We start from the raw sequence: 55,145 nt of genomic DNA, 5'->3' as shown, positions 1-55,145 counted from the left end.
CTGAGCCCGTAGAGGACTTTCACCTCCTAGATCAACGCCATGCTCGGCGCACAAACAAAAACGCCGAACATAAGTTCGGCGTTTGAAATGTATCTAATACAGCTTTGAGCTCAAGCTATTTTCAACTCATGCTATACGCTGAATGATGCGCCACAACCACATGTTGTTGTAGCGTTCGGGTTGTTCACAAAGAAGCGTGCGCCTTCTAGGCCTTCAGTGTAATCAACCATGCCGCCCATTAGGTATTGTAGGCTCATTGGATCAACAACCAGCGTTACACCGCTGTTTACAATTGTAGTGTCGCCATCATTTACTTTTTCATCAAATGTGAAGCCGTATTGGAAACCGCTACAACCACCACCTGTAATGTATACACGCAGTTTTAGTTCTGGGTTTTCTTCTTCAGCAATTAGCGTTTGTACGCGGGTAGCTGCTGCATCAGAAAAAGACAATGGGATATTTACTTCGCTCACGACAACCTCTCTTACCTGTGTCAAAAACAACATGATACAAATCTAATTCGAGACCATAGTTGTTGAGTATTTTCTTATATTCCGGTGATTATCTAATACCTGACTGAAACGTTCAAGTATTCACCACAGGATCGGTCCTTTTACTGCTGTAAACTCGCCAATATCTAACAATTAAAACGTGTAACCACACAAAACAACCAGATTCGGGTGATTATCTGGGCGAAAGCATTCCTAGTTGGATTAGGGATAGGTACAATGCGTGCCAATTGGTCCGACAGTCAAAAGAGGATATATCAATGACCAAATCAGCAGAGCTGTACGAAAAAGCACAGCAAACCATTCCTGGTGGCGTAAACTCTCCAGTTCGTGCATTCAATGGCGTAGGTGGTTCTCCAATCTTCGTTGAACGCGCTGATGGCCCACTTATTTTTGATGCTGATGGTAAAGCGTATATCGATTACGTTGGCTCTTGGGGTCCAATGATCCTTGGTCACAACCACGCGGTTATTCGTGACGCAGTTATTGCAGCAGCTCAACGCGGCCTTAGCTTCGGTGCTCCAACCGAAACTGAAATCAAAATGGCTGAACTGGTATCTGAGATGGTTCCATCAATGGAACAGCTACGTATGGTGAGCTCAGGTACAGAAGCAACAATGAGCGCGATTCGTCTAGCTCGTGGCTTCACTGGTCGTGACAAAATTCTTAAGTTTGAAGGCTGCTACCACGGCCACGCAGACAGCCTACTTGTAAAAGCTGGTTCTGGCGCACTGACTTTAGGTCAACCAAGCTCTCCAGGCGTACCGGCTGATTTTGCGAAACTAACGCTAACAGCAACCTTCAACAATCTAGATTCAGTACGTGAAATCTTCGCAGCAAACAAAGGCGAGATCGCTTGTATCATCGTTGAGCCAGTAGCGGGTAACATGAACTGTATCCCTCCTGTAGAAGGCTTCCACGAAGGTCTACGTGAAATCTGTGATCAAGAAGGTGCATTGCTAATCTTTGATGAAGTAATGACAGGTTTCCGCGTTGCTGAAGGTTGTGCTCAGGCTTACTACAACATCAAGCCAGACCTAACGTGTCTTGGTAAAGTGATTGGCGGCGGCATGCCTGTCGGTGCTTTCGGTGGTCGTAAAGACGTGATGCAATACATCGCACCAACTGGCCCTGTTTACCAAGCGGGTACGCTTTCAGGTAACCCTGTTGCAATGGCTGCTGGCTACGCATGTTTGAACCTTCTACGAGAAGAAGGCAACGAAAAGCGTCTAGCTTCAAAAACTAAGCAGTTGGCAAAAGGCTTCAAGCAACTTGCTGACAAGCACGGCATCCCGATGCTAGTTCATCAAGTTGGCGGTATGTTTGGTTTCTTCTTCACTGACCAAGAAACTGTGACGTGCTACGAAGATGTAACTAAGTGTGATGTAGAACGCTTCAAGCGCTTCTTCCACCTAATGTTAGATCACGGTGTTTACCTTGCACCTTCAGCATTCGAAGCAAGCTTTACTTCTCTTGCTCATGGTTCAAAAGAACTTGATGCAACACTAGAAGCTGCTGACCGCTCTCTTGCGATCATTGCTGCTGAAAGCAAATAATCGAAAGCACTTTATAAGTCGCTAACCGATTGAATTTAGGGCTGCATTAAATGCAGCCCTTTTTTATATATCGCGCTCACCAGCCACAAATATGACAGCTTATTTAGCCGTCGACTAAGGCTAAAGCTGAACCAAAAGCATTAACGTTCCCAGAAAAGGAAAACCAACAACATCAAGGTACCAAGGAACATTCTGAACCAAGGGATCTCTTTTTTTGTTTGCTGTTCTTCGTCTTGGCATTTCTTATCTTTATTACAGCATCCCATTATCAAAACTCCTCATTGCTAACTCTCTGTTTTGCAGCCATTATAAACTCAGAACGCAAATATAGAGACCATTACCGTGTCAGAAAAACTCAAAATCAATTCCAGCCACTGGGTGATCATCATTGCCCTACTCGCGGCGGCTTATGCTTGTTACTTGCTTATCGAGCCATACGTTAACTCTATCGTGATGGCCTTTATCATTTCACTATTGATGTTCCCAATCCATGAGTGGCTTGAAAAAAAGCTCCCGAATAAAGAAAACATCGTCTCTCTGCTGTCTTGTGTGATTCTGACTTTCATTATTGTTATCCCTTTATTGGCAGTATTCGCAGCAATTGTTCAGCAAGGTTCTCTGTTCTCTCAGAATACTTACCAATGGGTGACCCACGGTGGCATTCAGACTCTGTTTGCTCACCCGTTAGTGGTCAAAGCGCTGTCATTTGTGAATAACTACCTGCCTTTCGACAACATTGAGCCCCAAGCCATCGCACAAAAAGTCGGTGAGTTTGCGACCAGCTTTGGTTCTAAGCTAGTTGGTATCAGTGCGAAAATCTTAGGTGACGCGACCAATTTCTTGATGGATTTCTTCTTGATGTTGTTCGTTTTGTTCTTCTTATTAAGAGATCATGACAAAATCATCAGTGTGGTTCGTCATATTCTGCCGCTGTCTCGTAGCCAAGAAGACAAACTTCTAACAGAGATAGAACAAGTATCTAAATCAGCAGTAATGGGCTCATTCTTAACCGCAATCGCGCAAGGTTTTACCGGCGGTTTAGGTATGTGGATTGCCGGTTTCCCAGGTCTATTCTGGGGTACTATGATGGGCTTTGCCTCTTTCATCCCAGTTGTGGGTACCGCATTAATCTGGATTCCAGCAGCAACCTACTTGTTCCTAACTGGTGATACCACGTGGGCGATTTTCCTAACGGTTTACTGTGTAGCGATTGTTGGTTCAATTGATAACCTTCTGCGTCCGCTGCTAATGCAAGGCAGTGCAGGCATGAATACCCTGATGATCTTCTTCTCACTATTGGGTGGTATTCAACTGTTTGGCCTAATTGGTCTTATCTACGGACCATTGATTTTTGCGATTACCATTGTCCTATTCAACATCTACGATGAAGAGTTTAAGGACTTTTTAAACCAGCAAGACAAGAGTTAACGAACTTGACGTCAACTTGATTGGCGAACCCGTATTAAACACTTCAAGCTTTGGGCGGATTATGCGAAAATCCGCCCTCATTTTTTGCTAACGATTCAACAGAGTGTCCTATGTCAGCTTATATTGCACCAAGCCAGATTGCTCAACGCCAACTCGCCTACTTTGAAGGCAAACATGTTTTAGTTGCCGGTGAGGCAGAAGACTTGTTCCCTGTTGAGTTAGCGAAGCATTGTGAATCTGTCTCTGTGTTTACTTCTAATTACAGCTACTACCGTCAATTAGAAGGCTACAACACCATCCAACGTTTTTATGGTGCGGAGTTTACCGAAGAGACCAAAGCCGACTTAGTGATGTTGTACTGGCCAAAAGCCAAAGCGGAAGCGGAATTTTTGTTGACGATGCTATTTGCCAAGCTAGGCAAAGATACCGAGATCGTCGTGGTTGGTGAAAACCGTTCAGGCGTGAAAAGCATCGAGAAGATGTTTGCTCCTTACGGCAAAGTTGTTAAATACGATTCAGCGCGTCGTTGCTCTTTCTACTGGGGTCAATGCTTCGAGCAACCACAAGCGTTCAACCTGCAAGACTGGTTTAAGACCTACACGGTTAACATTGGTGAGCAATCACTTACGGTAAAAAGCCTTCCTGGCGTCTTCAGTCACGGTCAATTCGATGTCGGTAGCCAACTTCTGTTGGATACTCTGCCAAAACTAAAAGGCAAGGTACTGGATTTTGGCTGTGGTGCAGGCGTATTGGGCGCGGTGATGGCATCTCGTAACCCAGATATCGAGCTAGAAATGTGCGACATCAGTGCATTTGCCGTGGCATCAAGCCAAGCAACGCTAGAAGCGAATGGTTTAACGGGTAAAGTCTTCGCATCCGATGTCTATTCTGATACTGCAGAAGACTATCAGTTCATCATCAGTAACCCACCATTCCATTCAGGTTTAGACACTAGCTACAGCGCGACTGAGACCTTACTTTCTCAGGCTCCTAAGCATTTGAAGCGTTCTGGTGAGATGATTATTGTTGCGAATAGTTTCTTAAAATACATTCCAATTATTGAACAAGCGTTTGGAAAATGCGCGACTCTAAATAAGACCACTAAATTCGCGATCTATCACGCAAACAAATAACCTCTCTAGCACAGCGCAGGGTCATTATCTGCGCTGTCTGTTCATATTTTTGTCAAAACTCTATAAAAATGAGCTTTTGCACACGCTTTAAATACCACTTACTTGTCAAAGTAAAAAAACTCGTTAATTTCGTTAAATTGGAACCCGTTAATTCTATTCTCTGTACTTGTTTTCGCCCCTTTTAGCAGTACATCAAAGGAAAGTAGTACCCAATTTATGTTTAGATTCTATCGTAAGCAGAAGTTTAAGCGCCTTCAAAATACCCTAATGCTGGCATTTCTTGTCCTCAGTATTACCCCTGTGACACTTATCGCGATATTTTTCCTCCAATCGCACAGTCAGGATCTCCAGGAACAAAGCACCTCACACCTTGTTTCGGTTCGTGATACTAAGCAGCAGCAAATTGTCGATTACCTACAAGCTCAAGAATCCCAAGTGATGGGCTTTGTTCGCTCAGAATTGGCCAATGCCAGTGGCGGGCGATTTTATGGTTTGATCAATGCATTTCAACGATTGGGGTTAGATATTGACGAGGCACGCAGTAATGCACAGCAGCGCTATATTCAAGGCTCTGGCGATCAAATCAAAACGTCGATCCTCCCTGAATCCAGCAGCTTTATTGGCAGCGAGCGTTATCGCCTGCTCCACAAGCGCTACCATAATGCTTACCTAGAACTGCTTAAACGCTCTGATTTTGACGATATTCTCTTAGTTGATATCAACGGTAACGTCGCTTATTCCGTCTTTAAAAATGACGATTACGGCACCAATCTGCTGACAGGAAAATACAAGGACTCCAACCTAGGTATTACCTTTCAACGACTAGCCAAAGACGTAACCGACCGACGCAAATCTAACGAAGATTACACGCCGGTTATCGTTTCTGACTTTAAAGACGAGAATGGCAAACAGACCGCATGGCTAGGCGCACCTATCGTTCAACAAGGCTACCTACACAGTTACGCGATGTTTAGGCTACCAATCAACGGCATTACTAAGTTGATTGCGGATCTCAACAAGAGTTCGAATATTCAAACGCTGCTTGTAGGTGATGATCACCTGCCGCGTAGCCTTGCTCATTCACAAGAATCTATCAACTTGAGCCTTGATGTTGTCGATAAAGCATTGGCTGGCGAAACAGCGGTTGGCACCTTCGACAACACCCTAGATCAAGCGATCATCGCGGCATATACGCCAATTGAGCTGAAATACGCAACATGGGCTCTTGTCGTAGAGCTGCCAGAGAAAGAGGCGTTTGCCCGTATTCATCAGTTAGAAAAGATCTTCGTGATCGTGATGCTAACGGCGATCATTCTGGTAGTCGTTGCATCGCACTATCTGTCTAACTTCATCACATCCCCACTGCTTAAACTGACGTGGGCTGCCGAAAAAGTATCGGCGGGTGATCTCGATGAAACCATGATCAATACCGAGCGCAAAGATGAGATAGGCCGACTCGCGGTGAGCTTCGAAAGAATGCAGCGATCTATTCGTGAAAAAATGCAGCTCATCAAAAGCCAAAACGATGAGCTTGAGGACAACCTTAAGACCATTCAAAAGCAAAACGAAGAGTTACAACTGGCAAATAAACTCAAAGATGAGTTCTTAGCGACTACTTCACATGAATTGAGAACACCACTGCATGGCATGGTGGGTATCGCTGAAGCGTTGATATCTGGAGCTAACGGCCCTATTCCTGCTAATCAGAAATATCAGTTGGATATCATCATCAATAGCGGTCAGAGATTGGCGACCTTGGTTGATGATCTGCTTGATTATCACAAGATGCGCTATGGCAGCTTAGATATTAAGAAATCAGCCGTTGATTTGTCGGCAGCCACCAGCTTGGTCCTAGAGTTGTCTCATCACCTATTGGGCAATAAGCCAATCCGTATTATTAACCAAGTCCCAAGTGATTTAGGTCTGGTTTCATCGGATCCTCAACGACTTGAGCAAGTGATGTATAACTTGGTCGGCAATGCCATCAAGTACACCTCAGAAGGTAAAATTGTTATCTCTGCCAGCGTTATCGATGACAACATTCGTGTACAAGTTGTCGATACTGGCCAAGGTATACCGGCCGAGTACCTTGAGCACATCTTTGAGCCATTGATTCAAGCAGGCCAAGATGCGAGTAACTACCGCCAAGGTGCAGGGCTTGGATTATCGATCAGTCGTCAGTTGATCGAGCTAATGGGCGGTTCACTGTACGTTAGTAGCCAACCAATGCTCGGCACTACGTTTAGCTTTACCCTGCCCCTAGCTACTCAAGATGAGTTAGACAGTTACAACGAATCAGGTCACTACTCGCACTTCCAAGCGCCTGATTTAATTGATAACAGCCAACAAGAAAATAGTGTTATCAGTGAAAACCCAGATGGCCCGTTATTGGTTATCGCCGATGATGAGCCGGTTAACCTGCGAGTATTAGACAGCTTCTTGAAGTTAGAAGGTTATCGAGTACGTACTGCATGTGATGGCCCTGAAACCATTGAACTGATTGAGAAAGAGAAGCCAGAGCTGCTTCTACTCGACATCATGATGCCAGGAATGAGCGGCTATCAGGTTTGTGAAGCACTGCGTAAGCAATACGATCATGCTCAGTTGCCAATCATCATGCTAACGGCACTCAACCAAGCAGAAGACCGTGTTCGAGGTTTCGAAGCTGGCGCCAATGACTACTTGTCTAAACCGTTCAACAAACAAGAACTAGCGGCTCGAATTACAGCACATCTATCAGCAAGCAAAGCTGAACAAAGACGCCTTGAAAACGACCAACTGCAACTCGAGCTCAAACATAGAGCGATGGTTGAGGCTAACTTGTTAGAAACTCAAGGCCGCTTATTAGAGCAACTAGAATCGGCACCTGAAGCCATCATCTGTATTCGTGACGACCAACGTATTCGCTTTGCTAACGAAGCTGCGGCGAAGCTATTCAGACGCGGACAAGAACAACTTAAACGCTCAATGGCCGACGAGATCATTGCGCCTAAATACCTTAAGGTAGAACAAGCCCACTACTGCGGTGATATTGATATCTATATAGACGATACACGTCAGCGCATACCAAGTGACATCCTTAAGCTGCCTGAAGGCTCAGGGCTCGACACCATGTATATCTTCAATGTAGGTGGTGGTGTTAACTCAAACCGAATCAATAACCTTGAAACGGCGGTTGAGGCTCTCTCTAGTTATGCCTTTGAAGGCGACAAAGATAAGTTACAGCAGCTGAAAGAGCTTGGCGGAGAATTTACTCGTCTTGCTGACAAGGCAACCGGTGAAGGTAAAAACAAGCAAGAGTTAATGCGTGAGGTACTGGTCGATGCGATGACGAATGCCATCATCTACTGGGAATCGGTGACTGGTGAAACCAAGTTTGCTTTCGCCGAGAAGAGTGGCTTGTGGCGCGTCTACTTAGACCGCAGTACGCTGCAAACTCGAACGCTAGACAAATACCTACGCGTAGAAACCCTACCGAAAACGCCTCGCTGGCGAACGGTACTGAGCTCAATCGAATTCATTCTGGAACACTGCAAAGAACAGACGCCAGAAAGAACCCATATTGAGATGCTAAGAGATAAACTTCAGAAACTACTGACCAGTTAAACCCTGAACCAACATCACGATACTTTGAATAATGGAGCCCACCTAGCGTGGGCTTTTTTGTACGCCTAATAATCACAAAAAGTAGAATCCCAACGCTTGCAACGCACTTTTTTTACGCCTTTAAACAAGGGGAAATTCACGCTAATTACTCACAGTGCGTGCTGGTAACCGTCAGTACTTTTCGTTCTATTCTCAATCATATCTGACCGTTATCTGACTCTTTGTTGCAGTTTGAGAAGCGAGTCACAACAGAACGGCAGATTTAATTTTCTAGGGAAATTTAACGTAAAACTGGCAAGTGACCGAGATCTACAATTATACCAACGTAGGGTAAGGCATTATAATAAAAAGCCTTTAAAGTTAGTGGCCACTTACAACCTGCAAGAACCTCAAAACCAAATGCGAGTCACATCACTTTAACAATTGCGTACGAAAAACCACCAAAGCAACCTATTTTGACGTTAATGACGTGGGGTTGTGTGTTTTTAACATTTTTGACGGGAAACGAGTTTGATTAATTCATCGATAAGGTGTTTTCTTACTCCTGCCAAAGGCCTACAGGCCACTCTTACCACTTCTCAGAATCAACGATGAATCTGGAGCAACGAAGAAGAGGTAGGCCTTTAACCAGAGTGTGTATCTACTAAACAATTTAGCGACAGATAACATTCAATCCATTAGTGAAATGAAAGCAAATAGTAAGGAACAGCTATGCTTGCCAATATAAAAAAAACAGCAATAGCAACAGCAATTATTGCAACTGCTACAACAGGTTTTGCATCAGTAGCAACCGCTGCAGAACGCAGTGAACTGACCGTTCACCCGAAAGAGTACACTACATTCGTACGTAACTTTAACCCGTACCTTGGTGCTACTAACCTACATACTACAACTGACTTCATGTATGAGCCGCTAGTAGTATTTAACGAAATGCACGGTAACACTCCAGTGTTCCGTCTAGCTGAAAACTTCAAGATGTCAGATGATCTGATGAGCGTTGTTTTCGACATTCGTAAGGGTGTTAAATGGTCTGACGGAGAAACTTTCTCTGCTGATGATGTTGTTTTTTCTTTCAACCTTGTAAAAGAGAAGCCAGAGCTTGACCAATCTGGTATCAACTCTTGGGTAACTTCTGTAGAAAAACTGAACGACAACCAAGTTAAGTTCACACTAACAGAAGCAAACTCAAACGTACCTTACGAGATTGCTAAAGTACCTGTAGTACCTAAGCACATCTGGAAAGACGTTAAAGATCCATCAACGTTTACCAATGAGAACCCGGTAGGTTCTGGTCCATTTACAGAAATCGATACGTTTACAGCGCAGCTATACATCCAGTGTGCAAACCCGAACTACTGGGATGCAGACAACCTAGATGTTGACTGTCTACGTGTTCCACAAATTGCGAACAACGACCAATTCCTAGGTAAAGTTGTAAACAGTGAAATGGACTGGACGTCTTCTTTCGTTCCAGATATCGATCGTACATACGCAGCAGCTAGCCCTAAACACCACTACTGGTACCCGCCAGCAGGTACACAGGCATTCATCGTTAACTTCAAGCACCCTGATGCTGCGAAGCATGAAGCATTGAGCAACGTTGACTTCCGTCGTGCTTTCTCTATGGCTCTTGACCGTCAAACTATCATCGACATCGCATTCTACGGTGGCGGTACTGTAAACGATTTCGCATCGGGTCTTGGCTACGCGTTTGAAGCTTGGTCTGATGAAAAAACTCATGACAAGTACAAAGGCTTCAACACTTACAACGCTGAAGGCGCGAAGAAGCTTCTTGCTGACGCTGGCTTCAAAGATGTAAACAAAGATGGTTTTGTTGACACTCCATCAGGCAAGTCTTTCGAACTAATGATTCAATCGCCAAACGGCTGGACTGACTTCAACAACACAGTTCAACTAGCGGTAGAACAGCTAAACGAAATCGGTATTAAAGCAAAAGCTCGTACACCTGACTTCTCTGTTTACAACCAAGCAATGCTTGAAGGTACATACGACGTAGCATACACAAACTACTTCCACGGTGCGGATCCATACACGTACTGGAACAGTGCTTACAACTCATCACTACAATCTGGTGATGGTATGCCTCGTTTCGCAATGCACTTCTACAAAAACGACAAGCTAGATGGTCTTCTAAACAGCTTCTACAAAACAGCTGATAAGAACGAGCAGCTAGACATTGCACACGGTATCCAGCAAATCATCGCTGCAGACCAAGTGACAATCCCTGTGATGTCTGGTGCTTACATGTACCAATACAACACAACTCGCTTCACTGGTTGGTGGAACGAAGAAAATCCAAAAGGCCGTCCAAACATTTGGGCTGGTATTCCAGAGCGTCTACTTCATGTACTGGACCTAAAACCAGTTAAATAAGTAATCGTTCAATCCTTGCGGCGTAACCTCTTACGCCGCTTATAAAAATCCCCACACTCTCAATTGAAAGTATGGCGCTAGTCGTCAGGGGATTTTTCGTTCCAAATTTCGCTAGGAGCGACCTGAATCCAGAAACAGGGAAACAATCTGGGTGAGTAAGGTGTGAGTTATGGGTTATTTTTTAAGACGTTTGTCATTTTATTTTGTCGCGCTATTAGTTGCTGCGACGTTAAACTTTATTATTCCAAGAGCAATGCCTGGTGACCCAGTTACCATGATGTTTGCGAACGCTTCTGTACAAGTTACTCCAGAGCGTATTGCTGCAATGAAAGAACTATTAGGCTTCGTTGATGGTGGCTACTTAGTTCAATACGTGGCGTACATGAAGAACATTCTTAGCTGGGAACTTGGTACATCAATTCAATTCTACCCACTTTCTGTAAACACACTGTTGGGTGGAGCATTCGGTTGGTCGCTTTTCTTAGCCGGCACCGCAGTTATTCTTTCTTTCTCGATTGGTTCAATCCTAGGTATTTTCGCAGCGTGGAAACGCGGCAGTAAGTACGATGCCTTCGTAACGCCAGGGATGCTGATTCTACAAGCCGTTCCTCAAGTTGTTATCGCGATGATTGCACTATTTACCTTTGCAATTGGCTTGAAGTGGTTCCCAACAGGGTATGCCTACACCGCTGGTACTATACCTGATTGGACAAGCTGGGCATTCATTAAAGATGTCGCTTACCACGCCTTCTTACCACTGTTCTGTGCTTCTGTTGTTCAAATTGGTGGCTTCCTAGTAAACATGCGTAACAACATGATCAACCTATTAGCCGAAGACTACATCACCATGGCGAAAGGCAAAGGCCTGAGCGAAAACCGAGTGGTATTCAACTACGCAGCTCGTAACGCGATGCTACCTAGTGTGACAGCCCTGTCAATGTCGCTAGGTATGGCAATCGGCGGTCAGTTAATTATCGAAATCATCTTTAACTACCCAGGTCTTGGCAGCGTACTTTTCAACGCAATTAACGCTCGTGACTACCAAGTACTGCAAGGTCAGCTGCTTATCATGACGCTATTCATGCTGTTCTTTAACCTAGTTGCAGACATGCTTTACGTTGTTCTTGACCCTCGTCTTCGTAAGGGTGGTAAATAATCATGAAAGACTTTTTAAAACTCATTTGGCGTAACCCGATGGCCCTAACAGGCGTCATCATCCTAAGTATTTTTATTCTTGGCGCGATTGCAGCTCCATTAATCACCAAACATGTACCAGACAAGCGTACAGGTAACCCACACGAATATCCTGGTTTCGTGGTGAAGTCTGCACAAACTAACCCTGATGGCTGGGTTGCTCAAAATCTAGCAGACGACCGTCGTACATTGATCATGTCTAAAAAGGCAGACCACGTACTAGGTACAACTCGTATGGGTCGTGACGTTTGGTCTCAAGTGGTATACGGCGCACGCGTATCTCTTGCTGTAGGTTTTGGTGCGGGTCTAACCGTATGTTTACTCGCAACTGTTATTGGTGTTTCTGCAGGTTACTTCGGTGGCCGTGTCGATGACGTTCTAACAGCCGCAATGAACATCATGCTGGTAATCCCTCAATACCCATTACTGTTCGTAGTAGCAGCCTTTATCGGTGAGGCAGGGCCACTCACCATAACCTTGGTTATCGGCTTTATGTCTTGGGCTTGGGGTGCCCGTGTTGTTCGCTCCCAAACCTTAGCACTGCGTGAAAAAGAGTTTGTAAAAGCCGCTGAAGTTTTGGGTGAATCTTCATTCCGCATCATCTTCGTAGAGATTCTGCCAAACCTTATCTCTATCGTTGGCGCAAGCTTCATCGGTTCGGTGATGTACGCAATCATGATGGAAGCAACCATCTCGTTCCTAGGTCTTGGTGACCCGAACACAATCAGCTGGGGCATCATGCTTTACAACGTTCAAACCTCTTCATCAATGCTGATTGGCGCTTGGTGGGAACTGTTGGCTCCTTGTATCGCATTGACACTACTTGTAACTGGTCTTGCTCTACTTAACTTCGCGGTCGATGAAATTGCTAACCCGCAACTGCGTTCTCACAAAGGCATGAAGCGTTGGAAGAAACTAGCAGCTCAAGACAAAGAAGAACGTGAACCAGAACTACCACCACAAAATGCACTTTGGAGCGGAGATAAATAATCATGTCTGAACCACTAATTTCTATCCGCAACTTATGCGTGGATTACATCACAGAGTCTGGCGATGTTCGTGCGTGTAACAACGTAAGTTTCGACATCGCTCCAGGTGAAGTCTTCGGCCTAGCTGGTGAATCTGGCTGTGGTAAATCAACGGTCGCTTTCTCTCTTATGCGTCTTCATAAGCCGCCCGCTTACATCAGTGGTGGTGAGGTTATCTTCAACGGTGAGAACATCCTTGAATACAGTGATGACCGTATGCAGTCGTTCCGTTGGAGTGAGATGTCGATGGTATTCCAGAGCGCGATGAACGCACTCAACCCAGTACTACCGATGGAAGAGCAGTTCTGTGACGTAATCATGCGTCACACCAACATGACTCGCGAGCAAGCTAAGCAGCGTGCTGAAGGTCTACTTGAAATCGTAGATATTCACCCGAGCCGATTGAGTGACTATCCTCACCAATTCTCTGGCGGCATGCGTCAGCGCTTGGTTATTGCTATCGCGTTAGCACTGAATCCGAAGCTGATCATTATGGATGAGCCGACAACCGCACTTGATGTGGTTGTGCAACGCGAAATCCTACAAAAGATCTATGCACTAAAAGAAGAATTTGGCTTCTCAATTCTGTTCATCACCCATGACTTGTCATTGATGGTCGAGTTCTCTGACCGCATCGGCATCATGTACTCAGGTGAGCTAATCGAAGTGGCCAACTCTCAAGATATTCTAGAAAACCCTTACCACCCTTACACCAAAGGGCTGGGAAATTCTTTCCCTCCACTGACAGGGCCAAAGACAAAGTTAGCAGGTATTCCGGGTAACCCTCTGAACCTGTTAGAGATCCCTGAAGGGTGTCGTTTCCAAGCTCGTTGTGACCGTGTACATGAAAAGTGTACCAAGGTGCCAACCAAGCTGCGTTCTATCGACCCGGGACATTTGTCTAACTGCCACCTGTACGGTGACCCAATAGTACAAAGGAAGCTATAGCTTGCACGCTGACTCAGCGTGAATAACGAACAAGGCGGCTCGACCGCCTAAAAACAAGCAAAGCGAATAAGGATTCTGGAGACAATTATGAGCAAAGATTTCGGTCAATTATTGGTAGAAGGCAAGAATGTCGTAAAAGACTTCCCAATAAGCAGTACCACCATTCAAACCCCAATGATGCGTGCGATTAACGACGTGTCATTCAAGATGTACAAAAGCCGTGGCCTAGCAGTGGTTGGTGAGTCTGGTTCAGGCAAATCAACAACCGCAAAAATGATCGCAAAAATGTACGCACCTTCAGGCGGCACGATCGAATACAAAGGTCGTGATATCCAAGAGATCTCAAGCAGAAAAGATCTTATGCACTACCGTGAAGGCGTGCAGATGGTATGGCAAGACCCGTTTGGTTCATTGAACCCAACGCACAATATCTTCCACCACATTGCTCGACCACTGTTGATCCACAAGAAAGTATCTCCGGGCAACAAGAAAGAGCTAGAAGAACGCGTTTACGATCTTTTAGAGCAAGTAGGTCTCATTCCGCCAAAAGAGACGGCGAAGAAATACCCTCACCAACTGTCTGGTGGTCAGCGTCAACGTGTCAACCTAGCCCGCAACATCGCGGTAGGTGCCGAAGTTGTACTAGCCGATGAGCCAACTTCAATGCTTGATGTATCGATTCGTGCCGGTGTTTTGAACCTGATGGAAGAGATGAAGTTCGAGAAGCAAATGTCTCTGCTTTACATCACTCACGATATCGCAACCGCTCGTTACATCGCTGAAGACCTTTCGGTGATGTACGTGGGACACATGGTGGAATGGGGCGATACCGATGACGTGATTGCTAACCCTCAGCACCCATACACCCAATTGCTTGTTTCGGCCGTTCCAGATCCTAAGAAGTCGATCCACGAGCAACTTGCAGGCAACAAAGGTGAGATTCCTCTGTGGACACCAGTATCAGCAGGCTGCCCATTTGCAGGCCGATGTACTCACGCAATGGATAAGTGCAAAGAGCAGCTACCAGGGGTTACGCAGCTCGCTGATAACCACTTTGTGCGCTGTTACCTACACGAAAGCTAAGCAATAAAACCCAAGTTAGGGTCTTCGGACCCTAACTATTTATATCCAAAACATTCAAGTACCTAGCCAATAGAAACTAGGACTGTCGGAGAATATTGATGCTGTTATTGACCAACCATATTGGCTATGAGTCCACAGGCCCGAAGCAAGCTATCCTACAAACTAAGAAAGCTCGCCTATCAAGCACTACGGCTCTACTCGTCTGTGCTGACAACCATATGACTGTCGGAAATTTTGATGTGGTTAAACAAGGCCGCGTAGCAAATTGGCATCAAGGGCAATTCTTCACTATTGATTTCAGTTCAGTCACTGAATCTGGTCGCTACTACCTACGTTTTGACAACCTGCGTTCAGAAGTATTTGAGATTGGTAGCAACCTATTAATGAACCACACGTTTTCTGATGTGCTTCATTACTTTAAGTCACAACGCTGTGGCGGGATTTTCGACAAAAAAGATCGACAAGCACAAATTCTAGGTACCGACCTATACGTCGATGTCCACGGTGGATGGTATGACGCATCAGGTGATGTCAGTAAGTATTTTAGCCACCTGTCTTATGGTAACTACCTAAACCCACAACAAATTCCGATGGTCGTTTGGAACATGCTAAAAAGCGTACGCTTGACTGGCCATAACCCAGACTTCCCGAAATTCTCCATGACTCGTCTAACGGAAGAGGCTCTGTTCGGTGCCGACTTCTTAGTGCGTATGCAAGACGCTGACGGATACTTCTATATGACGGTATTCGACAAATGGAGCAAAGATATCAACCAACGCGATATCTGCGCTTATGCGACTCAAGAAGGTCATAAATCAACGGACTTACAAGCGGGCTACCGACAAGGTGCAGGTGTTGCTATCGCAGCATTAGCCGCAGCTTCTGAGCTTGAAATCTCTGGCAGCTACTCGAGCCACACATACCTTGAAATGGCGGTTAAGGGTTACTGGCATCTAAAAGAGTACAACCTCCAGTATCTAAACGATGGTGAAGAGAACATCATCGATGAGTATTGCGCCCTACTCGCAGCCAATGAGCTGTATCGCGTAACACAAGACCAGCAATACCTATCAGAAGCAAGAACTTGGGCGACTCGTTTAATCTCTCGTCAGCAATCCGATGATTCATTTGAGCACTTCTGGTCGGCAAACTCTGATGGCTCTCGTCCATACTTTCACGCAGCTGAAGCCGGTCTTCCTGTGATTGCACTATGTGAATACATCGACAATGAAACCGATGCTGAATTAAAAGAACAGGCGCGCACAGTTGTTGAACAAGCTTGTCAGTTCGAAATCAACATCACCGACAAAGTCACCAACCCATTTGGCTATCCAAGACAATACGTTAAATCTGTCGATGGTGATAAACGTGATGCCTTCTTCGTCGCTCAACAGAACGAAACCGGTTACTGGTGGCAAGGCGAGAACGCACGCCTTGGCTCACTCGCAACCATGGCTTACCTAGTTCAACCGCACATTAAAGATAGCGAACTTCAAGAGCGCTTAATCCAGCTTTCACAAAATAGCCTTGATTGGATCTTGGGCCTCAACCCATACCACATGTGCATGCTCGATGGTCATGGCCATAACAACCCAGACTACCTACCTCAGCTTGGGTTCTTCAATGCGAAAGGCGGTATCTGTAATGGCATCACAGCTGGTTTTGAAGATGAACAAGACATTGCGTTCAATCCACCAGCACAAAAAGATGACATGCTTCAAAACTGGCGCTGGGGTGAGCAATGGATCCCTCATGGTGCGTGGTTCTTATTAGCAACCGCTGCACAGTTCAACTTCTTAGCTCAGCGTAAGGAGCAATAATAATGACTCTTTACTACGTCGGTATTGATGGTGGTGGTACTTCTTGTCGTGCTCGTATTCGTGACGCTCAAGGCAAACTGATTGGTGAAGCGAAAAGTGGCAGTGCCAACATCCTTTTGGGTGTTGATGTTGCGATGAGCTCAATTATTGATGCCATCACAAAAGCGGCACAACAAGGGCAACTCAACTCAGACCATTTTTCAAATATGCATGTTGGCCTAGCGCTGGCTGGCGCTGAGCAAAAATCAGCATGGTTCGACTTCATGGCTCAACCACACCCTTTCGCAAGCATGACACTAAATACCGACGCTTATGGCGCTTGCATTGGTGCTCACAATGGCCAAGACGGCGCAATCATGATCGGTGGTACGGGTTCTTGCGGTATCTTCCTAAAAGACGGTGAGCAATATGTGGTTGGCGGTCGTGAATTTCCGATTTCAGATCAAGGCGGCGGCGCAGTCATGGGCTTACGTTTGATTCAACAAGTCTTGCTTGCAGAAGACGGTATTCGCAACAAAACCCCGCTGACTCTACATGTGATGAATCACTTTAATAATGATGTGGATGCCATTGTCGAATGGTCAAAAGGTGCTATTCCAAAGGATTACGGTCAATTCTCACCAGTTATTTTTCAACTCGCTAACGAAGGTGACGAACTGGCTATCGAGATGCTCAAGCAAACCGCCGCTGATATCGAAATGTTTGTACTAGCACTGCATCACAAAGGTGCGGACAAGGTATGCCTGATGGGAAGTATCGCAGAGCGAATTCTCAACTGGCTATCACCACCAGTACAGCAATGGATCGTTAAACCTCAATTCGACGCTATTGAAGGCGCATTGATGTTTGCCGGAAAACCACAACACAACTTGTATCAACAGGCTTAGCAGGGAAGTTATATGAATTATCGCATCGACTTAGCTGTTCTTTCTGAACAAAAAAATAACTGCCGATTTGGCCTTACGGTACATAACTTAAGTGACCTCGACGTAAAAGATTGGTCTCTGCACTTTGCCTTTGACCGATTCATCCTTCCAGAGAGTTTATCGCAAGGAGAGCTGACTCAAGTTGGCAGCTTTTGCTCATTCACACCAAGTTCGTCAGTGTTAAAGGCCAACAACCATTACTACCTTGAATTCAGTATTCAAAGCGCACCATTCCGCTTCTATTCTGATGGCCTTAACGATGCCTTTATCCAGTCACATAATGATGGAGAAACATCGGTACTGCCTGTCGCGATATCACCCATAGTACTGGCTTCGCCATACCGTGAACGCAATCAAATACCTGAAGTTAACGCTGCTGAGATTGCATTGATTCCTCAGCCTAATCAGATCGAATTTCAGCAAGGTAGTTTCGCGCTAAATAACGACTGCAGAATTGAGGTTCAATCTCATCTTGCTGATAAGGCAGTCTCTTGGTTCCAGCAAGAGTTGCTCTCGACCTTTGAGCTGTCTCTTTCGACCGCGCTTTCAGCTGAACTTTCAAAAGACGAAAGCGGCAACATTCTATTTCGCAGCAACCCGACGTTAGATGAAGCCGAATACAAACTGACCATCACTGCACAACAGATTATTGCTGAATCAGGCAGCCAGTCGGGCTTTACACACGCTGTGGCAAGCTTGATTCAACTAGTTCAACAACTGGACGCAGAGAACTTCTCTCTACCATGTTGCAAGATAGCCGACCAACCGCGCTTTAAGTACCGCGGCATGATGTTGGACTGCGCTCGTCACTTCCACTCAGTAGAGCAAGTGAAGCGTTTAATCAATCAACTGGCGCACTACAAGTTCAACGTATTTCATTGGCACCTAACTGACGATGAAGGTTGGAGAATTGAGATAAAGAGCCTGCCACAGCTAACAGAAATTGGCGCTTGGCGTGGCCCTGATCATGCACTAGAGCCGCAATATACCCACATTGCGGAAAACTACGGCGGCTTCTACACGCAACAACAAATTCGTGAAGTCATTGAATATGCAGAGCAACGCAGCATCACGGTGATCCCAGAGATCGATATTCCGGGACACTGCCGTGCCGCAATCAAATCACTGCCTGACATGTTGGTAGAGCAAGCTGACACTACTCAATACAAAAGCATTCAGCACTACAACGACAACGTCCTAAACCCAGGTTTACCAGGCACTTACCAATTTCTAGATGCAGTTATTGAAGAAGTCGCAGAGCTGTTCCCGAGCGAATTAATTCACATGGGTGCAGACGAAGTGCCACCGGGAGTGTGGAGCAACAGCCCTGCTGCTCAAGCGTTGATGAAAGAACACCAGTACCAAGACAGCAAAGACCTACAAGGTCACCTATTCCGCTATGCCGAAAACAAGCTTAAGCAACTCGGCAAACGCATGGTCGGCTGGGAAGAAGCACAGCACGGCGACAAAGTGAGTAAAGAGACCATCATCTACTCATGGCTCAGTGAAGAAGCGGCTGTCAATTGCGCTCGCCAAGGCTTTGATGTGGTGTTGCAACCTGCACAGTTTACCTATCTCGACATGACCCAAGATTATGCACCGGAAGAACCGGGCGTAGATTGGGCTGCCGTTATCCCATTAGAACAAGCTTATACCTACGAAGCACTTGCTGAGATATCCGACACCGACCCAATTCGTAAGCGGATCCGCGGAATTCAGTGTGCTCTATGGTGTGAGATCGTCACCAACCAAAAGCGTATGGATTACATGGTATTCCCAAGAATTAGCGCTTTAGCTGAAGGATGTTGGACACATAAAAACAACCGAAACTGGCTAGATTACCTATCTCGCCTAAAGGGGCATCTGCCATTACTCGACAAACTCAATGTTGATTATCGCAGCCCTTGGAAAGCTCAATAAAACAAACCAAAGCGACACTCATATCGAGTGGTTGCTGACTCAAATTAAGGTGCTCAGTTAGATACGACTCAGCATCACTATTTAAAAATTAGCTGCATAGATGCAGTTTGTTAAAAAGGAAATGACAATGAAATACGGCTATTTCGATAACGACAATCGCGAATACGTCATCACTCGCCCTGATGTACCAGCACCTTGGACAAACTACCTAGGTACTGAAAAGTTTTGTACCGTGATTTCGCACAATGCGGGCGGTTACTCGTTCTACAATTCTCCGGAATACAACCGTGTTACTAAGTTCCGTCCAAACGGCACCTTTGACCGCCCAGGACACTATGTTTACCTGCGTGATGATGAGACGGGTGATTACTGGTCTATCTCTTGGCAACCAGTGGCAAAGAGCCTAGATGAAGCGAACTACGAAGTTCGTCACGGCCTGTCATACTCAAAATTCAAATGTGAATACAGCGGCATTACCGCAACCAAGACGCTATTCGTACCTAAGGGTGAAGATGCAGAAGTTTGGGACGTTGTATTAAAGAACAACACTGACAAGCCACGTACTATCAGCACTTTCTCGTTTGTTGAGTTCTCTTTCAGCCATATTCAATCAGACAATCAAAACCATCAGATGTCTTTGTACTCTGCGGGCACGTCTTACCAAGAAGGTGTTCTGGAATACGACCTGTACTACAACACTAACGACTTTGAAGGCTTCTACTACCTAGCTTCAACTTTCTCACCAGACAGCTACGATGGCCAACGTGACAACTTCCTTGGTATGTACCGTGATGAAGCAAATCCAATTGCGGTTGAAAACGGTAAGTGTTCTAACAGCGCTCAAACTTGTTACAACCATTGTGGCTCTCTGCACAAGCAATTTACGATTCAACCCGGTGAAGAAGTTCGCTTTGCGTATGTACTCGGTATCGGTAAAGGCAACGGTGAACGCCTACGTGAGAAGTACCAAGACACAGCAAACGTAGACGCCGCTTTCCAAGGCATCAAAGATCACTGGGACGAGCGTTGCAACAAATTCCAAGTTAAGTCGCCAAACGAAGGCTTAGACACAATGATCAACACGTGGACGCTATACCAAGCGGAAACCTGTGTGGTTTGGTCACGCTTTGCATCATTCATCGAAGTTGGCGGTCGTACTGGTCTTGGTTACCGTGATACGGCTCAAGATGCTATTTCAGTACCCCATGCCAACCCACAAATGACCAAGAAACGTATTATCGACCTGCTTCGCGGCCAAGTGAAAGCGGGCTACGGTCTACACTTGTTCGATCCTGACTGGTTCGATCCAGAGAAAGCCGACGTTGAGCCATCAAAATCACCAACAGTTGTTCCAACACCGTCAGATGACGACAAGATCCACGGCATTGACGATACCTGTTCTGATGACCACCTATGGATCGTTCCGACCATTATCAAATACGTAATGGAAACCGGTGAGCACGACTTCTTTGATGAAGTGATCCCATACGCAGACGGTGGCGACGCGACAGTTTACGAACACATGAAAGCGGCACTGAACTTCTCTGCTGAATACGTGGGTCAAACGGGTATTTGTAAAGGCCTTCGTGCTGACTGGAATGACTGTTTGAACCTAGGTGGCGGTGAATCATCAATGGTTTCATTCCTACACTTCTGGGCGCTACAAGAATTCCTAGATCTTGCTAAGTTCCGTAATAACGATGCTGACGTTGCGAAATACACTGAAATGGCTGCTAACGTTCGCGAAGCATGTGAAACGCATCTTTGGGATGACGAAGGTGGCTGGTACATCCGTGGTCTGACTAAAAATGGCGACAAGATCGGTACAGCACAACAAGCTGAAGGTCGTGTGCACCTTGAGTCAAACACGCTCGCGGTTCTATCTGGTGCGGTATCTCAAGAACGCGGTGAGAAAGCGATGGACGCAGTCGATGAGAACCTATTCTCTGAATACGGCCTACACCTAAACTCTCCATCATTTGCAACACCAAACGATGATATCGGCTTCGTAACTCGCGTTTACCAAGGCGTAAAAGAGAACGGCGCAATCTTCTCTCACCCTAACCCATGGGCCTGGGTGGCAGAAGCGAAGCTAGGCCGTGGTGACCGTGCGATGAAATTCTACGACGCACTAAACCCATACAACCAAAATGACATGATTGAAACACGCTACGCAGAACCATACTCGTACGTGCAGTTCATCATGGGTAAAGATCACCAAGACCACGGCCGTGCAAACCACCCTTGGTTAACCGGTACCTCTGGTTGGGCTTACTTCGCGGTAACCAACTTCATTCTTGGTGTTCGTACCGGCTTTGAAGGCTTAACGGTTGATCCTTGTATCCCGACTGATTGGCCAGAATTCGAGGTTACTCGTCAATGGCGTGGCGCGACTTATAACATCACAGTGCAAAACCCGAATGCAGTAAGCAAAGGCGTTGCCTCTATCACTATCAATGGTGAATCAGTTGAAGGCGCTATCCCAGTACAAGCAGAAGGCAGCGTGAACGATGTTGTCGTTGTTCTAGGCTAGTCACGCAATTTAACGAACAGCTCTTGTCTCAAGTCTTTACAGGCTTGAGACAATGAGACTAAAAGGATTTTCTAATGATTAAATTTGGTACAGGTGGCTGGCGCGCTTTCATTGGTGAGGAGTTCACTAGAGAAAACGTCCGTTTGGTAGCGCAAGCACTCGCTAACATCATCAACAACGAAGATGCAGCCAAGAATGGGTTTGTGATCGGCTATGACCGTCGTTTCCTTTCCGATAAAGCCGCATGTTGGTTTGCAGAAGTACTTGCGGCGAACAACATCAAAGTAAGCTTCATCGATAAGTTTGTTCCAACACCTATCGTGATGTTCCAAGCAAAAGAGATGGGATGCACCTACTCGGCGTGTATTACCGCCTCTCACAACCCAGCCGATTACAATGGCATCAAGGTATTCATTGAAGGTGGCCGTGATGCTGATGAGATCATCACAGAGAAGATCGAACAGCAAATCGCAACACTGACCAACGAAGATATTATTCGTGTCGATTTCGAGCAAGCGTTGAATGACAAAGAGATCGAAATCATCAACCCGATGAACGCCTTTGTTGATTCCATCATTAATGCCATCGATATTGAATCGATTAAGAAAGCGAATCTACGCGTGCTGATCGACCCAATGTTTGGTGTGGCGAAAAACGCTCTGCAAACGGTTCTTATCAACGGTCGTTGTGATGTCGACGTAATCAACGATGGTAAAAACCCAGACTTCGGTGGCCTAATGCCTTCTCCTAGCGCAGCAACGCTCTATCGCTTGAAGCACTTAGTTGCAGCAGAAGGCTATGACATTGGTATTGGTACTGATGGCGATGCCGACCGTTTGGGAATCATCGATGAGAAAGGTCACTTCATTCACCCTAACGAAGTACTACTCCTACTTTACTACTACTTGCTGGAATACAAAGGTTGGAAGGGCTCTGTCGTTCGTAACATCGCAACCACACATCTACTGGATAAAGTCGCGGCGGATCATGGTGAGAAGAGCTTTGAGGTTCCTGTAGGCTTTAAGCACATCAGCTCACAAATGGAGGCCGATGACTCTCTGATTGGCGGCGAAAGTTCGGGGGGTTTAACCATTCGTGGTCATATCAAAGGTAAGGATGGCGTATTTGCTTCAAGCTTACTGGTTGAGATGATCAGTGTGACAGGCAAGAAGCTGTCTGAATTACTTGATGAGATTTACTCTAAATATGGCTATGCCTACACCGCAGAAGGCGATTATAAGTTTAAACCTTCAGAGAAAGAAGCGCTCTACACTAAGATCTACGTCGAGAAGCAACTGCCTGAATTTGAATACGAAATTGAAAGAGTCAGCTATGAAGATGGTGCCAAGGTGTACTTCAAGAATGGCGGCTGGGTCATTGCTCGCTTCTCAGGAACAGAGCCGTTACTACGAATCTTCGCAGAAATGGAAGATAAAGACACTGCAGAACGTGTTCTTCAAAAAGTGAAAGACTTCCTCTCTCTATAGGCTTATAGAGTGCAGCAGTTTTGTATGGGACTTAACAAATCACTGCCTTGTTAAAGCCTATAAGTGAAGAACTCTTGCCCAGTACTTTGATTAAAGTGCTGGGCTTTTTTATCGCGATTCTTGTAACGATTAGTATCGCGTTATATCTCTTTAAAAAGCCAATACGCCTTTGGTATCGACTTTTACGTTGACCGGCATACCCACTTCAAGTGCTTCTGACGAGGTTGCTAATAACTTCTGACCATGCGCTTCGATTACATAACGACAGTGATCACCCATAAATTGCTGTTCTAGCACCGAAATAGCACTATCTTGCTCGTAACTTGCTTGGATATGCTGGGGCCTTAGCAGAAGCTCACATGTATTGCCGAACTCAATCTCCGTTTGCGGTTTGGCTTCAACCATACCCAAACTGGTTTCAAATTCATGCTCCGAAATACGCTGTGCCTTTAAGTAGCTACCGCCACCCAAGAAATCAGCAACGAACTTACTCGAAGGGTGGAAATACAACTCAGATGCCGAACCATACTGTTCAATCACACCATGGTTCATCACAGCCATCTTATCTGCAAAAGCAAATGCCTCTTCGCGACTGTGAGTCACAAAAATAGCGGTCACACCCTGCTTCTTAAAGATCTTACGAATTTGAGAAATCAGCTCATGACGAACTTGAGTGTCAATGTTCGAGAATGGTTCATCTAACAGCAGTAAGTCAGGCTTGTATGCCAAAGATCGGGCAATCGCAACACGCTGCTGTTGACCACCAGAAAGTTGATGCGGGTATCGTTCACCATACTCATCTAAATGAACCAACTCTAACATCTCTTGAACTTTCTCTTTCTTTTGCTGCTCTGAGAGTTCTTTTAGTCCAAAGCCAACGTTCTGGTTGACCGTCAAGTGCGGGAACAGAGCGTAGTCTTGGAAAATCATACCGATATTTCGTTGCTCCGGTGGCAACCAATTATCGCCATCATCGATGGTTTGACAGTTTAAACTCATTACGCCACTACTCAATGGAAGCAGGCCAGCAATCGCCTTAAGTAAGGTGGTTTTCCCGCAACCACTTGCACCAAGAAGACAAACAATTTCACCATGCTCAACTTCTAACGAGAGCGCTTCCAAGATGGTTTGCGACTCATACTTACAAGTCAGATCTTTAATTGATAATGCACAACTCATTAGTGTTTCTGCTCCAAAGAACGGTTTACGATGATCAGAGGAATTAAACCTACTAACACCAGTAATACAGCAGGCATCGCCGCCAATTCGAGGTGCTCATCTGAGGCATAGTTATAAACATAGGTCGCTAATGTTTCGAAGTTGAAAGGACGCAGCAGCAATGCCGCATTTAGCTCTTTCATTGATTCGATAAACACCAGTAAACCGGCGATCAGCGCGCCGCGTTTAATCAAAGGTAAATGAACACGACGTAACATCTGGTTGGTATTGCAACCCATGGTTTTAGAAGCCATATCCAATGAAGGAGATACTTTACTCAAGCTACTTTCAATACTGCCAATCGCCACTGCAGAAAAACGCACCACCATTGCAAAGATAAGCGCAAACATGGAACCAGAGAAAATCAGCCCCGGACGTCCCCACTCCATCACTTTGGCAATATCATTGACTAAGTGATCCATGAACAACACAGGCACCATCACACCAATCGCCAACACAGTGCCTGGAACAGCATAGCCCATCGAAGCAATACGCATGTAAGCCTGATTTTTCTTACTCGGGCTGACACGTTGATTAAAGTTCACAATCATCGCAATGATAACGCCAATAATCGCCGCGATTACTGACACATAAAGACTGTTAACAGCATACTCTCTGAATTCAGGCGTCCAACTTTGTGCAAAGTATTTGTAGGCATAGATCATCAACTGACCCAGAGGGAATAAGAATGCAACGCACACTAATCCCCAGCACCAAAACAGTGCCAACCACTTCTTCCAACCGGATAGGTCGTAACGAAAGTCTTCACGACTGCTGAATTGATTCTGGAACAGTTTCTGTTTACGACGACTGTAGCGCTCTGAACTCAACAGCAAGATCACGATAACTAGCATAATTGCCGATATTTTCGCAGCAGCCGTTAAACTTGAATAACCTAACCAGGTATCGTAAACCGCTGTCGTTAAAGTGTTGACTGCAAAGTAACTCACGGTACCAAAATCACCGATAGTTTCCATCGCAACAAGCGATAGACCTACCGCCATTGATGGGCGAACAAGTGGCAACGAGATACGACGAAAGCTTTCCCAAGGTGAGCATTTTAGCAACCGAGCGGATTGCAGTAAGGAGACGTTTTGCTCCATAAATGCGGCGCGGCACAGCAAGTAAACATAAGGATAGAGAACGAGAGACAGAACAATAATAGCACCAGATAAGGTTCTAATATCCGGGAACCAATACTCACCGGGTCCCCACCCAGTAAGATCTCGCAGTAGAACTTGAACAGGCCCAGCAAAGTCGAACCAATCGGTGAATATATACCCAACAATATAGCCTGGCATTGCTAATGGCAGTACTAGCGCCCATTGCAAAACCCGCTCTCCCGGAACACGGCACATTGCCATAATCCAAGCAGACGGAATACCAAAAACCAAAGACAGGAATAAGGTTCCCATGACTAAAACCACCGTATTGTAAGCATAGGTGGGCATTACTGTGGACATCAGATGAGAAAATAGCTCATCTGTTTCTCCAACAGCCGTCGTAAAAATCGCTAAGATCGGTAAAACCAGTAATACAGCAATAATGCCGCTACTGGTGTTCCATAAATAATTCTTTTCTTTCATCGCCTAACTACAAAGAGGCTTAATGAAACACAAATGCATTTGCAAATACATCTCATGTCCTTTTAATGGTGGGGTTATTTATACCCATATACTGTAATGACTTCAAGGTGAGATGCTAATAACTCAAGGGATCGACGGCGAGCTTTGTATCAAAAAGTGATTTTCCAAAACAAACAACCCCAAGTGACCGAAAATGGCGACTTGAGGTTGTCATTTTACTTGGGCCGAAGCCTACAGTAATAAATTAAAGATCGAACTTAACTTCGTCTAATAGTTTAATTGCTGCTGCGTGGTGGTCAGCAATTTGGTCTAGAGAAATTGTATCTGCTTTGAATTCACCCCATGAAGCAACAAGCTCAGAAGGTTTAACATCAGCTTTCACTGGGTATTCATAGTTCACTTCTGCATACATGCTTTGTGCTGTGTTACCCGATAGGAATTCCATTAGCTTAACGGCATTCTCTTCGTTTGGAGAGTATTTAGCCATTGCCATACCAGAGATATTCACGTGAGTACCCGTTGTCTCTTGGTTAGGGAAGTTAATGTAAACAGCGTCAGCCCAAGCTTTTTGCTCTTTATCGTTAACCATCTTGCCTAGGTAGTAGCTGTTACCAAGAGCAACATCACATAGGCCTTCTTTAATCGCTTTAACTTGTGCACGATCGTTACCTTGAGGCTTGCGTGCTAGGTTAGCTTTTACGCCTTCTAGCCACTCTTTCGTTTCAGCTTCACCTTTGTGAGCGATCATCGAAGATACTAGAGAAACATTGTATGGGTGCTTACCGCTACGCGTACAGATCTTACCTTTAAATTCAGGCTTAGTTAGATCTTCGTAAGTAAACTCCTCACCTAGACGACCAACACGGTCACGAGAAGAGTAAACGCTACGTGTACGTGTTGTTAGAGCGAACCACTCATTGTTTGTATCTTGGTATTGAGCAGGAATATTCTTTTCAAGAACTTCGCTTTCAACAGACTGAACTAAACCTTGTTTAGTTAGCTCAGATAGACGACTGATGTCTACAGTTAACACTACGTCTGCAGGGCTGTATTCGCCTTCTTGAGCTAACTTTTCTGCTAAACCTTTTTTAGCAAACTTAACGTTTACTTTAATGCCAGTCTCTTTTGTGAATTCCTTGAACATTGGTTCAACTAGGAAAGGTTGACGGTAAGAGTATACGTTTACTTCTTCCGCAGCCATTGCTGTCGGGGCAATTACACCACACGCTAGAGCTGAAAGTGTTAGCAGTTTCTTCATTGTAAAATCCTTTATATCGAAATGATAATGTCTATCAGTTGCGTTATTATATTCATCATTAACATAATTACAATGACGACCAACAAAAAATCCGTCTACTCAGACCATTCAAACTCTCACTTTTGTAACAAACCATTTCAACTTTGTGTCTTGTCGTTCCTCTTAAACAATGAGCCTAACTTCAACGTTCGTGTTTATATATTGTGCAACCGTAAATACAACAAAGCCCCGCAACAAGAGTTGCGGGGCTTTCTTTGTCCAACCTAACCCATTCAGATTAGGCGACGACTGTTGATTATTTTACTGATACAAACTCAGGGTAAGCGCCGACACCACAATCGTGCATGTCCATACCTTCAAGTTCTTCATCTTCCGTTACTCGGATACCGATTGTTGCTTTAAGCACCGCCCATACTGCTAGGCTAGCACCGAATACCCATGCAAAGATGACTGCTGCACCCATTAGCTGAGCACCAAACGTTGCATCAGCGTTGCTTAGTGGCACAGCCATTAGACCGAAGAAACCACATACACCGTGTACAGAGATAGCACCTACTGGATCATCAATCTTAGCTTTGTCTAGAGCGATGATGCTGAATACAACCAATGCACCAGATACCGAACCAATCGCTACAGCAAATAGAGGTGATGGTGATAGAGGGTCTGCAGTGATTGCTACTAGGCCAGCTAACGCGCCGTTAAGAATCATTGTTAGGTCTGCTTTACCCCAAGTTGTTTTACATACTAGTAGTGCTGCAATTGCGCCTGCTGCTGCTGCTGCGTTGGTGTTAAGGAAGATTTGACCTACTGCTGTTGCGTTCTCAAAATCCGAAACCATCAGTTGAGAACCGCCGTTGAAACCGAACCAACCGAACCAAAGGATAAATGTACCTAGCGTTGCAAGTGGCATGTTTGAACCAGGAATCGGGTAGATTTCACCGTTCTTACCGTATTTACCTTTACGAGCACCGAGTAGTAGAACACCAGCTAACGCTGCTGCTGCACCAGCCATGTGTACGATACCTGAACCTGCGAAGTCACTGAAACCCGCTTCTGATAGGAAACCACCGCCCCAAGTCCAATAACCTTCAACAGGGTAAATGAACGCTGTTAGTACTACAGAGAAGATTAGGAATGACCAAAGCTTCATACGCTCAGCAACCGCACCAGATACTACAGACATTGCTGTTGCAACGAATACTACCTGGAAGAAGAAGTCTGATTCTAGAGAGTGGTCTGCGCCTTCACCTTGTGTACCAATTAGAGTACCAAATGATGGCAACCAACCGCCTTCACCGTTGTCGACATACATGATGTTGTAACCAACCACTAAGAAAGCAGTACAAGCAATTGCGTACAAACAGATGTTCTTAGTTAAAATTTCTGTGGTGTTCTTTGAACGAACTAGGCCAGCTTCTAACATCGCGAAGCCTGCTGCCATCCACATTACCAACGCACCTGAAATGAGGAAGAAAAAAGTGTCTAGTGCGTAACGTAGTTCCGTTACTGTTGTTGTAAGTTCCATATTAAAGTCTCCAGTCCTTGTAATTCTTTAAAGTGCTTCAGCATCCATTTCACCAGTACGAATTCGTACGGCTTGGCTTAGGTCATACACAAAAATTTTGCCGTCGCCGATTTTTCCGGTGTGTGCCGCTTGGCTAATCGCTTCAACAACTCGGTCAACATTCTCAGCTTGGGTAGCAATCTCTAGCTTCACCTTTGGTAGGAAATCCACTTGGTACTCTGCACCACGATACAATTCAGTATGTCCCTTCTGACGACCAAAGCCTTTCACTTCAGAAACAGTCATACCTTCAATACCCACATCAGAGAGCGCTTCGCGTACATCGTCTAATTTGAATGGCTTAACAATGGCATTTATTAATTTCATATTCGTTCCTTAAATTCTTACTTAATCCGTTAATTCTCTTATTACAATCCAAGTAGCGTGCCAAAAAGTTAAGTGCTTGATTTTAAATAAGATTAAGATAATAAGGTCGTAATAACGAAAAAGACCGCACCAACATGGTGCAGCCTTTTCACTATCTTAATGCGCGATGCTCTTATTGCTCCAGTTTTGGGCAACGGAGCCTTCAAAGCTCTGAATGACTAACAAATAGGTCTTAGGACTAGTAACCTAAAAAATCCATCCAGCGTTCGATGAGCAGTTCGAAATCGTCGATTCCACAGCTTGCTTGGCTTTCACAGTTATAGAAGTCGAACTCACTGCCCTCTTCCATCTCTTGCTCATGCGCTAACACGTTTTCTTGAATCGTTACTTCGTCTTCATTAATCGCAAGGCTAATCTCTTTGCCAAGCAACGTCACTTCATTGCTCAAGTCCTGTCGAGATTGCTCAATCAACGCCATCACATGATCTAATTTTTGCTTATCTTTACCGATCTCTTCTTGAAGCCAACGGCCAACAATCTCATGGCCCATGCTGCATTTCACATAGTATTCACCCATTAGAGTGTTTCTAGTAAATTCAAACTCCATAACTCAACCTATACTGCATTAATACTCAAGCGATACTATTTCTGAGTATACCATTGTCTTGTCAGAAACGAGCGTATTGACGAATTTATCGTTACGATCCAACCTACACAGTCAATGAAGAGGAGGGCTCTATGCAGTTGAACGAAATGATTGCCAAACAAATTGTCGAACGAACCATGAAGATCATCCCACACTCGATTAATGTGATGGATAATAAAGGTCGCATTATTGGATCCAGTGATCCTACTCGCTTATACCAAAAACATGAAGGAGCGGTACTTGCCATCACCGAATCACGAGTCGTTAATATTGACGAAGCCACTGCCGAACACCTAAAAGGGGTTAAGCCTGGAGTTAATTTACCGATTCTATTTCAGGATAATGTCATTGGGGCGATTGGGGTTTCTGGGACACTGCAGCAAGTTCATCATTTTGGTGAGCTGGTGAAGATGACCGCTGAGCTTATTGTTGAACAAGCTGTACTTATGTCTCAAGTAGAATGGAATAAGAGGCATCGTGAAGAATTGGTATTGCAATTAATCCGAGGTAGCACGCTTAATGACATGCAACTGCAATCCATCGCACAGCGTCTGGATCTCGACCTTGCACAACCGCGGATTGCCGCCATCGTCAAGGTGTTACCGATAGGAGACACTGCGCCTTCATTGGAAAACTTACAGCAATTAGTACATTTACTTGAATATCCCGAGCGCGATAATTTAGTCGGTATCTTGTCTGTTTCACAAAACGAAGTGGTGGTACTCAAGCCTATAACCCTGATAGGGAACAGCTGGTCCAAGGATGCAGAAGCCAAGCGCGTGAAATTGCTACTCAAAAGAATAAAGAAAGAAGCTAAGTTTCAAATCAAGATTGCGCTTGGGGATTACTTTACCGGACTTTCTGGTTTAGCACGCTCATATGATACCGCTGAGCTCACTATGCGCAGTGTCGGTAACCGCCCCGGAGACATGTTTTTCTATCAAGACTATCGACTGCCGGCCATTATGAGTAGCCTGTTACAAGATCCATGGATTCGTGAGCAACTGGAGCAGTCTTACCTACATCTTCAACAACAGGACAGTAAAGGGATACTGATCAAAACTTTGAAGACATATTTAAAACAGAACTGTGATTCAGCTCTCACCTGTAACGAACTACATATCCATCGCAATACGCTACGCTATCGAACAGACAAGATAAACCAAATAACATCATTAAATATCAACAATATAGACGATCTATTTCAACTCTACATTGCAATAAATCTATTCCACTGGTCGAGCTAAAAAATGTGCAACTGCACAATTTAAAAGGACCGATTTGAGCACTTATTTGTAGAGAATGACAAAGACTTACCAACCCTATATCTTTATATTTGCCGAAAATGACACATCGTTATCTGGGAAATAGAACATGATTGAAGTTTCAACTCTTGGCGCACTTTCAGCATTGATTGTTGCTATCGCGCTCATTCTTAAAAAAGTGCCACCCACCTACGGCATGATCATCGGTGCTTTGGTTGGCGGCGTGGTTGGCGGCGTTTCTCTCACCGAAACCGTTGAGTTAATGATAGGTGGTGCCCAAGGGATCGTCACTTCAGTGATGCGAATTCTCGCCGCTGGTGTGTTGGCCGGCGTACTAATTGAATCAGGGGCGGCTACCTCGATTGCAGAATCCATCATCAAAAAAGTAGGCGAAACTCGCGCCTTACTTGCTCTTGCCATTGCGACCATGATTTTAACCGCTGTTGGCGTTTTCGTTGATGTGGCCGTTATCACGGTTTCTCCTATTGCACTGGCTATTGCTCGCCGCGCAGACCTTTCTAAAACCGCGATCCTTTTGGCGATGGTGGGCGGCGGTAAAGCAGGTAATGTCATGTCGCCTAACCCAAATGCCATTGCGGCGGCTGATGCGTTCAATGTTCCGTTAACCTCTGTGATGGCTGCAGGCGTGATTCCGGGTCTATTTGGGCTGCTTTTCGCCTACTTCTTGGCAAAGCGCCTCGTCAATAAAGGTTCAAAAGTAGCGGAAAGTGAAGTGGTCAAAGCGGATCAAAGTTCACTGCCAAGCTTTTCTTCTTCAATCGTTGCACCGTTAGTGGCTATTGCCCTACTCGCGCTGCGACCACTCGCTGATATCAATGTTGATCCTCTAATTGCATTACCCTTGGGTGGATTGCTGGGTGCACTGGCTATGGGTCGCTTCAAACAAGCCAATAGCTTTGCGGTTTCAGGCTTGTCACGTATGGCACCGGTTGCTGTAATGCTACTGGGCACAGGAACCATTGCAGGCATCATTGCTAACTCAGGACTAAAAGCTGATCTGATTGAAGTGCTGACGATGTCTGGGCTGCCTTCTTACTTACTTGCTCCGTTTTCTGGCGCACTGATGGCACTATCAACCGCATCGACAACTGCCGGAACAGTAGTGGCATCGAATGTATTTGCCAGCACCATTCTTGAGCTAGGTGTTCCAGCTCTCGCAGGCGCAGCAATGATCCACTCTGGTGCGACAGTACTTGACCATATGCCACATGGTAGCTTCTTCCATGCCACGGGTGGTGCGGTACATATGAGTATTCATGAACGTCTAAAACTCATCCCTTATGAGTCAGCGGTCGGTCTTGTTATCGCCTTCGTCTCAGTAATGATCTTCGGTGTATTTGGTCTGTTTGTTTAAGTTTAAAGGTATCAAAATGAAAATTGTAATTGCTCCTGACTCATATAAAGAAAGCCTATCAGCAATGGGCGTTGCTCAAGCGATTGAAGATGGCTTTAAACAGCTAATACCAAACGCCGAATACGTAAAATTACCAATGGCTGATGGTGGTGAAGGCACAGTACAATCTCTGGTGGATGCGACCAATGGCTATATCATCCAACATCCAGTGATTGGTCCATTAGGTGAAATTGTCGAAGGCTTCTACGGTATGTTCGGTGACGGTAAAACTGCCATTATTGAAATGGCGGCCGCTTCCGGCCTAGATTTAGTCTCTCCAGAACAACGTAATCCACTAAAAACCACTACCTATGGTACGGGTGAGTTGATCAAAGCCGTATTAGATAAAGGTGTTGAGCATATTATTATTGGCATTGGTGGTAGTGCGACCAATGATGGTGGCTTAGGAATGGCTCAAGCGCTAGGCATTCGTATGCTAGATGCAGAGGGTCACGAGCTGGTGTTTGGTGGTGGTGAACTGTCAAAACTGACAACCATTGATCTCACCAACCTCGACCCACGCCTACAAAACGTACGCTTAGAGGTCGCTTGTGATGTCGATAATCCATTATGCGGACCAAAAGGGGCATCACAGGTATTCGGTCCGCAAAAAGGCGCAACACCAGAAATGGTTGAGCTGTTAGATGCTAACCTTGCTCATTATGCCAGTATCATGAAAAACCAGTTAGGCGTCGATGTCATTGATCTCCCTGGTGCTGGCGCGGCAGGCGGTCTAGGCGCGGCACTTGTTGGCCTGTTAAATGCGGAGCTTCGCCCTGGTATTAACATCGTAATGGACGCCGTCAATTTAGATGAAATAGTCTCAGATGCTGATCTTGTGATTACAGGAGAGGGGCGCATTGATAGCCAAACCATTCATGGCAAAACACCGATTGGTGTCGCTCGCACAGCCAAAAAACATAAACTGCCTGTCATCGGTATTGCCGGCTGTCTAGCCAGTGATTGTGGTGTGGTTCATGAGCATGGTATCGACGCGGTATTTGCGGTAGTGAACCGTTCAGTAGACTTGCCGACAGCTTTGGCTGAAGCGGCTGAAAATATTGAACTTACTGCTCGCAATGTTGCAGCAATGTATACGATTAAGCACTAATCGAGCTCTCTGTAAGCTAAAAGCAATTAAGGCCGCTATTCACAGCGGCCTTAATTATATTTACAACAAAATCAGACGTTACGCAGGCTCTTGGAAGATAACCGTGTCTGCTTTTTCCGTGTACTGACCCATTTTATGGAAGTTCAGGTAACGGTATGTATCAGCAGCGGTTGCATTAATCTTCTCAGCGTACTCTAAGTACTCTTCTTTCGTTGGGATGCGACCTAGAATCGCGCCAACAGCAGAAAGCTCAGCAGAAGCCAGATAAACGTTCGCGCCATTACCTAAGCGGTTCGGGAAGTTACGCGTTGACGTCGACATAACCGTCGAAGCATCAGCAACACGAGCTTGGTTACCCATACATAGTGAACAGCCAGGAGTTTCGATACGTACCCCAGCACGACCGAAGATGCCGTAGTAGCCTTCTTCTGTCAGTTGGTCTTTATCCATCTTCGTTGGCGGAGCCACCCATAGGCGAGTATTTAGCGAGCCGTTAAACTCTTCTAGCATCTTACCCGCAGCTCGGAAGTGACCGATGTTCGTCATACAAGAACCGATAAACACTTCTTGAATCTCAGTACCTTGAACGTCAGAAAGAAGACGAGCATCATCTGGATCGTTTGGTGCACAAAGGATTGGTTGATCGATGTCAGCAAGATCAATCTCGATAACGTGCGCGTATTCCGCATCTGAATCAGCAGATAGCAACTCAGGGTTCGCTAACCACTCTTCCATTGCAGTGATACGACGCTCAATCGTACGAACATCACCGTAACCTTCCGCGATCATCCACTTAAGCATAACGATATTCGAGTTCAGGTACTCATCGATCGACTCTTGAGATAGCTTAACCGTACAACCTGCAGCAGAACGCTCAGCAGATGCATCAGAAAGCTCAAATGCTTGCTCAACAGATAAGTGCTCAACACCTTCAATTTCTAGTACACGACCAGAGAATTCGTTGATCTTACCGGCTTTCTCTACGGTTAGTAGGCCTTGCTTGATACCATAAAGAGGAATGGCATGTACTAGGTCACGTAGCGTGATACCCGGTTGCATTTCGCCTTTAAAGCGAACCAAGATAGATTCAGGCATATCAAGAGGCATAACGCCTGTTGCGGCAGCAAATGCTACCAAGCCAGAACCCGCAGGGAATGAAATACCTAGAGGGAAACGAGTATGCGAGTCACCACCTGTACCTACAGTATCAGGAAGAAGCATACGGTTTAGCCATGAGTGGATAACGCCATCACCCGGACGAAGTGAAACACCCGCACGGTTCATGATGAAATCAGGTAGCGTATGGTGAGTGTTTACATCAACAGGTTTCGGGTATGCAGATGTGTGACAGAAAGACTGCATTACAAGGTCTGCTGAGAAACCAAGACACGCCAGATCTTTAAGCTCATCACGAGTCATAGGACCGGTCGTATCTTGAGAACCGACTGTCGTCATTTTAGGTTCACAGTACTGACCAGCACGCACACCTTCAACACCACATGCTTTACCTACCATCTTCTGAGCTAGCGTGTAGCCTTTATCAGATGCAGATGGATCGATTGGTTTAGCAAACAGATCCGTTTCAGCTAGACCTAGAGCGTCACGAGCACGACCTGTTAGGCCACGACCAATGATCAGTGGAATACGGCCACCAGCACGCACTTCATCGAGAAGAACTTTGCTTAGCTCAAAGTTTGAAATCACAGAACCGTTCTTGTGAACAACACCTTCGTACGGGTAGATATCAATGATATCGCCCATGTTCATGTCTTGTACGTTCAGTTCAATTGGTAGTGCGCCTGAATCTTCCATTGTGTTGTAGAAGATTGGTGCAATTTTACCACCAAGACAAACACCGCCAGTACGCTTGTTTGGTACGAATGGGATATCTTCACCCATGAACCAAAGTACTGAGTTGGTTGCCGATTTACGTGAAGAACCTGTACCAACAACATCACCAACGTAAGCCAGTGGAATGCCATCTTTTTGCATTTCTTCAATTTGATTGATTGGACCAACGCTACCCTGCTCATCAGGAGTAATGCCATCACGTTCCATCTTCAGCATCGCTTTCGCGTGCACTGGGATATCAGGACGTGACCATGCATCAGGCGCTGGAGATAAGTCATCAGTGTTAGTTTCACCGGTAACTTTAAATACTTTAACGGTGATCTTTTCCGCTACTTTGTTTTTCGCTGTAAACCATTCAGCATCAGCCCAAGATTGAAGTACTTGTTGTGCAGATGCATTGCCCGCTTTCGCTTTCTCTTCTACGTCATAGAACGCATCGAACATCAGTAGAGTATGAGATAGAGCTTTAACAGCGATTGGAGCAAGCTCAGCATCGTCTAGTAGAGATACTAGAGATTCGATGTTGTAACCGCCTTGCATAGTACCAAGCAGTTCTGCAGCTTTTGCTTTGCTTACTAGTGGAGAAGCTACTTCACCTTTAGTGATAGCCGTAAGGAAGCCAGCTTTTACGTAAGCAGCTTCATCTACACCCGGTGGAATGCGATTTTCTAGTAGGTCAAGAATGATTTCTTCTTCACCTTGAGGTGGATTCTTCAGAAGTTCAACTAGGCCAGCTACCTGCTCAGCATCTAGTGGTTTTGGAACAACTCCTTCGGCAGCACGTTCTTCGACGTGTTTACGGTAGGCTTCAAGCACGACTTTTTTCCTCTCATTGCGGTTCACTTCTTCCCTTCATAATTGTTAGTAAAATAAAGAAGTGAACATCCTTGGAAACTTGGCTCTCCATTGCCATTATTGTCATTCAATTTGTATTGATGAGCGGCGTCATAGAGGCCAAACTGTGGGCGGTAGAATAGCAAATTTAACGTTAAATTAAAATCTTATCATTTTGACCAACATAGCAAGTTAAGACGAAAGTCCCACTATTTTTGCCTAATTACGCACTTAAATGGCGACTCTGCGCATGATTATTTGTAGGACGTACCGACAATCAAATAGACCGAATCATAGTTATCTTCGGTTCGGCCATAAGCTAAAATGATCGGCCCGATTGGTGAATCGACACCTGCGAAAACAGAACCCGCGGTGTACATTGGCGCTTCATCAATACTCAAATCATTGTTCGACCAAACACCACCATGCTCAATGGAAGCACCCACGTAGAATGGTGATTCAAAGAGGCCGAAGTCATTTTCAAACCACTTGTAACGATAGATAAGGCTGGTGTAAGCCAAGTTCTGGCCAATCATACTGTTCCTTGGAATACCTGACAGGTTTAAGAAGCCACCAAGCTCTTTAGGATCAATAGGGAAAATCGAATTTTTGCTCTCTACAATACCGTAATCGAGCTTTGCGACTAAAGTATGCTTCTCGATACTCTTTGCAGCCATTAAATTAGCCGAAAACTCATAGACCGTATCGCTCTCAGACGTCAACTCTGTTTCGTTAATCGAGCTATCATTCTGAAAGTCATCATGAGAAACAAGGTACTCTAAATCAACAAAATAACCTTCAGTTGGCAAGCTGAAGTTATCCAAAGTATCCAATCGATAATTGATAAATCCACCAATACGCTTGTAACCACCATTACCTAACGAAGGTAAAGAAGCCACCTCGACATCCCCATCAGTATAACGAGCACCAAATTTCAGCTCTTGCCACAAGGTAGGTTGATAGCCTAATGCTAATTCACCGACATACTCGCTATAAGTCATTGGAAAGTAGTCTTTCGTTACGTCCAGTGTCGGCTCTTCAATATCATCAATATCTACAGGTAGGTTTCTGTTTTCCTTGCTATAAGCAATCGATGCAGAAGTGAACAATTTTTGACTCGAAAAGAAGGGCGAATAGAGTTCCGCCTCAATTCGTTTATCCGTTCCCATCTCGATATTGGTTCTTAGCTCTGCACCGTGCGAGTTGATATCGGTAAAGTTGGCTGAAACACCAATCGAGTACTGACTGGTAGTCGAGAAATCATCTTCAAGAAAGAATCGAAAGTTGAGGTAGTTTGGCCCCCAAGATTTTTCGTTCACATCAACCTGCAGTTGTTCCTCGCCATCTACCGTGTCAAATTCATACGTCACCAACTCGAATCTATCTAGCGCATAGAGGTCTTGTACTTTAGATTCAATTTCACTGGTCTTCAGAACCTTACCTGAATCAAGGTTTAAACGGTTTTCGATCAGCTTATCGGAATAGTGGGTATTGTTATTGATAACAACTCGGTCAACGACGGTCTGATCGCCGTGTTTCAGCTGTCTGCGTGCTTTTTGCTTGTCCTCGATATAATGCTGATAATCGGCATTTGAGAGCGATAGCTTAGAAAGTTCATCAGTATGCTGCTTAGCGGCTTCATAGCCCGCGAGGAAAGCCGATGGCATTTTATCAAAGTCAGTCGTCTCCATTTCCCCAACATCAGGGCGCAGGAAGACATCATCGTCTGTGAGTGTTTCAGCTTGCTCTTGGGTGCTGCGTTGAACAAGATAATTAGAGAGTTGGTCAGCTGCCGCTAGAAAATTCGTGAAATCATCTTTGCCTTTGTAGTTGGTACTGATATCCACCGCAATGACGATGTCTGCCCCCATAGCTCTAGCAACGTCGACGGGCATATTATTGGTGACACCACCATCAACCAGCATTCGACCATCGAGGTCATAAGGGGGAAGCGCGCCGGGAACTGACATACTGGCCATCATGGCATCAACAAGGTGACCATGGTCGATGACCACCTCTTCAAGTTCGATAATGTCGGTTGCAACAGAACGGTATGGGATAGCAAGATGGTCGAAAGAATCGAATGAGGATAGATTACCCGTGGTCTCACGCAGAATACGCAACATATTCTGGCCTTGCACCACCCCTTTCCTTGCTTTGATTTCGCCCCAACCTAAGCCGAGATCGGTGTTCAGTTGGTAGCGGTCTTCATATTCTTTGTCACGTACGCGGCGATCACTACGGTTAACGCGATCACGATAACCGCGATTCCAATCAACCGTATAAATAAAGCTCTCGATCTCGTCTGCGCTCATCCCTGTCGCATAAAGACCACCAACGTATGAGCCCATACTGGTACCGGTAATGTAATCAACCGGGATTTGCATCTCTTCTAGGGCTTTAAGCACACCTATGTGAGCTGCACCTTTTGCCCCACCACCAGCAAGAACGACAGCAACGGTTGGCCTTTTATGAGCTTGCTCAGCCTGCTGAGATTGATCAACCTGTGTCGCGGTGGATGCAAACAGCTGAAAACTGATCACAGTACCGACAATGCCTAAGCCACTCACTAACCAACGAGAAATCATTATTTTAACTGTCCTTGTCATTCTTTCCTGTTACGACTTTACCACTGAAAAAGCTTCTTTAGCCACTGTTTTGGTTGACTTTCACAGCCCTTTTTAATGTTTCCATCCTCATCCCAAACTGGCAGTTTGACTGCGCCATTACAATCAAACTCTAAAGCCCCTTCAGAAGTTCGAGTAAAGTTGGCCGTGACAATGCCTGTAGGCCAAGGCAGCAATAACTGCTCGGGCGTTCTCTGTTTCAGATAATCGGCATAAACACGTAACGCACCACTCGAACCAGTAAGTTTAGTCGGCTTATTATCATCACGCCCTAGCCAGATGGTCGTCACTTCACGGCCATCAACGCCCACGAACCAACTGTCTCGGCTGTCATTACTAGTGCCCGTTTTACCAGCTAACCCTGCCCATGCAAACTGACCTTGTAGGAAACGGCCTGTACCTTCCGATACACCACGCTTCATCGCATAGGTTGTTAACCAAGCGGCTTGCTGGTCGACGCTTTGTGATACGCGAGGAATCGACTGATACAAAACCTCACCATCGTTATCAACCACAGAGCGAAGTGCAGACAAAGGTGCAATACGCCCAGAATTAGTAATGGTTTGATACATCTGCGCGACTTGGAATGGAGTCAGTGAGAACGAACCCAAAAACATCGATGGTACTGGACGAATCTCATTTTTATCGACTCCCAGCTTTCCAATCGTATCCGAGACGCTATCAATGCCTAACTGCATGCCTAAACGAACGGTAGGTACGTTGTAAGACTTAGAAAGCGCCACATACAAAGGCACATCGCCACGGAACTTACGATCGAAGTTTCTTGGGCTCCATACACTGCCTTTACTGCCTTTCAAGCTCAATGGCGTGTCCTTCAATGTTGTCGCTAACGTGTACTTCTGGGGCTGCTCTAATGCGGTTAAGTAGATTGCTGGCTTAACCAAAGAACCAATAGGACGACTCGCGTTCAAGGCACGGTTAAAGCCATCGTAGCCAGTACGCTTACCACCGACCATAGCTCGGATTTCACCGGTATTTCTATCCACGGCAATAGCCGCAGCTTCCAGTTTGTTACCTGCGGTTTTCGATAAATCAGGCACCTTACGTGCAATCGACTTCTCTAACTTGTCTTGAGAGACCGGATCCAGAGAGGTAAAGACTCGAATCCCTTTTTTCGCCTCAAATCGATCGCCGACATACTTCTTAAGCTCAATATTTACTTGTTGGAAGTAAGCGGGCTGACGGCTAGCAATGCGCGGGTTGTCTTGAATATCCAAATCACGATTCGCCGCTTCTTCGTATTGTCGCGGAGTTAATATGTCTTGCTGCATCAATAAGCGAAGAACCAGATCTCGTCGAGTCTTGGCACGCTCAGGATAACGAACCGGATTGTAATACGACGGTCCTTTCACCATACCTACCAGCAGTGCTAGTTGATCGATGCGCAGCTCTTGAATTGGCTGACCGAAGTACAAGCGAGACGCTAAACCGAAGCCATGGATCGCTTGCCCACCATTTTGCCCAAGGTAAACCTCGTTTAAGTAAGCCTCTAGGATTCGGTCTTTGCTGTAACGATGGTCCAAGATAAGCGCAATGTAGGCTTCACGGACCTTACGCCACAATGTACGTTCACTGGACAAGAACAGGTTTTTTGCCAACTGTTGTGTCAGCGTACTACCACCTTGTACCGTTCGCCCAGCTTTGACGTTAACGACCATTGCACGAGCGATGGCCAATGGCGACACGCCATCGTGTTGATAGAAATTTCGGTCTTCGGTTGCTAATAAGGCATCAACCATCACTTCTGGGAACTGATTACGTTTTAAGAACAAGCGCTGCTCATCGTTACTTTTCTCAAGCATGCCAAGCATTTTCGGTTCAACACGCAGATAACCCATGTCGCCTTTCTTCTCTAGCGACTGAATACGAGTTAACTCGTTACCGTTGAAATGCAGCATCACATGACGATCCGCTTCCGGTCCATCGACAAACTCGAACGGACGACGAATCATTTCAATCTTGGTGGAAGAAGAGGAGTATTCGCCCGGGTGACGAGGCGCGTTCACTTTACGGTAATTAAGTACATCGAGCTCATTCTTAACCTGCACCAAACTCACCGGAGTTCCCGGAGACAGGTCTAGCACTCGCGCATAAACCACAGTTGGCAAATCAAACAGCTGACCTTCAAAGCGCTGTTTGACCACAGAATCAAGATAAATACCGACGAACAACAGCAATGCCGCAAGCGCTAAGCCCGCTTTCCAAGAAATGCCCCATAGGATCTTCAACCAACCTCTTTTGCCAGATTTCTTAGCCTTAGATTTGGTCTTTTTCGCAGCCGCTCTTGGTTTTCTAGGCTTGGCTTTGGTCGCTGGTGACTTCTTTGCTGGCGCTTTTTTAGGTGGTGCCTTTTTTGGCGTTAACATTTTGGTCATCATCGATTCAACTGTCGTTTGGTTTTAGTGGTTGCTACATGGTTAGCAGGGTCATCCGGCCAAGGATGTTTTGGGTAACGGCCTTTCATTTCTTTTTGTACTTCTTTGTACGCGCCAGCCCAAAAGCCGGCTAAATCTTGAGTAATTTGCAGTGGTCGCTGTGCTGGAGAAAGTAACTCAAGCACTACTTTTTTACGCCCTTGCGCGATCAATGGCGAGTCTTGTTCGCCAAAGACTTCCTGCATTCGCACTGAGATCACTGGTTCAGATTGATATTGATAACGAATGGCCTTCTTGCTGCCTGTTGGCATCAGATAGTGCGTTGGCAGCCATTGGTCGATTTCTTGATTCAAAGGCCAGCCAAGATAAGCCGACAATGCTTGCTCAATCGAAACACTAGCCAGCCCTTTTGCCGACTTAATGCCATTCAAATACGGAGATAGCCACTCATCAAGGTGTTCAATCAAACTCGCATCATCCATCGCTGGCCAATCATGCTCAGGCATCCAAAGCTGTGCACTGCGTACACGCTCAACCAACTGCTTAGCCGAAGCTGTCCAATTTAAGCGATCCAGCCCGCATCGAGCGACATAATTGAGCAGCGCTTGGCTCGCCTGATTCGCATCGGGATCAGGTAAAGCTTTGGTGCTGATAATCAACTTGCCCAGAGATACACGCTGCTCGGCAACTAAACGGCCACGTTTCTCATCCCAATCGGCATAATCGGAACGCACAAACAGTTTTGGAAATTCAGCTTCTAGCTGCGAAATATCAACGGCGGTGGCTAAGAAAATCTGACTGGCTCGCCCTGTGCTGCGCATCAAATCAATCACTACGATATAGTCATTGTTCGCCAATGGATCATCGTCACGAACCTCAGCCCCGTGGCCATTCGCAAGAAGGAAAGCACTGCTGGTTGCGCTTCTCACTTGTGCAATTCGGTCCGGGAAGGCAAAACAAAGCACTAATGGTAGCAATGATTCGTCAGCTTGTGACAAATCTAAGTGATGATTGAGTTTGCTGGCGAGACTTTTCGCTCGCTGCATCAGCACGTTATTTTTCGAATGTTTTCTTTGCTTAAGTCGGTGCAACGAATGCTGAATATCTGTGACGTTGCGCTCCGGCTCTTCCAGCAAAGCAGCAGCAACAATCGCGACATTCAACAGAGCAGGACTACCTTGCTGCGCTTTAACCAACATGCTGGCAATACGAGGCTCTAGACCTAAACGTTGGACCTGTTTTCCTAATGCCGTAAATTGACCATTATCGTCTAACAATTCAAGAGTCTGTAAGAGTTGCTTGGCTTGCCCGATAGAAGCTTTGGGTGGAACGTCTAACCATTGCAGTTCATCAGCACTCGCAGCGCCCCATTGCGTCAATTCAGACACCAGCGAAGACAAATCAGAATGAAGAATTTCAGGTTCTGGTATAGCTGGTTGCTGCATCAGCTGCGTTTCGCTGTACAAACGAACGCACAAGCCCTCTTCAATTCGTCCCGCACGGCCCGCTCGTTGTTCAGCTGAAGATTGCGAGATTTTCACTTGCTCAAGCTTAGTAATACCGGTTTTCAGATCGAACTTCGCCACACGTTCAAGCCCAGAATCAACCACCAATCGAATACCTTCAATCGTCAAAGAAGTCTCAGCAATATTGGTCGCTAACACCACCTTTCGACGCCCTTTCTCTGATGGCGCGATCGCTTTCTGCTGTTGAGAAAAGCTGAGTTGCCCATACAGAGGACACACATCGATATCATTGGCGAATTGTTCTAGTTGAGATTCCACCTGCTTAATCGCAGAAACGCCCGGCAAAAAGGCCAGAAGTGAGCCTGACTCTTTCTCCATCAGAGAGCGAATCACGTTAGCCATTTTAGGGGCTAGATATTCATTTGCGTTAAGAGGCTGATAACGGAAATCGACCGGAAAGGTGCGACCTTGTGATTCAACGTATTTGGCATTCGGCAGCAAAGTTTGCAGAGCTTGTTGATCTAAAGTTGCCGACATCACTACCACTTTCAGATCGTCACGCAACGCCTCTTGGATCTCTAAGCTAAACGCCAATGCGGTATCGGCGTGAATACTGCGCTCGTGAAATTCATCAAAGATCACCATATCAACCCCAGTTAATTCAGGGTCGGTTTGGATCATTCTTGTCATGATCCCTTCAGTAACAATCTCTAAGCGAGTCGCACTGCTGCTTTTAGATTCACCACGAACTCTAAAGCCAATGCTCTCTCCCACCTTTTCTCCCAATTGGCTCGCTAAGTAAGTAGCAATATTCCTTGCAGCCAAACGCCTCGGTTCAAGCATGATGATTTTGCCTTGAACGGCGTTGGTCTTAACTAACTGTAAAGGGAAGAATGTTGACTTACCCGCACCGGGAGCGGCCTTTAGAATAAGTTGAGTGTGTATTTCTACGCCAGCGAGCAGATCTGGCATCACAGCTTCTATGGGCAGTTGTGGCAATGGGAGAACCTTGTGGTGTAATGTTGGCAACATTGTACATAAAAACCTACCTGTCTAAATAAGTAATATGCACTTCAATCCGCCATTAGAGCCAGCGACTCTTATTAAACGCTATAAACGTTTCCTCACTGACATCCAACTTCCAGACGGTAGCGAGCGTACTATTCACTGCGCTAACACTGGAGCGATGACAGGATGTGCGACTCCTGGCAATACGGTGTGGTACTCAACCTCCGATAATGCAAAAAGAAAGTACCCAAACAGCTGGGAGATCTCAGAAACAGACAAAGGTCATCGTATTTGTGTAAATACTGCGCGGGCAAACCAGCTAGCAGTGGAAGCAATTGAAAATGGGACTATAGTTGAACTCTTAGGTTATAACGCGTTACGAACCGAAGTGAAATATGGCAGTGAGAATAGTCGCATTGATATTCTGCTTGAAGATAACGAAAAGCCGCCTTGCTATATCGAAGTGAAAAGCGTCACTTTGCTCGACGAGCTAGAAACGTCAACTAAAGGGCAAGGTTTTTTCCCTGATGCGGTCACAACCAGAGGCCAAAAACATCTGCGTGAACTCACAGAAATGGTCGAATCTGGAAATAGAGCCGTACTTTTATTCACTGTTTTACATTCAGGTATTGAAAAAGTATCTGCGGCACACCATATAGACGCCAAATATTCGTTATTACTAAAACAAGCACAAGACGCTGGAGTTCAAGTGCTTTGCTATAAAGCAGAGCTCAGCAGTACTCAAATACAACTAAAACAAGCTGTTGAATTTATCAATAGCTAGGCAAAGATGCTGAACTAATCACATTGATTGCAAGTTTGAATAAGAGTATTTGCCACCATTCGTTCTTTCTGCTATAGATACCCGCCTTAAAATTAGCTGCTTTGCAGTTGACTAGGTGTAAATAGGAGATGCTGTATGCCAGAATCTAAGAAAAAAGCGCTAGGCATCCTAGCCATCGCAGGTGTTGAACCGTACCAAGAGAAGCCAGGTGAAGAGTACATGTCACCTGAGCAAACGGAACATTTTACAAAAATTTTAGCAGCTTGGCGCAACCAGCTCAGGGAAGAAGTTGATCGTACTGTGCACCACATGCAGGACGAAGCAGCGAATTTCCCAGACCCAGTTGACCGTGCTTCTCAAGAAGAAGAATTCAGCCTAGAGTTACGTAACCGTGACCGTGAGCGTCGTCTTATCAAAAAAATTGAGAAGACATTAGACAAGATCGAAGAAGACGATTTCGGCTTCTGCGATTCTTGCGGTATCGAGATTGGCATTCGTCGCCTTGAAGCTCGTCCAACTGCTGATCTTTGTATTGACTGTAAAACACTTGCAGAGATCAAAGAAAAACAGATGCAAGGTTAATTCTTGCAGATGTAAAGAAAGGGAGCCTTGGCTCCCTTTTTTGTTTGTTATCCAAGCGAAGTATTTCACACGCTTGATAGTAAATAGCAGCTTTAAGCCTTAGTTCTATACATCAAACCTTGTTCTATAGATTGAAGCTTAGTTCTAGGCATTAAAGCTCTTGTCAAACGTCTTAAGAATCGGTTACTGCGGTACCATCCAGATTAGGTTGTTCACACATGAATTATATCGGGCGCTTTGCACCATCACCGTCAGGTCCTCTTCATTTTGGCTCACTTGTTGCTGCTCTTGGTAGTTACTTCCAAGCAAAATCTAACCAAGGAAAATGGTTGGTTCGTATGGAAGACTTAGATCCACCAAGAGAAATGGCCGGCGCTGCAGACCTGATTCTTAAGACGCTTGAGGCTTACCATCTATTTTGGGATGGTGAAGTCGTTTATCAAAGCCAGCGTCATGGCTTGTATCAAGCTCAAATCGATCAATGGGTCGCTGACAATCAAGCCTACTACTGCCAATGTACTCGTAAGCAGATAAAGGCTTTAGGTGGCTTTTACAATGGTCACTGTCGAGATGCAGGCTTAATCGATTCAGGTGAACAAGCGGTGCGCTTGCGCATGGATTTTCCTGTAGAGTCCTTTGATGATGTGCGCCACGGCACGATTCAAATCCCTAAAGCATTAGCTGAAGAAGATTTTATTATTAAACGCAGAGATGGATTGTTTGCCTATAACTTGGCTGTGGTACTTGATGACATCGAACAAGGAGTAACGGAAGTCGTAAGAGGCGCAGACCTGATAGAACCAACAGGTCGACAAATCAGTTTGTACAAGACGCTCAAGCAAAAAACAGTGAGCTACTTGCACTTACCATTGGCAACCGATGACTTGGGGAATAAACTGTCAAAACAGAACCATGCCACCGCAATCAATCTCGACAATCCAAAACCAACGTTACTCAACGCGATGCGATTCTTAGGTTTTGATATCCCGACAGCCCTTTGTGAGGCTTCAATGGATGAGATTTTATTGTGGGGCTGCCAGCAATGGAACGTCAGTCAGTTACCTGATAGTTTACAAAAAGAGCACTGTAATTAGCTCGAAACTCACGGCAAATAGCAAAAACGACACATAAAAATGCCATAACCAACCACTGTGGTTAAGCAGACGATGTTCTCAAATGGCTCGCGCTAAGCTATTATTAGCCGCAATTAAACTCTGCACTACCACTTTGGACTAAGAGAAAAACAAAGTTGGCGATACCTACTTTGTTCTAAACTAATGAATACAAACGACAATACCCCAAGCGAACAACGCGGATTCCACGAATTAGCTCTGAATATTTATACTCGTCAAGAGCACAATATTTCACGCAAGCAGATCAGCGACAACGCACTAAAAGTGCTATATCGCCTGAATGGTGCGGGTTTTGACGCATTTCTAGTCGGTGGTGGTGTACGCGATATCTTATTAGGCTCTCAGCCAAAAGATTTTGATATTGCGACAAACGCAACGCCAGAGCAAATCAAACACCTCTTCAGAAACTGTCGCCTTATCGGTCGCCGTTTCCGCTTGGCACATATCATGTTTGGTCGTGACATCATTGAAGTGGCAACTTTCCGTGGCCACCACCAAGAACCATCGAAAAACGTGTCTGCACAATCGAAAGAAGGCATGCTACTTCGCGATAACGTGTACGGCAGTGTTGATGAAGATGCAGAGCGTCGTGATTTCACAATCAACGCGATGTACTACAACATTGCAGACTACAGCATCCACGATTACGCGGGTGGTGTAGAAGATTTAGAAGATAAACTGATCCGCCTGATTGGCGATCCAGAAACGCGTTACCGCGAAGACCCAGTACGTATGCTACGTGCAATGCGCTTCGCCGCTAAACTGGATTTCGACATCGAAGAAGACACGGCTGACCCGATTGAAGAGTTAGCTCACCTTCTAAGAGATATCCCAGCAGCGCGCCTTTACGAAGAGTCTCTGAAATTACTGCAATCAGGTCACGGTTTAGAAACCTACCACTTGATGCGCGAGTACAACCTCTTTCAGCAGATGTTCCCAGCTGTAGCGGAATACTTCACAGAAGATTACGACTCTCACACAGAGCAGATGCTTGATTTGGTTCTCGATTCAACCGACCTTCGCATCGAAGACGGTAAGCGAGTAAACCCAGCATTCATGTTCGCAGCGATGCTTTGGTACCCAATGAACAAGCTGGCAGACAAACTTGTCGCTGAACAGGGTATGGCACACTACGATGCGATCATGGAAGCGAGTAACATCATTCTTGATCAGCAAGTAAAGTCTATTGCGATTCCTCGCCGTCACACCGCAACCATTCGCGAAGTTTGGCAACTGCAACTTCGACTGCCTCGTCGCAACGGTAAACGCGCTGTTCGCCTAATGGAGCTCAACAAGTTCCGTGCAGGCTACGATTTCCTAGAAATGCGTGGTGAGATTGAAGGTGGTGAAACCAAAGAGTTAGCAAAATGGTGGGAGCGTTATCAGACTGCAGGTCGCAACATGCGTCAAGCAATGGCTAACGACGTTGCAGCACCATCAAAGTCAGGCCATCGTCGCCGTAAGACTTACCGAAACAAAAAGAGTAAGCAGTCCGAATGATAACTGCTTACATTGCGGTCGGCAGCAATCTTGCCGACCCAGTTAGCCAAGCAAATTTGGCTATCGAAACGCTAAAAAGCCTACCGCGATCAACGTTTATTGCGACCTCTCAGCTATATAGTAGCACTCCAATGGGGCCGCAAAATCAACCGGACTACATCAACGCGGTAGTCGCTATCCAAACCGAATTAACGCCAATTGAACTGCTTGATTGCACTCAAAAGATCGAGTTAGAGCAAGGGCGCGTCCGTAAAGACGAGCGTTGGGGGCCAAGAACCTTGGACCTCGACATTGTGTTATACGGCAATGAGGTGATCGATTCAGAGCGCTTAATTGTTCCTCATTACGGAATGAAAGAACGAGAGTTTGTACTCTACCCGCTTGCTGAAATCGCACCAAGTTTACAACTCCCTGATGGGGCTGAGCTGACAGAACTACTGAAAATAGTAGATAAGAACGGGCTCAATGTTTGGCAACAATAGCCAAGCGCATTAAGGAAAACCAATGAAAAAAATAACCATTAACGACCTGATCAAATGCAAACGTGAAGGCCGTAAATTCGCGACGTCGACAGCTTATGATGCGAGCTTTGCTCAATTATTCGAAAGCCAAGAGATGCCTGTACTGCTTGTCGGTGATTCACTGGGTATGGTTCTACAAGGCCATAACGATACATTACCAGTCACCGTTGAAGATATTGCTTACCATACTCGCTCAGTGCGTGCTGGTAGCCCTAATTGCCTTCTTATGGCTGACATGCCTTTCATGAGCTACGCAACGCCAGAACAAGCTTGTGAGAGCGCAGCTACCTTGATGCGTGCTGGTGCGAACATGGTAAAAATCGAAGGCGGAAGCTGGTTGGTTGATACTGTGAAGATGCTAACAGAACGTGCAGTACCAGTATGTGCACACTTAGGCTTAACGCCTCAGTCTGTGAACATTTTTGGTGGTTACAAGATTCAAGGTCGTGACGACGAGCAAGCAGACAAAATGGTTGCTGACGCGTTAGCACTGCAAAACGCAGGCGCTCAAATCGTTCTACTTGAATGTGTGCCAGCTTCATTGGCAAAACGAATTACAGAAGCTTGTGACGTACCAGTTATCGGTATCGGTGCAGGTAATGTTACCGATGGTCAGATCTTGGTTATGCATGACATGTTCGGTATTTCTGCGAACTACATGCCGAAGTTCTCTAAGAACTTCCTAGCAGAAACAGGTGATATGCGTAAGGCAGTAGCTCTATACAAAGAAGAAGTAGAGAGCGCGCGCTTCCCTGATGAAGCTCATACAATCGCTTAGGAGTAAGTATGCAAACTTTTGCTGAAATAGCGGCTCTTCGTGAGCAGATTAAACAGTTTAAGCGTGATGGACGTACGGTTGCTTTTGTACCGACAATGGGAAACCTGCATGAAGGCCACCTGACTCTGGTAAAGAAAGCTCGTGAACTGGCCGACATCGTTGTGGTAAGCATCTTTGTAAACCCAATGCAGTTTGACCGTGCCGACGACCTAAACAACTACCCTCGTACGTTAGAAGCAGATTTAAGCAAGCTAACAGGTGAAGGTGTTGAGCTAGTATTTACACCAACGCCAGAAGTGATGTACCCAGATGGATTAGACAAGCAGACGTTTGTTGAGGTCCCTGGCATATCTCACATGCTTGAAGGTGCCTCTCGTCCAGGTCACTTCCGCGGTGTATCAACCATTGTCACTAAACTGTTTAATATCGTTCAGCCAGACTTTGCATGCTTCGGCGAGAAAGATTTCCAGCAACTTGCTGTTATTCGCCAGATGACCACTGACCTAGCGTTAGACATTGAAGTTGTCGGCGTTGCAACCGTTCGTGAAATGGATGGTTTAGCAATGAGCTCTCGCAATAGCAACCTAACGATTGACGAGCGCCAACGAGCTCCCGTTCTAGCGCGCACTATGCGCTGGATCAGCAGCGCTATTCGTGGTGGTCGCGATGATTACGCATCAGTGATTGAAGATGCAACTGACCAGCTACGCGCTGCAGATCTTCAACCTGATGAGATCTTCATCTGCGATGCGAAAACACTGCAAGCAATCACTTCAGAATCAACTCAAGCAGTGATTCTAATGTCAGCATTCCTAGGTAAGACGCGTCTTATCGATAACCAAGTTCTCGATTTGGTAACGGAAACCAAAGAAGAAGTGAAAGAAGAAACGGCTGAGTAATCCGCTTTCTTCTCTTTGCGTAAACCAGCTTCTAACGCAAAGCAAAAGCACAAACGAAAGATACAAAAAAAGGTCGATGTAATATCGACCTTTTTCTTTGCCTGCAATTTAGGATAACCAAGGATTAGCTGCGTAAGCCGATACCCTTTGTCACTAAGTAGTGCGCAATGCCATACAACAGCACGATAAACACGCCTAGTACGCCAAACGACGTCACGATACCCACATCAGACACTCCCAAGAAGCCATATCTGAACGCGTTTACCATGTAAACGATAGGGTTCAACTTCGATACACCTTGCCAGAATTCAGGCAATAGACTGATCGAGTAGAACACACCACCAAGGTAGGTCAGCGGCGTTAAGATAAAGGTTGGGATAATAGAGATATCATCAAACGTGCGTGCGAATACCGCGTTAATCAAGCCACCCAAAGCGAATACTACCGACGTTAAAAATACCGTCGCAATGATCACGCCCCAATGGTCAACTTGTAGGTCGACAAAGAACAGAGACACGAAGGTTACGATAGTGCCCACTAACAAGCCACGAACCACACCACCCATTACGAAGCCGGCGATAATCACGTAGTTAGGAACAGGTGCTACAAGCAGCTCTTCAATGTTCTTCTGGAATTTGGCACTAAAGAAGGATGAAGCAACGTTGGAGTATGAGTTGGTGATCACCGACATCATGATCAGACCGGGAACAATGTATTCCATGTAGCTAAAGCCGTTCATTTCACCAATACGCGCACCAATTAGGTTACCGAAGATGATGAAGTAAAGCGTCATGGTAATCGCTGGCGGCACCAGAGTCTGCACCCAGATACGAGTAAAACGATTGATCTCTTTGGTCAACAAGCTGCAGAAAGCGGTCCAATATAGGCTGTACATATTATTTACTCCCTTCACGGACGATACTCACAAATAGCTCTTCTAGACGGTTTGCTTTGTTACGCATAGAGAGGACTTTAACCTGTTGCTCGCTCAATTGAGCAAAGATGGTATTCAAACCTAGGTTCTTGTCGATTTCGATTTCTAGCGACCCATTGACCATAACTTGGCTATTCACGCCTTCAAGCTTAGGTTCAGTCGTGCCCTCTTCCAGATCCAGGATAAAGGTCTCAGCACTCAATTTACCCAACAGCGCTTTCATTGTTGTGTTCTCAATCAGTTCACCGCGATTGATGATACCAATGTTGCGACACAGCATTTCTGCTTCTTCTAGGTAGTGCGTGGTCAAGATAATGGTAATGCCCTGCTTCTCATTGATCTCTTTTAGGAATTCCCACATTGAACGACGCAGTTCAATATCAACGCCTGCTGTCGGTTCATCAAGGATCAACAAATGAGGTTCATGCATCAATGCACGCGCGATCATCAAACGACGCTTCATACCACCAGACAAGTTACGCGCACGTTCGCCACGCTTTTCCCACAAATCGAGTTGAGATAGGTACTTTTTCGCTCGCTCTTTCGCCAAAGCTTTTGGCACGCCGTAATAACCCGCTTGTTGCAGCACGATCTGTTCAACGGTCTCAAACGGGTTAAAGTTAAACTCTTGAGGTACAAGGCCTAAGTTCTGCTTCGCCAACTCCAGATCAGTATCAATGTCGTAGCCGAACACTTTAACCTTGCCCGACGTTTTATTTACCAGTGAAGAGATAACACCAATGGTGGTTGATTTACCCGCACCATTGGGACCAAGTAGTGCGTAAAAATCGCCTTTTTCTACTTGTAAACTAACGCCCTTCAGAGCCTCGAAGCCCCCAGCATAAGTTTTTCTTAATTGCTCAATTTCTAATGCATACATAGAGATAGACTGCCATTTGCTATAGATAAGATGTAGACGACCGAGCTTGAGGAAGAGAGTATTGCTTAAAACGAGCTAGCAGAAAACTAACCCAAACTTGTTTACTCGGCCATTTTGCAAACAAGTTTATCGTTGATTGACGATTAATACAAATTTCGTGTGAGAGTTTCTTTCGAAAACAAATAAGCGTCTTGGCTACGTGAAGACTAAATCAACGTTCAATAAATATAAAAATGCCGCTAAGTGATTCACTTAACGGCATTAATGATCATTCTTGAAGTGAGCGTCTATGGCTTATTCATATTAGATTATTACTGAAAAATTAAACTGACTCAAATTGATGCTCATCTCTGTCGACATAGCTTGTTGCTGCCGTCAGGGCTTCATATCTGAATCGATAAGTGTTGGATTCCGGCACTAGGTCAATCACGTGGAACTTCTCTAGTTGCTGACGAGTATTCTCATTAGGACACAGCAGATACACCTCACACTGCGCATCCAATGCATCTTTAATCGCATTCTCTAGAGCAAGACCAACAGTGACATCAATCATAGGGACATCTGTCAGGTCTAGAATCATCGCTTCATAGTCAGAAATACTTGAGTGCTGGCGTGAAATTGCCTTTGAAACGCTGAATATCATCGGCCCTGAAAGATAGAAGAACAGTACCTTACCATTGGCACTATCGAGTAACTGACGTTCGCTATCGGTCAATGGGATATCATCTTCATCATCACCATCACTGATCGCCTTAACTTGTCTGGCTTGTTCTCGGCTCAATCTTTCAATAATCAGAATGTTCGAGATAAACACGCCCAGTCCAACAGCAATAATCAAGTCGACAAACACAGTCAGTAGCATCACGCCGTACATCACTCCCATGCCGGCATAGCTGACCTTGTGCGCGCGCTGGATAAAACTCCAATCTAGGATATTGAAACCAACATACATCGCGATACCAGCCAGCACTGCCATAGGGATCGGTTCTGTTAAGCCACCTGTAACCAATACCACTAACGCAAGCACTAAAGCTCGAATAACACCCGAAAGCGGAGAACGCGCTCCCACCTGAATATTGGTTACGGTACCCATAGTGGCGCCCGCGCCAGGTAGCGCACCAAACAGGCCAGAGATCATATTGGCAATGCCTTGGCCGCGAAGTTCTTTGTCTGAGTCATGCTCTTTACGAGTCAATGAATCTCCGATAACCGCGGTCAAAAGCGTATCAATACAACCTAATGTACCAAGCACCAAGGCATCAATAACCATAGTAGTGAACTGTTCAGCGCTGATCGTAGGGATAACGAGAGTAGGCAAACCAGCTGGGATTTCACCAATACGGCGAATAGAGTCGGTATCAAAAATAATGACGGACAAGAGCGTCACAGCCACTAACGCGACCAGTTGAGCAGGCACATACTTACGATATTTGGCTGGAAAACCGAAAAGAATACCGAGCGTCAATGCTCCTAAAAACAGCTCGCTGATTTTAAGATTAGCCAATGTATCTGGAAGTGCAGAGAGCGTGCCCATCACCCCACCAGAAGGGGCGGCATGTCCTAATAAAGGAGACAACTGAAGAATGATTAGAATAACGCCGATACCCGACATAAATCCGGAGATCACGCTATATGGCATCAAAGTAACGTACTTTCCGAGCTTTAACGTGCCAAGCAATATCTGAAATGCACCTGCCATCATCACGACTGTGAAGGTCATTGCCATGCCAGTTTCAGGATATTTAGCAACCATACTCGTCATTACGGCAGTCATGATCACCGTCATCGGGCCGGTAGGTTCAGAAATCAAACTACTCGAACCGCCAAACAAAGCTGCAAATAGGCCAACCATGATGGCTCCCCAAAGGCCAGCTTCCGCGCCCGCACCAGAAGCAACACCAAATGCCAATGCTAAAGGCAATGAGATGATGGCTGTAGTGACACCACCAAACATATCCCCTTTGAGATTGATATCCGTAAAACGACTTCCAAACAAAACACACCTTCCTGATGATGAAATGACAAACCTTATCACTTTAACAAATGTATCAAGTGTTCAGAAAGTGTTAATTCAATCACATTATTCATGTCTTATAACCGGATCATAGCTTCTACGCTAAGTTAATGATTTTAACGACGAGTACACGTCAGATGAGTACTATTTGACACAGTTTTTACGAGATTGAATTTGTAACATTGTGTATAGTTGAGATTCTTAATTAAGGGATGTAAGACGCAAAATGCCAGAGATTAAACAGCTTTTTGAAAACAACTCTAAATGGTCAGAAGAAATTCGCTCTCAACGACCTGAGTATTTTACAACGCTTGAAGAGGGTCAAAGCCCTGGTTTTCTATGGATTGGCTGCTCAGATAGCCGTGTTCCGGCCGAGCGTCTCACTGGTTTATATTCTGGCGAACTGTTTGTTCACCGAAATGTGGCGAACCAAGTGGTTCATACCGACTTAAACTGCCTCTCAGTTGTGCAGTACGCCGTCGATGTACTCAAAGTTAAACACATCATTGTCTGCGGTCACTACGGTTGTGGCGGTGTTAATGCGGCGATTGATAACCCTAAACTTGGTCTTATCAACAACTGGTTACTGCACATCCGTGACAATTACCTAAAATACCGCAAGCAAATCGAGGGGCTTCCTCGTGAGCAATGGGGTGACAAGTTATGCGAAATTAACGTCGCAGAACAGGTTTATAACCTAGGTAACTCAACCATTATGCAAAATGCGTGGGAGCGTGGCCAAGACGTTGAAATCCATGGTGTGGTTTATGGTATTGGCGATGGCAAGCTACAGGACCTTGGCGTACGTTGCTCAAGTAACGATACTTTAGAGAACAGTCACTTAGATGCATTAAACAAGATCTTAACGACGCCTCTTCTTAGTCAACAAAGCTAACCCATTCCGTCATATATACAAAAAGCCCGCATCATGAAGTGACCCCGTAAAGTTGGACATTTCTGTTAAGCGGCTTTCAAGGCCTGAGT

The 55,145-nt window shown here is 45.5% G+C and carries 40 protein-coding genes; 25 read left to right on the top strand and 15 right to left on the bottom strand.

Going from position 1 to position 55,145, the window contains the following annotated elements:
- Positions 1–131 precede the first annotated feature (131 nt).
- Positions 132–473 carry an iron-sulfur cluster insertion protein ErpA gene (gene erpA / locus AB6F11_RS14220; RefSeq protein ID WP_004734539.1) on the bottom strand — a complete coding sequence of 114 codons (342 nt, stop codon included), beginning with the start codon at positions 471–473 and terminating at the stop codon, positions 132–134.
- 296 nt (positions 474–769) lie between these two features.
- Between erpA and hemL the strand changes: the two genes are divergently transcribed.
- On the top strand, positions 770–2,065 hold the full coding sequence (gene hemL / locus AB6F11_RS14215) for a glutamate-1-semialdehyde 2,1-aminomutase (protein WP_010436060.1): 1,296 nt from the start codon (positions 770–772) through the stop codon (positions 2,063–2,065).
- A 140-nt stretch (positions 2,066–2,205) separates the two neighbouring features.
- On the opposite strand, the gene AB6F11_RS14210 is transcribed toward hemL, so the two are convergent.
- A complete protein-coding gene (locus tag AB6F11_RS14210; RefSeq protein WP_004734537.1) occupies positions 2,206–2,331 on the bottom strand; it encodes a hypothetical protein in 126 nt (41 codons plus the stop codon).
- Between the two features lie 76 nt (positions 2,332–2,407).
- On the opposite strand from AB6F11_RS14210, the gene AB6F11_RS14205 reads away from it, so the two are divergent.
- From AB6F11_RS14205 to AB6F11_RS14145, 13 genes are all read left to right on the top strand, one after another.
- Entirely contained in the window at positions 2,408–3,493 is a 1,086-nt protein-coding gene (locus tag AB6F11_RS14205; protein ID WP_102394598.1) for an AI-2E family transporter, read from the top strand.
- A gap of 110 nt (positions 3,494–3,603) precedes the next feature.
- The gene (gene rsmC, locus AB6F11_RS14200; protein WP_102394599.1) at positions 3,604–4,626 is read left to right on the top strand and encodes a 16S rRNA (guanine(1207)-N(2))-methyltransferase RsmC; all 1,023 of its coding nucleotides are present in this window, start codon (positions 3,604–3,606) and stop codon (positions 4,624–4,626) included.
- A 216-nt stretch (positions 4,627–4,842) separates the two neighbouring features.
- Positions 4,843–8,232 carry a response regulator gene (locus AB6F11_RS14195; protein WP_017063266.1) on the top strand — a complete coding sequence of 1,130 codons (3,390 nt, stop codon included), beginning with the start codon at positions 4,843–4,845 and terminating at the stop codon, positions 8,230–8,232.
- A 711-nt stretch (positions 8,233–8,943) separates the two neighbouring features.
- On the top strand, positions 8,944–10,626 hold the full coding sequence (locus AB6F11_RS14190; RefSeq protein WP_017056650.1) for an ABC transporter substrate-binding protein: 1,683 nt from the start codon (positions 8,944–8,946) through the stop codon (positions 10,624–10,626).
- A gap of 169 nt (positions 10,627–10,795) precedes the next feature.
- Positions 10,796–11,782, top strand: a complete 987-nt coding sequence (locus AB6F11_RS14185; RefSeq protein WP_017059409.1) for an ABC transporter permease — start codon at positions 10,796–10,798, stop codon at positions 11,780–11,782.
- Between the two features lie 2 nt (positions 11,783–11,784).
- The gene (locus AB6F11_RS14180; RefSeq protein ID WP_017056648.1) at positions 11,785–12,810 is read left to right on the top strand and encodes an ABC transporter permease; all 1,026 of its coding nucleotides are present in this window, start codon (positions 11,785–11,787) and stop codon (positions 12,808–12,810) included.
- Between the two features lie 2 nt (positions 12,811–12,812).
- Complete coding sequence (locus AB6F11_RS14175; RefSeq protein WP_017059410.1) at positions 12,813–13,796, top strand: ABC transporter ATP-binding protein; 984 nt, start codon at positions 12,813–12,815, stop codon at positions 13,794–13,796.
- Between the two features lie 87 nt (positions 13,797–13,883).
- A complete protein-coding gene (locus tag AB6F11_RS14170; RefSeq protein ID WP_017059411.1) occupies positions 13,884–14,879 on the top strand; it encodes an ABC transporter ATP-binding protein in 996 nt (331 codons plus the stop codon).
- Positions 14,880–14,977: 98 nt separating this feature from the next.
- A complete protein-coding gene (locus AB6F11_RS14165; protein WP_102394600.1) occupies positions 14,978–16,699 on the top strand; it encodes a glycoside hydrolase family 9 protein in 1,722 nt (573 codons plus the stop codon).
- Between the two features lie 2 nt (positions 16,700–16,701).
- The gene (locus tag AB6F11_RS14160; protein WP_102394601.1) at positions 16,702–17,586 is read left to right on the top strand and encodes an N-acetylglucosamine kinase; all 885 of its coding nucleotides are present in this window, start codon (positions 16,702–16,704) and stop codon (positions 17,584–17,586) included.
- Positions 17,587–17,598: 12 nt separating this feature from the next.
- On the top strand, positions 17,599–19,545 hold the full coding sequence (locus tag AB6F11_RS14155; protein WP_102394602.1) for a beta-N-acetylhexosaminidase: 1,947 nt from the start codon (positions 17,599–17,601) through the stop codon (positions 19,543–19,545).
- Positions 19,546–19,672: 127 nt separating this feature from the next.
- Positions 19,673–22,078, top strand: a complete 2,406-nt coding sequence (locus AB6F11_RS14150) for a GH36-type glycosyl hydrolase domain-containing protein (protein ID WP_102319895.1) — start codon at positions 19,673–19,675, stop codon at positions 22,076–22,078.
- A 74-nt stretch (positions 22,079–22,152) separates the two neighbouring features.
- Positions 22,153–23,565 (top strand): phosphoglucomutase/phosphomannomutase family protein, encoded by a 1,413-nt coding sequence (locus AB6F11_RS14145; protein WP_017072023.1) that lies wholly within the window; start codon positions 22,153–22,155, stop codon positions 23,563–23,565.
- Between the two features lie 150 nt (positions 23,566–23,715).
- Here AB6F11_RS14145 and AB6F11_RS14140 read toward each other — a convergent pair whose 3' ends face one another.
- The 6 genes from AB6F11_RS14140 to AB6F11_RS14115 all read right to left on the bottom strand — a co-directional run bounded on the left by AB6F11_RS14140 (position 23,716) and on the right by AB6F11_RS14115 (position 30,125).
- On the bottom strand, positions 23,716–24,744 hold the full coding sequence (locus tag AB6F11_RS14140) for an ABC transporter ATP-binding protein (protein ID WP_102394603.1): 1,029 nt from the start codon (positions 24,742–24,744) through the stop codon (positions 23,716–23,718).
- On the bottom strand, positions 24,744–26,369 hold the full coding sequence (locus AB6F11_RS14135) for an iron ABC transporter permease (protein WP_017068890.1): 1,626 nt from the start codon (positions 26,367–26,369) through the stop codon (positions 24,744–24,746). Before AB6F11_RS14135 ends, AB6F11_RS14140 begins: the two co-directional genes overlap by 1 nt.
- A gap of 244 nt (positions 26,370–26,613) precedes the next feature.
- Positions 26,614–27,627 carry a Fe(3+) ABC transporter substrate-binding protein gene (locus AB6F11_RS14130; protein ID WP_017068889.1) on the bottom strand — a complete coding sequence of 338 codons (1,014 nt, stop codon included), beginning with the start codon at positions 27,625–27,627 and terminating at the stop codon, positions 26,614–26,616.
- A gap of 295 nt (positions 27,628–27,922) precedes the next feature.
- On the bottom strand, positions 27,923–29,152 hold the full coding sequence (locus tag AB6F11_RS14125; protein WP_017059420.1) for an ammonium transporter: 1,230 nt from the start codon (positions 29,150–29,152) through the stop codon (positions 27,923–27,925).
- 27 nt (positions 29,153–29,179) lie between these two features.
- Entirely contained in the window at positions 29,180–29,518 is a 339-nt protein-coding gene (gene glnK, locus AB6F11_RS14120; protein ID WP_004738200.1) for a P-II family nitrogen regulator, read from the bottom strand.
- 238 nt (positions 29,519–29,756) lie between these two features.
- Positions 29,757–30,125, bottom strand: coding sequence for a YacL family protein (locus AB6F11_RS14115; RefSeq protein WP_019824378.1), 369 nt, complete (start codon positions 30,123–30,125; stop codon positions 29,757–29,759).
- A 131-nt stretch (positions 30,126–30,256) separates the two neighbouring features.
- Between AB6F11_RS14115 and AB6F11_RS14110 the strand changes: the two genes are divergently transcribed.
- The 3 genes from AB6F11_RS14110 (at position 30,257) to AB6F11_RS14100 (ending at position 33,954) form a co-directional block, all read left to right on the top strand.
- Complete coding sequence (locus tag AB6F11_RS14110) at positions 30,257–31,411, top strand: sugar diacid recognition domain-containing protein (RefSeq protein WP_017066809.1); 1,155 nt, start codon at positions 30,257–30,259, stop codon at positions 31,409–31,411.
- 127 nt (positions 31,412–31,538) lie between these two features.
- Positions 31,539–32,804: a GntP family permease gene (locus AB6F11_RS14105; RefSeq protein WP_017059423.1), complete on the top strand. Its 1,266-nt coding sequence runs from the start codon at positions 31,539–31,541 to the stop codon at positions 32,802–32,804.
- A gap of 16 nt (positions 32,805–32,820) precedes the next feature.
- Positions 32,821–33,954 carry a glycerate kinase gene (locus AB6F11_RS14100; RefSeq protein WP_102394604.1) on the top strand — a complete coding sequence of 378 codons (1,134 nt, stop codon included), beginning with the start codon at positions 32,821–32,823 and terminating at the stop codon, positions 33,952–33,954.
- A 78-nt stretch (positions 33,955–34,032) separates the two neighbouring features.
- Here the strand turns inward: AB6F11_RS14100 and acnB are convergent, their stop codons facing one another.
- The 4 genes from acnB to hrpB all read right to left on the bottom strand — a co-directional run bounded on the left by acnB (position 34,033) and on the right by hrpB (position 44,160).
- Entirely contained in the window at positions 34,033–36,621 is a 2,589-nt protein-coding gene (gene acnB, locus AB6F11_RS14095) for a bifunctional aconitate hydratase 2/2-methylisocitrate dehydratase (protein WP_048605714.1), read from the bottom strand.
- Between the two features lie 272 nt (positions 36,622–36,893).
- Positions 36,894–39,227: a patatin-like phospholipase family protein gene (locus AB6F11_RS14090; protein WP_102394605.1), complete on the bottom strand. Its 2,334-nt coding sequence runs from the start codon at positions 39,225–39,227 to the stop codon at positions 36,894–36,896.
- Between the two features lie 38 nt (positions 39,228–39,265).
- Positions 39,266–41,665 (bottom strand): penicillin-binding protein 1B, encoded by a 2,400-nt coding sequence (mrcB, locus tag AB6F11_RS14085; protein WP_102394606.1) that lies wholly within the window; start codon positions 41,663–41,665, stop codon positions 39,266–39,268.
- The gene (hrpB, locus tag AB6F11_RS14080) at positions 41,662–44,160 is read right to left on the bottom strand and encodes an ATP-dependent helicase HrpB (protein ID WP_102394607.1); all 2,499 of its coding nucleotides are present in this window, start codon (positions 44,158–44,160) and stop codon (positions 41,662–41,664) included. The genes mrcB and hrpB overlap by 4 nt, the downstream gene beginning before the upstream one ends.
- A gap of 34 nt (positions 44,161–44,194) precedes the next feature.
- Here hrpB and sfsA point away from each other — a divergent pair, with 34 nt between their 5' ends.
- The 7 genes from sfsA (at position 44,195) to panC (ending at position 50,333) form a co-directional block, all read left to right on the top strand.
- Positions 44,195–44,920, top strand: coding sequence for a DNA/RNA nuclease SfsA (sfsA, locus tag AB6F11_RS14075; RefSeq protein WP_102394608.1), 726 nt, complete (start codon positions 44,195–44,197; stop codon positions 44,918–44,920).
- A 135-nt stretch (positions 44,921–45,055) separates the two neighbouring features.
- Positions 45,056–45,502: an RNA polymerase-binding protein DksA gene (gene dksA, locus AB6F11_RS14070; protein ID WP_004738189.1), complete on the top strand. Its 447-nt coding sequence runs from the start codon at positions 45,056–45,058 to the stop codon at positions 45,500–45,502.
- 218 nt (positions 45,503–45,720) lie between these two features.
- Positions 45,721–46,596, top strand: a complete 876-nt coding sequence (gene gluQRS / locus AB6F11_RS14065) for a tRNA glutamyl-Q(34) synthetase GluQRS (protein WP_102394609.1) — start codon at positions 45,721–45,723, stop codon at positions 46,594–46,596.
- 183 nt (positions 46,597–46,779) lie between these two features.
- Positions 46,780–48,135: a polynucleotide adenylyltransferase PcnB gene (gene pcnB, locus AB6F11_RS14060; protein WP_057622288.1), complete on the top strand. Its 1,356-nt coding sequence runs from the start codon at positions 46,780–46,782 to the stop codon at positions 48,133–48,135.
- Positions 48,132–48,617 (top strand): 2-amino-4-hydroxy-6-hydroxymethyldihydropteridine diphosphokinase, encoded by a 486-nt coding sequence (gene folK, locus AB6F11_RS14055; RefSeq protein ID WP_102394610.1) that lies wholly within the window; start codon positions 48,132–48,134, stop codon positions 48,615–48,617. The genes pcnB and folK overlap by 4 nt, the downstream gene beginning before the upstream one ends.
- 22 nt (positions 48,618–48,639) lie before the next feature.
- Positions 48,640–49,434, top strand: coding sequence for a 3-methyl-2-oxobutanoate hydroxymethyltransferase (panB, locus tag AB6F11_RS14050; protein WP_102394611.1), 795 nt, complete (start codon positions 48,640–48,642; stop codon positions 49,432–49,434).
- 8 nt (positions 49,435–49,442) lie between these two features.
- Positions 49,443–50,333: a pantoate--beta-alanine ligase gene (panC, locus tag AB6F11_RS14045; RefSeq protein ID WP_048615611.1), complete on the top strand. Its 891-nt coding sequence runs from the start codon at positions 49,443–49,445 to the stop codon at positions 50,331–50,333.
- Between the two features lie 124 nt (positions 50,334–50,457).
- Here panC and AB6F11_RS14040 read toward each other — a convergent pair whose 3' ends face one another.
- From AB6F11_RS14040 to AB6F11_RS14030, 3 genes are all read right to left on the bottom strand, one after another.
- Positions 50,458–51,228, bottom strand: a complete 771-nt coding sequence (locus AB6F11_RS14040) for an ABC transporter permease (RefSeq protein ID WP_010435987.1) — start codon at positions 51,226–51,228, stop codon at positions 50,458–50,460.
- A 1-nt stretch (position 51,229) separates the two neighbouring features.
- Entirely contained in the window at positions 51,230–52,147 is a 918-nt protein-coding gene (locus AB6F11_RS14035; RefSeq protein ID WP_017059435.1) for an ABC transporter ATP-binding protein, read from the bottom strand.
- A gap of 322 nt (positions 52,148–52,469) precedes the next feature.
- Positions 52,470–54,101, bottom strand: a complete 1,632-nt coding sequence (locus tag AB6F11_RS14030) for a SulP family inorganic anion transporter (protein WP_170962341.1) — start codon at positions 54,099–54,101, stop codon at positions 52,470–52,472.
- A gap of 286 nt (positions 54,102–54,387) precedes the next feature.
- Between AB6F11_RS14030 and can the strand changes: the two genes are divergently transcribed.
- On the top strand, positions 54,388–55,056 hold the full coding sequence (gene can / locus AB6F11_RS14025) for a carbonate dehydratase (protein WP_017059437.1): 669 nt from the start codon (positions 54,388–54,390) through the stop codon (positions 55,054–55,056).
- Positions 55,057–55,145 lie beyond the last annotated feature (89 nt).

The organism is Vibrio sp. 10N.247.311.14, assembly GCF_041467715.1.
GTDB lineage: Bacteria > Pseudomonadota > Gammaproteobacteria > Enterobacterales > Vibrionaceae > Vibrio > Vibrio crassostreae_C.
This window is presented reverse-complemented; position numbering and strand designations above follow the sequence as displayed.

Bases quoted from the DNA above. Each gene is read 5' to 3' on its own strand.
- can (WP_017059437.1), top strand. From the start codon at position 54,388: ATGCCAGAGATTAAACAGCTTTTTGAAAACAACTCTAAATGGTCAGAA.
- dksA (WP_004738189.1), top strand. From the start codon at position 45,056: ATGCCAGAATCTAAGAAAAAAGCGCTAGGCATCCTAGCCATCGCAGGT.
- pcnB (WP_057622288.1), top strand. From the start codon at position 46,780: ATGAATACAAACGACAATACCCCAAGCGAACAACGCGGATTCCACGAA.
- AB6F11_RS14210 (WP_004734537.1), bottom strand. From the start codon at position 2,331: ATGGGATGCTGTAATAAAGATAAGAAATGCCAAGACGAAGAACAGCAA.
- mrcB (WP_102394606.1), bottom strand. From the start codon at position 41,665: ATGATGACCAAAATGTTAACGCCAAAAAAGGCACCACCTAAAAAAGCG.
- AB6F11_RS14125 (WP_017059420.1), bottom strand. From the start codon at position 29,152: ATGGAACTTACAACAACAGTAACGGAACTACGTTACGCACTAGACACT.
- AB6F11_RS14190 (WP_017056650.1), top strand. From the start codon at position 8,944: ATGCTTGCCAATATAAAAAAAACAGCAATAGCAACAGCAATTATTGCA.
- AB6F11_RS14155 (WP_102394602.1), top strand. From the start codon at position 17,599: ATGAATTATCGCATCGACTTAGCTGTTCTTTCTGAACAAAAAAATAAC.
- rsmC (WP_102394599.1), top strand. From the start codon at position 3,604: ATGTCAGCTTATATTGCACCAAGCCAGATTGCTCAACGCCAACTCGCC.
- hemL (WP_010436060.1), top strand. From the start codon at position 770: ATGACCAAATCAGCAGAGCTGTACGAAAAAGCACAGCAAACCATTCCT.
- AB6F11_RS14185 (WP_017059409.1), top strand. From the start codon at position 10,796: ATGGGTTATTTTTTAAGACGTTTGTCATTTTATTTTGTCGCGCTATTA.
- folK (WP_102394610.1), top strand. From the start codon at position 48,132: ATGATAACTGCTTACATTGCGGTCGGCAGCAATCTTGCCGACCCAGTT.
- AB6F11_RS14160 (WP_102394601.1), top strand. From the start codon at position 16,702: ATGACTCTTTACTACGTCGGTATTGATGGTGGTGGTACTTCTTGTCGT.
- AB6F11_RS14175 (WP_017059410.1), top strand. From the start codon at position 12,813: ATGTCTGAACCACTAATTTCTATCCGCAACTTATGCGTGGATTACATC.
- AB6F11_RS14165 (WP_102394600.1), top strand. From the start codon at position 14,978: ATGCTGTTATTGACCAACCATATTGGCTATGAGTCCACAGGCCCGAAG.
- AB6F11_RS14040 (WP_010435987.1), bottom strand. From the start codon at position 51,228: ATGTACAGCCTATATTGGACCGCTTTCTGCAGCTTGTTGACCAAAGAG.
- gluQRS (WP_102394609.1), top strand. From the start codon at position 45,721: ATGAATTATATCGGGCGCTTTGCACCATCACCGTCAGGTCCTCTTCAT.
- AB6F11_RS14170 (WP_017059411.1), top strand. From the start codon at position 13,884: ATGAGCAAAGATTTCGGTCAATTATTGGTAGAAGGCAAGAATGTCGTA.
- AB6F11_RS14140 (WP_102394603.1), bottom strand. From the start codon at position 24,744: ATGAGTTGTGCATTATCAATTAAAGATCTGACTTGTAAGTATGAGTCG.
- AB6F11_RS14150 (WP_102319895.1), top strand. From the start codon at position 19,673: ATGAAATACGGCTATTTCGATAACGACAATCGCGAATACGTCATCACT.
- panC (WP_048615611.1), top strand. From the start codon at position 49,443: ATGCAAACTTTTGCTGAAATAGCGGCTCTTCGTGAGCAGATTAAACAG.
- sfsA (WP_102394608.1), top strand. From the start codon at position 44,195: ATGCACTTCAATCCGCCATTAGAGCCAGCGACTCTTATTAAACGCTAT.
- hrpB (WP_102394607.1), bottom strand. From the start codon at position 44,160: ATGTTGCCAACATTACACCACAAGGTTCTCCCATTGCCACAACTGCCC.
- AB6F11_RS14130 (WP_017068889.1), bottom strand. From the start codon at position 27,627: ATGAAGAAACTGCTAACACTTTCAGCTCTAGCGTGTGGTGTAATTGCC.
- AB6F11_RS14035 (WP_017059435.1), bottom strand. From the start codon at position 52,147: ATGTATGCATTAGAAATTGAGCAATTAAGAAAAACTTATGCTGGGGGC.
- AB6F11_RS14030 (WP_170962341.1), bottom strand. From the start codon at position 54,101: ATGTTTGGTGGTGTCACTACAGCCATCATCTCATTGCCTTTAGCATTG.
- AB6F11_RS14180 (WP_017056648.1), top strand. From the start codon at position 11,785: ATGAAAGACTTTTTAAAACTCATTTGGCGTAACCCGATGGCCCTAACA.
- AB6F11_RS14110 (WP_017066809.1), top strand. From the start codon at position 30,257: ATGCAGTTGAACGAAATGATTGCCAAACAAATTGTCGAACGAACCATG.
- AB6F11_RS14115 (WP_019824378.1), bottom strand. From the start codon at position 30,125: ATGGAGTTTGAATTTACTAGAAACACTCTAATGGGTGAATACTATGTG.
- panB (WP_102394611.1), top strand. From the start codon at position 48,640: ATGAAAAAAATAACCATTAACGACCTGATCAAATGCAAACGTGAAGGC.
- glnK (WP_004738200.1), bottom strand. From the start codon at position 29,518: ATGAAATTAATAAATGCCATTGTTAAGCCATTCAAATTAGACGATGTA.
- AB6F11_RS14100 (WP_102394604.1), top strand. From the start codon at position 32,821: ATGAAAATTGTAATTGCTCCTGACTCATATAAAGAAAGCCTATCAGCA.
- AB6F11_RS14195 (WP_017063266.1), top strand. From the start codon at position 4,843: ATGTTTAGATTCTATCGTAAGCAGAAGTTTAAGCGCCTTCAAAATACC.
- AB6F11_RS14145 (WP_017072023.1), top strand. From the start codon at position 22,153: ATGATTAAATTTGGTACAGGTGGCTGGCGCGCTTTCATTGGTGAGGAG.
- AB6F11_RS14135 (WP_017068890.1), bottom strand. From the start codon at position 26,369: ATGAAAGAAAAGAATTATTTATGGAACACCAGTAGCGGCATTATTGCT.
- AB6F11_RS14105 (WP_017059423.1), top strand. From the start codon at position 31,539: ATGATTGAAGTTTCAACTCTTGGCGCACTTTCAGCATTGATTGTTGCT.
- AB6F11_RS14090 (WP_102394605.1), bottom strand. From the start codon at position 39,227: ATGATTTCTCGTTGGTTAGTGAGTGGCTTAGGCATTGTCGGTACTGTG.